The organism is Arcanobacterium phocae, from assembly GCF_018913465.1.
In the GTDB taxonomy this organism is placed as follows: Bacteria; Actinomycetota; Actinomycetes; order Actinomycetales; family Actinomycetaceae; genus Arcanobacterium; species Arcanobacterium phocae_A.
Window position 1 is genome coordinate 115344 of the sequence record NZ_JABAPM010000002.1, and the last position, 57671, is coordinate 173014.

General features: G+C 49.4%; 55 protein-coding genes and 2 tRNA genes (1 of these 57 only partly in view). 13 read left to right on the forward strand and 44 right to left on the reverse strand.

What is annotated here, in order from left to right:
• The 3 genes in view from KSO86_RS03085 to KSO86_RS03095 are tightly spaced (at most 18 nt apart) and all read right to left on the reverse strand, a layout consistent with a single transcriptional unit that may run on beyond the window.
• Positions 1-443: the 5' portion of an HAD hydrolase-like protein gene (locus tag KSO86_RS03085; protein WP_216378988.1), read on the reverse strand. 271 nt of this gene lie to the left of the window's left edge; 443 of the gene's 714 nt are visible here — the first part of the coding sequence; its start codon is at positions 441-443; the stop codon falls past the left edge of the window.
• Between the two features lie 18 nt (positions 444-461).
• Positions 462-1082 carry an L-threonylcarbamoyladenylate synthase gene (locus KSO86_RS03090; RefSeq protein ID WP_216378987.1) on the reverse strand — a complete coding sequence of 207 codons (621 nt, stop codon included), beginning with the start codon at positions 1080-1082 and terminating at the stop codon, positions 462-464.
• A gap of 15 nt (positions 1083-1097) precedes the next feature.
• Positions 1098-1703, reverse strand: a complete 606-nt coding sequence (locus KSO86_RS03095) for a hypothetical protein (protein WP_216378986.1) — start codon at positions 1701-1703, stop codon at positions 1098-1100.
• A 53-nt stretch (positions 1704-1756) separates the two neighbouring features.
• On the opposite strand from KSO86_RS03095, the gene KSO86_RS03100 reads away from it, so the two are divergent.
• The gene (locus KSO86_RS03100; RefSeq protein WP_091281824.1) at positions 1757-2086 is read left to right on the forward strand and encodes a hypothetical protein; all 330 of its coding nucleotides are present in this window, start codon (positions 1757-1759) and stop codon (positions 2084-2086) included.
• On the opposite strand, the gene KSO86_RS03105 is transcribed toward KSO86_RS03100, so the two are convergent.
• The 3 genes from KSO86_RS03105 to KSO86_RS03115 form a co-directional block, all read right to left on the reverse strand.
• Entirely contained in the window at positions 2083-2592 is a 510-nt protein-coding gene (locus tag KSO86_RS03105) for a DUF3145 domain-containing protein (protein ID WP_091281827.1), read from the reverse strand. The genes KSO86_RS03100 and KSO86_RS03105 overlap by 4 nt on opposite strands.
• Positions 2593-2703: 111 nt before the next feature.
• On the reverse strand, positions 2704-3642 hold the full coding sequence (locus tag KSO86_RS03110; RefSeq protein ID WP_216378985.1) for a TIGR01777 family oxidoreductase: 939 nt from the start codon (positions 3640-3642) through the stop codon (positions 2704-2706).
• A complete protein-coding gene (locus KSO86_RS03115) occupies positions 3639-4124 on the reverse strand; it encodes a peptide deformylase (RefSeq protein ID WP_216378984.1) in 486 nt (161 codons plus the stop codon). Before KSO86_RS03115 ends, KSO86_RS03110 begins: the two co-directional genes overlap by 4 nt.
• A 175-nt stretch (positions 4125-4299) precedes the next feature.
• On the opposite strand from KSO86_RS03115, the gene KSO86_RS03120 reads away from it, so the two are divergent.
• On the forward strand, positions 4300-5052 hold the full coding sequence (locus tag KSO86_RS03120) for a CDP-alcohol phosphatidyltransferase family protein (RefSeq protein WP_216378983.1): 753 nt from the start codon (positions 4300-4302) through the stop codon (positions 5050-5052).
• A 763-nt stretch (positions 5053-5815) separates the two neighbouring features.
• On the opposite strand, the gene KSO86_RS03125 is transcribed toward KSO86_RS03120, so the two are convergent.
• The 7 genes from KSO86_RS03125 to dnaG form a co-directional block, all read right to left on the reverse strand.
• Positions 5816-5890: transfer RNA gene (locus KSO86_RS03125), tRNA-Asn, on the reverse strand.
• Between the two features lie 120 nt (positions 5891-6010).
• Positions 6011-6508 carry a hypothetical protein gene (locus tag KSO86_RS03130; protein ID WP_216378982.1) on the reverse strand — a complete coding sequence of 166 codons (498 nt, stop codon included), beginning with the start codon at positions 6506-6508 and terminating at the stop codon, positions 6011-6013.
• Positions 6489-6743 carry a hypothetical protein gene (locus KSO86_RS03135; RefSeq protein WP_216378981.1) on the reverse strand — a complete coding sequence of 85 codons (255 nt, stop codon included), beginning with the start codon at positions 6741-6743 and terminating at the stop codon, positions 6489-6491. Before KSO86_RS03135 ends, KSO86_RS03130 begins: the two co-directional genes overlap by 20 nt.
• Positions 6744-6752: 9 nt before the next feature.
• Positions 6753-7529: a hypothetical protein gene (locus KSO86_RS03140; protein ID WP_216378980.1), complete on the reverse strand. Its 777-nt coding sequence runs from the start codon at positions 7527-7529 to the stop codon at positions 6753-6755.
• Positions 7530-7531: 2 nt separating this feature from the next.
• A complete protein-coding gene (locus tag KSO86_RS08595) occupies positions 7532-8068 on the reverse strand; it encodes a DUF6318 family protein (protein WP_216378979.1) in 537 nt (178 codons plus the stop codon).
• A gap of 207 nt (positions 8069-8275) precedes the next feature.
• Positions 8276-8349, reverse strand: a tRNA-Ile gene (locus KSO86_RS03150).
• A gap of 64 nt (positions 8350-8413) precedes the next feature.
• Positions 8414-10387, reverse strand: a complete 1974-nt coding sequence (dnaG, locus tag KSO86_RS03155; protein ID WP_216378978.1) for a DNA primase — start codon at positions 10385-10387, stop codon at positions 8414-8416.
• 65 nt (positions 10388-10452) lie between these two features.
• Between dnaG and KSO86_RS03160 the strand changes: the two genes are divergently transcribed.
• Complete coding sequence (locus KSO86_RS03160) at positions 10453-10794, forward strand: rhodanese-like domain-containing protein (protein WP_216378977.1); 342 nt, start codon at positions 10453-10455, stop codon at positions 10792-10794.
• A 54-nt stretch (positions 10795-10848) separates the two neighbouring features.
• Here KSO86_RS03160 and KSO86_RS03165 read toward each other — a convergent pair whose 3' ends face one another.
• The 4 genes from KSO86_RS03165 to KSO86_RS03180 all read right to left on the reverse strand — a co-directional run bounded on the left by KSO86_RS03165 (position 10849) and on the right by KSO86_RS03180 (position 16721).
• Positions 10849-12507 carry an ABC transporter permease subunit gene (locus tag KSO86_RS03165; protein ID WP_216378976.1) on the reverse strand — a complete coding sequence of 553 codons (1659 nt, stop codon included), beginning with the start codon at positions 12505-12507 and terminating at the stop codon, positions 10849-10851.
• Positions 12508-12520: 13 nt separating this feature from the next.
• Positions 12521-14029 (reverse strand): sugar ABC transporter ATP-binding protein, encoded by a 1509-nt coding sequence (locus KSO86_RS03170; RefSeq protein WP_216378975.1) that lies wholly within the window; start codon positions 14027-14029, stop codon positions 12521-12523.
• Between the two features lie 92 nt (positions 14030-14121).
• Positions 14122-15348 carry a substrate-binding domain-containing protein gene (locus tag KSO86_RS03175; protein WP_216378974.1) on the reverse strand — a complete coding sequence of 409 codons (1227 nt, stop codon included), beginning with the start codon at positions 15346-15348 and terminating at the stop codon, positions 14122-14124.
• A gap of 122 nt (positions 15349-15470) precedes the next feature.
• On the reverse strand, positions 15471-16721 hold the full coding sequence (locus KSO86_RS03180; protein ID WP_216378973.1) for a deoxyguanosinetriphosphate triphosphohydrolase: 1251 nt from the start codon (positions 16719-16721) through the stop codon (positions 15471-15473).
• A gap of 35 nt (positions 16722-16756) precedes the next feature.
• On the opposite strand from KSO86_RS03180, the gene KSO86_RS03185 reads away from it, so the two are divergent.
• Positions 16757-17782: a hypothetical protein gene (locus tag KSO86_RS03185; protein ID WP_216378972.1), complete on the forward strand. Its 1026-nt coding sequence runs from the start codon at positions 16757-16759 to the stop codon at positions 17780-17782.
• Between the two features lie 4 nt (positions 17783-17786).
• On the opposite strand, the gene dusB is transcribed toward KSO86_RS03185, so the two are convergent.
• Genes dusB through KSO86_RS03200 form a run of 3 tightly spaced genes read right to left on the reverse strand, consistent with a single transcriptional unit; the run spans position 17787 to position 21614 of the window.
• Positions 17787-19010: a tRNA dihydrouridine synthase DusB gene (gene dusB / locus KSO86_RS03190; RefSeq protein WP_216378971.1), complete on the reverse strand. Its 1224-nt coding sequence runs from the start codon at positions 19008-19010 to the stop codon at positions 17787-17789.
• Positions 19007-20230, reverse strand: coding sequence for a YibE/F family protein (locus KSO86_RS03195; RefSeq protein ID WP_253281433.1), 1224 nt, complete (start codon positions 20228-20230; stop codon positions 19007-19009). Before KSO86_RS03195 ends, dusB begins: the two co-directional genes overlap by 4 nt.
• The gene (locus tag KSO86_RS03200; protein WP_091281880.1) at positions 20220-21614 is read right to left on the reverse strand and encodes a glycine--tRNA ligase; all 1395 of its coding nucleotides are present in this window, start codon (positions 21612-21614) and stop codon (positions 20220-20222) included. Before KSO86_RS03200 ends, KSO86_RS03195 begins: the two co-directional genes overlap by 11 nt.
• Positions 21615-21813: 199 nt before the next feature.
• Here KSO86_RS03200 and KSO86_RS03205 point away from each other — a divergent pair, with 199 nt between their 5' ends.
• The 6 genes from KSO86_RS03205 (at position 21814) to KSO86_RS03230 (ending at position 25837) form a co-directional block, all read left to right on the forward strand.
• The gene (locus tag KSO86_RS03205) at positions 21814-22950 is read left to right on the forward strand and encodes a metal ABC transporter substrate-binding protein (protein ID WP_216378969.1); all 1137 of its coding nucleotides are present in this window, start codon (positions 21814-21816) and stop codon (positions 22948-22950) included.
• 1 nt (position 22951) lies between these two features.
• Positions 22952-23674, forward strand: a complete 723-nt coding sequence (locus KSO86_RS03210; protein WP_216378968.1) for a metal ABC transporter ATP-binding protein — start codon at positions 22952-22954, stop codon at positions 23672-23674.
• Positions 23667-24524 (forward strand): metal ABC transporter permease, encoded by an 858-nt coding sequence (locus tag KSO86_RS03215; protein ID WP_216378967.1) that lies wholly within the window; start codon positions 23667-23669, stop codon positions 24522-24524. Before KSO86_RS03210 ends, KSO86_RS03215 begins: the two co-directional genes overlap by 8 nt.
• Before the next feature lie 63 nt (positions 24525-24587).
• The gene (locus KSO86_RS03220; RefSeq protein ID WP_366493474.1) at positions 24588-24977 is read left to right on the forward strand and encodes a Fur family transcriptional regulator; all 390 of its coding nucleotides are present in this window, start codon (positions 24588-24590) and stop codon (positions 24975-24977) included.
• The gene (locus KSO86_RS03225) at positions 24978-25607 is read left to right on the forward strand and encodes a DedA family protein (RefSeq protein ID WP_216378965.1); all 630 of its coding nucleotides are present in this window, start codon (positions 24978-24980) and stop codon (positions 25605-25607) included. It begins immediately after the preceding gene.
• Between the two features lie 2 nt (positions 25608-25609).
• A complete protein-coding gene (locus KSO86_RS03230; RefSeq protein WP_216378964.1) occupies positions 25610-25837 on the forward strand; it encodes an RNA-binding S4 domain-containing protein in 228 nt (75 codons plus the stop codon).
• Between the two features lie 56 nt (positions 25838-25893).
• On the opposite strand, the gene dnaE is transcribed toward KSO86_RS03230, so the two are convergent.
• The 23 genes from dnaE to dinB all read right to left on the reverse strand — a co-directional run bounded on the left by dnaE (position 25894) and on the right by dinB (position 51146).
• Positions 25894-29442 carry a DNA polymerase III subunit alpha gene (gene dnaE / locus KSO86_RS03235; RefSeq protein ID WP_216378963.1) on the reverse strand — a complete coding sequence of 1183 codons (3549 nt, stop codon included), beginning with the start codon at positions 29440-29442 and terminating at the stop codon, positions 25894-25896.
• A gap of 39 nt (positions 29443-29481) precedes the next feature.
• Entirely contained in the window at positions 29482-29952 is a 471-nt protein-coding gene (locus KSO86_RS03240) for a GNAT family N-acetyltransferase (protein WP_216378962.1), read from the reverse strand.
• Between the two features lie 2 nt (positions 29953-29954).
• Positions 29955-30878: an RluA family pseudouridine synthase gene (locus tag KSO86_RS03245; RefSeq protein ID WP_216378961.1), complete on the reverse strand. Its 924-nt coding sequence runs from the start codon at positions 30876-30878 to the stop codon at positions 29955-29957.
• Positions 30875-31375, reverse strand: a complete 501-nt coding sequence (gene lspA, locus KSO86_RS03250; RefSeq protein WP_366493469.1) for a signal peptidase II — start codon at positions 31373-31375, stop codon at positions 30875-30877. The genes KSO86_RS03245 and lspA overlap by 4 nt, the downstream gene beginning before the upstream one ends.
• Positions 31376-31454: 79 nt before the next feature.
• Entirely contained in the window at positions 31455-32036 is a 582-nt protein-coding gene (locus tag KSO86_RS03255; protein WP_091281901.1) for a DivIVA domain-containing protein, read from the reverse strand.
• Positions 32037-32211: 175 nt separating this feature from the next.
• Positions 32212-32499: a YggT family protein gene (locus tag KSO86_RS03260; RefSeq protein ID WP_216378960.1), complete on the reverse strand. Its 288-nt coding sequence runs from the start codon at positions 32497-32499 to the stop codon at positions 32212-32214.
• Between the two features lie 2 nt (positions 32500-32501).
• A complete protein-coding gene (locus tag KSO86_RS03265) occupies positions 32502-32915 on the reverse strand; it encodes a cell division protein SepF (protein ID WP_216378959.1) in 414 nt (137 codons plus the stop codon).
• 56 nt (positions 32916-32971) lie between these two features.
• Positions 32972-33769: a purine nucleoside phosphorylase YfiH/LACC1 family protein gene (locus KSO86_RS03270; RefSeq protein WP_216378958.1), complete on the reverse strand. Its 798-nt coding sequence runs from the start codon at positions 33767-33769 to the stop codon at positions 32972-32974.
• A gap of 70 nt (positions 33770-33839) precedes the next feature.
• Entirely contained in the window at positions 33840-35051 is a 1212-nt protein-coding gene (gene ftsZ / locus KSO86_RS03275) for a cell division protein FtsZ (RefSeq protein ID WP_216378957.1), read from the reverse strand.
• A gap of 120 nt (positions 35052-35171) precedes the next feature.
• Positions 35172-36095 carry a cell division protein FtsQ/DivIB gene (locus tag KSO86_RS03280; protein WP_216378956.1) on the reverse strand — a complete coding sequence of 308 codons (924 nt, stop codon included), beginning with the start codon at positions 36093-36095 and terminating at the stop codon, positions 35172-35174.
• A 32-nt stretch (positions 36096-36127) separates the two neighbouring features.
• The gene (gene murC, locus KSO86_RS03285) at positions 36128-37480 is read right to left on the reverse strand and encodes a UDP-N-acetylmuramate--L-alanine ligase (protein WP_216378955.1); all 1353 of its coding nucleotides are present in this window, start codon (positions 37478-37480) and stop codon (positions 36128-36130) included.
• Positions 37480-38586, reverse strand: a complete 1107-nt coding sequence (locus KSO86_RS03290; protein ID WP_216378954.1) for a UDP-N-acetylglucosamine--N-acetylmuramyl-(pentapeptide) pyrophosphoryl-undecaprenol N-acetylglucosamine transferase — start codon at positions 38584-38586, stop codon at positions 37480-37482. The genes murC and KSO86_RS03290 overlap by 1 nt, the downstream gene beginning before the upstream one ends.
• Positions 38583-39818, reverse strand: coding sequence for an FtsW/RodA/SpoVE family cell cycle protein (locus tag KSO86_RS03295; protein WP_216378953.1), 1236 nt, complete (start codon positions 39816-39818; stop codon positions 38583-38585). Before KSO86_RS03295 ends, KSO86_RS03290 begins: the two co-directional genes overlap by 4 nt.
• On the reverse strand, positions 39818-41305 hold the full coding sequence (gene murD, locus KSO86_RS03300) for a UDP-N-acetylmuramoyl-L-alanine--D-glutamate ligase (RefSeq protein ID WP_366493464.1): 1488 nt from the start codon (positions 41303-41305) through the stop codon (positions 39818-39820). The genes KSO86_RS03295 and murD overlap by 1 nt, the downstream gene beginning before the upstream one ends.
• Positions 41302-42387, reverse strand: coding sequence for a phospho-N-acetylmuramoyl-pentapeptide-transferase (gene mraY, locus KSO86_RS03305; RefSeq protein WP_216378951.1), 1086 nt, complete (start codon positions 42385-42387; stop codon positions 41302-41304). Before mraY ends, murD begins: the two co-directional genes overlap by 4 nt.
• Complete coding sequence (locus KSO86_RS03310; protein WP_216378950.1) at positions 42388-43806, reverse strand: UDP-N-acetylmuramoyl-tripeptide--D-alanyl-D-alanine ligase; 1419 nt, start codon at positions 43804-43806, stop codon at positions 42388-42390.
• Positions 43803-45290, reverse strand: coding sequence for a UDP-N-acetylmuramoyl-L-alanyl-D-glutamate--2,6-diaminopimelate ligase (locus KSO86_RS03315; protein ID WP_216378949.1), 1488 nt, complete (start codon positions 45288-45290; stop codon positions 43803-43805). The genes KSO86_RS03310 and KSO86_RS03315 overlap by 4 nt, the downstream gene beginning before the upstream one ends.
• A complete protein-coding gene (locus KSO86_RS03320; RefSeq protein ID WP_216378948.1) occupies positions 45287-47173 on the reverse strand; it encodes a peptidoglycan D,D-transpeptidase FtsI family protein in 1887 nt (628 codons plus the stop codon). The genes KSO86_RS03315 and KSO86_RS03320 overlap by 4 nt, the downstream gene beginning before the upstream one ends.
• Before the next feature lie 20 nt (positions 47174-47193).
• Positions 47194-47592: a cell division protein FtsL gene (gene ftsL, locus KSO86_RS03325; protein ID WP_216378947.1), complete on the reverse strand. Its 399-nt coding sequence runs from the start codon at positions 47590-47592 to the stop codon at positions 47194-47196.
• Positions 47589-48599: a 16S rRNA (cytosine(1402)-N(4))-methyltransferase RsmH gene (rsmH, locus tag KSO86_RS03330; RefSeq protein ID WP_216378946.1), complete on the reverse strand. Its 1011-nt coding sequence runs from the start codon at positions 48597-48599 to the stop codon at positions 47589-47591. Before rsmH ends, ftsL begins: the two co-directional genes overlap by 4 nt.
• 107 nt (positions 48600-48706) lie before the next feature.
• Positions 48707-49138 (reverse strand): division/cell wall cluster transcriptional repressor MraZ, encoded by a 432-nt coding sequence (gene mraZ, locus KSO86_RS03335; protein WP_091282699.1) that lies wholly within the window; start codon positions 49136-49138, stop codon positions 48707-48709.
• 332 nt (positions 49139-49470) lie between these two features.
• Positions 49471-49857, reverse strand: coding sequence for a DUF3040 domain-containing protein (locus KSO86_RS03340; protein WP_216378945.1), 387 nt, complete (start codon positions 49855-49857; stop codon positions 49471-49473).
• A 56-nt stretch (positions 49858-49913) separates the two neighbouring features.
• Positions 49914-51146, reverse strand: coding sequence for a DNA polymerase IV (dinB, locus tag KSO86_RS03345; RefSeq protein ID WP_216431820.1), 1233 nt, complete (start codon positions 51144-51146; stop codon positions 49914-49916).
• Positions 51147-51210: 64 nt separating this feature from the next.
• On the opposite strand from dinB, the gene KSO86_RS03350 reads away from it, so the two are divergent.
• Entirely contained in the window at positions 51211-52020 is an 810-nt protein-coding gene (locus tag KSO86_RS03350) for a spermidine synthase (protein ID WP_216378943.1), read from the forward strand.
• Here KSO86_RS03350 and KSO86_RS03355 read toward each other — a convergent pair.
• On the reverse strand, positions 52017-53030 hold the full coding sequence (locus tag KSO86_RS03355) for a PAC2 family protein (RefSeq protein WP_216431822.1): 1014 nt from the start codon (positions 53028-53030) through the stop codon (positions 52017-52019). The two genes, KSO86_RS03350 and KSO86_RS03355, sit on opposite strands and share 4 nt — an antisense overlap.
• Positions 53031-53201: 171 nt before the next feature.
• Between KSO86_RS03355 and KSO86_RS08645 the strand changes: the two genes are divergently transcribed.
• Positions 53202-55448, forward strand: a complete 2247-nt coding sequence (locus KSO86_RS08645) for a HelD family protein (protein ID WP_216378941.1) — start codon at positions 53202-53204, stop codon at positions 55446-55448.
• 97 nt (positions 55449-55545) lie between these two features.
• Positions 55546-57624, forward strand: a complete 2079-nt coding sequence (locus KSO86_RS03365; protein WP_216378940.1) for an AMP-binding protein — start codon at positions 55546-55548, stop codon at positions 57622-57624.
• The last annotated feature ends 47 nt before the right edge of the window (positions 57625-57671 follow it).

A 57671-nucleotide genomic window follows, 5' to 3' on the forward strand; every position in this document is an offset into this window, starting at 1 on the left:
CCGACGACGTGATGCTTATGGGTACGCCCCAGTTCAGGTTCCGATCCGCAAATGATATCGAACGACGACGCTATCCCGGTCACTTCGCACACATGTTTTGCGGACCTACGCAATTTGGATGTAGCAGTGGCGGATCGCAATCCGCTATCTCTAACCGCCGTAAGCATATCGGCAACGCCAGGGAAAAGCGGCGTATCATCCATATAGACATCGTAATACTCACGGTACTTGTCAATATAAGACGAAACTTCCGAAGCAGGAACATCGAGTTCGACGAACGTGTCTTCAAGCGGTGGCCCCACAAAGCGGGAATACGATGATTCCGGAAGGTCTAAGCCGGATTTTTCTCGCATGACGTATGCCAACGTAGTCCGGATCAGTGGCGCAGAATCAGTAAGCGTGCCGTCAATATCGAATAAAACCGCACGTAGCGAAGAATTCATAGGTTATAAAGTCTTTCGTTAATCAAACATCGTGGTATCGCCGGCACCATACCGGGCAATAGTGACTTGACCATCGCTCATATCGAGAACCGTAGTAGGTCCGTCTTCTCCCACTGGGCCTTCAACAACGACATCAAGTGCATTGCCTAGAGTATCAGCAATTTCCCATCCTTGACTCATTGGTTCCGACTCACCCGGCAGAATCAGCGTTGACGATAATAGGGGCTCGCCAAGCGTATCAACAATAGCTTGAGTGATCTTATGGTCAGGGATGCGCACACCAACTGTTGCTTTTTTAGCATTGAGGGTCATCCGCGGTACTTCTTTTGTCCCCTTGAGGATGAAAGTATAAGGCCCAGGGGTCAGTGACTTCACAAGCCGGAACGTTGCATTGTCAACGATAACCAGCTGGCCCAGTTGCGCAAAGTTATGGCATAGCAACGTAAAATGATGCTTATCCCCCACCTGACGAATTCGTCGTATTCTATCTAAACCATCTTTGTTCGCCAATGTACATGCGATCGCATATCCCGAATCCGTAGGCAGGGCAATCACTTCGCCACGGCGGAGCCGATCAACTACCTTGTCAACCAGACGCTGCTGTGGATCTTCCGGATGAATATCAACGTACCATGCCATGGTTATCTTCTTTCTTCACTCTGCTTCAGCAATGAAAGCGTGCAAATCCAACACGTCCTGGTTCCCTGGATGATGCTCCTCTAGCACTGTCAAGAAACGCTGTGCATCTGAGATTTTCCCCGTTTCCACTGCAGCTTTAATAAGTTCTATGCCAACATCCGGGATATCGTTTTCCGGATTCCAACGTCCCATTCCCACCTGCATCGCAGTGTCGGGCTGGTCAGCTTCCACTAAGAGGTGGATTCCTTCAGCGAGCGCTCTTCCAGATTCCTCGCGGGCAGCAGCTACCTCAATTTGATGAACCGCAGCAGCTGGATCGTCGTCGATCGTGATCTTTGCTAACTGAATTAACGGATACCACGCCCGGGAATCAGAAGCAAGATCTTCAGATAAGGCCAACAAGACTAGCTTCACTGGAGTTTTCCGATGCTGAACATCATCAGCAGTTAGCGGATCTGCAGTAGGACTTGACTGTCCTAACTTACGAATAAGAGAGATGAGTTCTTCGAAAGCCTCTTGATTGTTAGGATCTGAGTCAAGATCAACACGCAGCTGTCCAGCCCGATCCACCAGCGGTGATGATTCTTCTGCAAGTTGTTCTATAAGATCTATAAAAGCCATACTTACAGCCTATAGTATTTAGAGTATTGAGATGTGATGAATCGGGGAAAATTATGGAAGACACCAAGCCACAAGATCTAGCATTGGCACGTATTAGGGTGGCACTTGATGAGATTGCCCCAGAAATTCCAGATAGCGAAATTATTCCCAGCGCTCGATTACGACAAGATTTGCGTCTGGACGAAGTTAGCGTATGGGCACTAGTGACTAATGTAGAAATGTTGTCTAAGAAGCATATTTCCGACACCGTAGCACAGCATTTTGGCACGGTAGCGGACGTTATTGAAGCGATTGCTGATGAACCTAAGCGTGCCGCGGAGGAAGACACACGCGATGTAGCATCAGCAGTTGCTGATTTGGCGTCGTTATTTAGCCAGCGCTAACCAACTCGGTGTAGCCATCGCACCGGCGCTCCAGCACCTGCATAACGAAAGACTTCTAATTCATCATCCCACGCAGTACCCAAAGCGATATCGAGCATCCGGCGCATCTCCTGCGGATCATCCCCGGCTTGTTCCAGCGCTGCTCGCACTCGATTTTCTGGAACGACGACGTTCCCTAGTAGGTCGGTCTGCGCATAAAAAATTCCGAGACCAGGAGTACACGACCACCGGCCACCATCAGATATGGGCGATGCTTCTTCGGTAATTTCGAAACGAAGGTGCTCCCAACCGCCCAGCGCAGATGCGATAGCGGCACCAGTACCAACTTCGCCAGTCCATGACACTTCACCACGGTTCATTGATGGTACTGCTGGCTGCGCAGTCCATTCGAAATGAACAGGATATCCGAGCAAACTTCCAACCGCCCATTCAACGTGAGGTTGAACAGCCGGTGTGACTGAGTGGATGAAAATAACTCCACGAGTAGTATATTTTTGTTTCACCATGACCTCCTGAATTAGGTGAGATTCCCCGTAACACCTAACAAAATGAGGTCATTAGATACTTACACTATGCCACAGTTCAGCAAAACTTGGAAGAACAAAACGCTTCCTTTACTATCGCTGTGGCAAAGCCTGTCGAAAAATATCCGCCACAGTTGGAGCCGTGAATGTAAAACCCGCATCCAATAGTGCAACTGGCACCACTCGTTGCGAAGCCATAACAGTCTCCCCGATCGCATGTGGAAACAGCCACGAAAGCGGTTTTAATGGTATCCGAATAACAGCCGGACGATGGAGATGCCGAGCTAACAGCGCATTCCATTCTTGGTTTCGAACTGGTTGCGGACACACTGCATTGATCGGCCCGTGTAACACCGGATGGACCACGGCATACAGAATTGCGCGCACATGGTCAATCAACGAGATAGTGGACATCCATGCTGATCCATCGGAAAGCGGACCACCTAAACCGGCGCGATAGAGGTGCTGAAGAATTCCGAGCATACCGCCGTCGGCTCCCATTACCAAACCCGTTCGAATCATCACGGTTCGCACACCGGCTTCATCTTCACAACGTTGTGCACAAGATTCCCATGACGAACACAAGTCAGCGAGAAATCCAGTCCCACTCGGCATACCTTCATTAAGAACCAAATCCCCTGAATCCGATTCATAAAAACCAATAGCACTGCCAGAAATGAAACACTCCGGGCGTTCCTCGTCGGAAAGCCGTTTGATTCCTTCTACAAGAGTCTGAACAGAATCGATTCGCGAATTCCATAATAGTTTTTTGTAGGATTTAGTCCATGCTTTGCCAATCAGTGGAGCACCGTTAAGACAAATGACGCCAGTAGCACCCGCCATGACAGTCTCATCGACTTTGTGCGCTGACGGATCCCAGACAACATCAGTGCAGTATGACGGAGTCTCAGAAGGCAGCGAGCGCACTAAACGCGTCACGTGATAACCAGCAGACACTGCAGCTTTCACTAAATGTGATCCGATAAAACCAGTTGCCCCGGCGATAACGAGAGTTGGTCGTGATGTATTCATTTGCTAGACCTTAATGCTGTCAATGCTTCTTTTCTTAAGTGCCGTTCTAGGCGGTCAACGTATATGTGACCATCTAAATGATCACATTCGTGCTGGATAAGGCGGCCCCAGATTTCTTCACCTTCAACAACAACTTTATTTCCCTGTAAATCGATGCCTTCAGCTCGTGCATACCATGGACGTCGACACGGATACCATAAGTCTGGAACGGATAGACAGCCTTCATCGCCATCTTGCGTTTCGTCAGATGTTTCCACAATCATCGGGTTGAGTATGTAGCCTGTATTCCCATCGATATTCCACGAAAATGCACGATAAGATACACCAATTTGATTCGCAGCCAACCCAGCTCTGCCGGGCTCCTGAACATTCTCCATCAAGTCGCGAACAAGCTGCTCAATACCTGGCGTGATGCGCGTAATCGGATCACATACGCTCCGCAGGACTGGATCGCCAATTATTCGGATTTCTCGGTAACTCATACCTTCTATTCTTGCACATTGGCGCAACATAGAGAATAACGCACCGTGTCTGCAACTCTTGTCCTGACAATATGCGACATTGTTTGTACTAATTGACGCCAAAATATCGTACGGTTTTCTAAAATCGTCCGGTAGGATTACCTGCGTGACCCGTAGACAATTAGACGGAGTAATCGTGAAAGATACAGTTCAACGGCCCTACCCGCTCTCGCGCTATATAAAAGCTTGGGCAGTGCATGCCTTCACTATGACAGGCGTCATATGGGTAATCTTGGCAACCCGTGCTCTAATGCTTAATGACTATAAGATGATGTGGCTTTGGCTAGGCATCGCATTAGTTGTCGATGCTGCGGATGGGCCAATGGCTCGTAAAGCGAAAGTTATCGAAGTAGTGCCGTGGTTCTCGGGTACGATGATGGATAATATCGTTGACTATATGACGTGGACTATGGTTCCAGTGGTTTTCATGGCAGAAGTACTCCCCTTTGGCGGCGAGTATTTTGCTATTGGCGCCGCTAGCCTCGCAGCCACATCCTCGATGTTCTGTTACGCCAATACTAAGATGAAATCATCCGACTGGTACTTCGTGGGGTTCCCCGCAGCGTGGAACATCGTTATCGTCATTTTGTGGTTGTTTGGCACACCAGCCTTCTTTAATTGGATTGCGGTTATAGCATTTACTATTCTTGCTGTCATTCCGTGGAAGTGGGTACACCCATTCCGCGTCAAGCACCTAAGAATTTTTAATGCGCTTGCGGCTATCACTTGGGTAGCTATCACCGCGCTTTGGGTGATCATATATCCAGTTACACCTCTGTGGATCCTTATCCCGTGGTGGATCTCTGGCCTATGGCTACTAGTTGCTGGCGCTATTCGAACGTGGCGTGATCGACCTGACCCAGAAGCACTGGTAGAGTCCATGCACTAAGCAAAACCCAACAAACATTTCCCATCAAACTAAGACATAGACTGATAAGAAAGATGCCGCGCATTCTAGATGATGTGCGGCATCTTTATATATTTATCACACCCTAGAAATGAAATACTCAACGCCAATCACGAAGCCTGGAACTAATAACTTCCTATCCGCAATTCGAGCTTTCAAATTAACGTTTTATAGCCCCTCGAAGGTCTATTAAGCCATTCCCCTACCCCGAAACACAGTCAGCCGCTAAAAGTACGTTAGAAGCATGCACAGCACGTACAGAAGCACAGCAATAAAGGCAATATGAACAATGGGGCAACATTATGACGAACAGAGGCGTTTACGGCTCGCAAAAGGGCATAAAAAAGGCGCACCCCGTTGTGCGCTTCTTCTATCTTCGTTACTTTTCACCACATGCGAGAATCGATTGCGAAATCAACATCCTTTGCACGAGCTTCAACGATTAATGCGTTAACTGTTTCGCGTGAACGGAACATATCCTTGAACTTCTTCATTTTTCACCTCCTGGAATTTTCTTTGTACGTAATTAAAGTACTCCTGACCAACTTTTATTCCCAGCCACCAGCCCCTAATGTGAGCTATCGATCCTTTCCTAGGACTTAGGACACTCCTACAGAAAGGATCTAAGTCGAAACGACATCATGAACGTTTAACAAAACCCACACGAGCTGCCACAGACACAAGAGACAACTCAGTGATAGGCATATATAAAAAATGTCCGACCTTAACTAGGCCGGACATTTACTGGCTCCCGCAGCTGGACTCGAACCAGCAACCCTTCGATTAACAGTCGAATGCTCTGCCATTGAGCTATGCGGGAAAGCGACTTAAAAAACTATAGAACGACTTCACGCCAGATGCAAACTCGTTTTAACATTTTTCCCCTTTTTGTTGTCGGCATCACATTCTGCAGGTCTTGAAACGTTGGTAACTCAAGGTTTCAAAAATCTAAACCAACCATATCGCGTAGCTCAGATTCAAGTTTCGCGATCTCCTTCACGTCTGCCTGTGTTGGTTGAGCACTAACTAGTATTTGCACGAATAATGACTCATCTGCCCGCCGTCGTATCTGACCGTAGGCCATACTCCCAGAAGGTAAATCCACATAATTACGGCAAACAATAGAGCGCTCCACTCGCTCATGAACCATCGTTAATAATTGCTCATTTGCATCTGCCGCGAACCGGACTCTCAAAGTTTCGATAGCCGGATCAACAAATGCAATAGTCAACTCCCGTAGAGCAGAATCCCACGAAGCAGCTTCAATCTCAAACCATTCATGCACCCGCCAGTCGCCAGTGTTACTCACGATCGCTAGTTCACTAGGCCATACTGCAATCCACGATTCTTGTGGCTCTACGATTTCTGAAGCTGTTGTCGGATATCCGTTATGCTTATTCTTCAGAAAAGTAGGGATTCTAGAGGACTTGCGAAACATTATTACCTTCCCACTCTGCAGCAACAACGAAACCGGAGATAGCTCTACTAGTAGCGGCATCATGATGCGCCGCATTCTGCCCTGCGAAAAATCCCATAAATGCAAGGATGACGCCAGCAACTATAGCTATCAAAAAATATTGTTTCTGCTTTGCTTTGAGCTTTGCAACTTCCTCATCAGTTAGTTTCTGGGAGACATCTGCAGTAGCTTTTAAGTCTTTTTCTTCACTGTTCACGCTTGTAGTCTATCGTGACCTGTACGTAAGAGCTGAATGAGCCTCAACAACGGTCAGCTCTTTTCCAAAAGCTTTCGTCTTCGCATCCCCAGGAACTTTTATCCACGCACCGCTCGGTAGCTGTGCTTCAACCTTCCACACGACGGTCACATCAGGCTGGACATGCCCACCATATTCATAAGAGTGTTGGACATCACCGTTTGGCCACATGCCGCCTGGCGACAACGTATCCATCAAATTACCGTCGCCAAAATTCCACTTGTACATCTGTGGAACTAGATGAATGCCAATCTGATGCCCTGCAACTGTAACGCTGGAGCGGTGTTCGTGCGCAGTACTCAGATAATAGACATCTTTGTTAACTAAAACTTCACTTCCACTGGGCTGTATTTCGAGGTCTCCGCGGTCGATTATGGTTGAAGCTTGGTCATGAACAGCTTGCGCAATATCAGCAATATCCAAATCAGAAGACATTTCACTATCGCATAGAGCTTTCCGGTGTTTTTCCAGCTCAATAACATTGCCCAAACCGCGCCCAATGTGCATAGTCGACGAGATAGGTTTATTCGCACAAAAATCCGCCATTGTGTAGGTGGGGTCAGGAAAGGTGAGAGTAGAACCATTTCTTGGCATGCCCTCGGTTACACCTTGCACTGCAGAAGGCAGAACGAATTCTCTAGTTGCGTGGATAGTAACCGTATTCCCATCTGCTGAGCTACTCCAAATATCACCTCCCGCACGCAATAATCCGATTAAAATCCACTGGTACGCCAAAAGCCCAAACATAGTCAGCCAATCCTTCCAGTAAAACCTGCACCGTCGCCTATCTGGAAATTAGTGATCTGCCATGTTGATTTCTTTTCGAGAGAAACTACAACGTGATACTTGTCTGGACTTTGTTCTTCATCAGAGTATCGGCCATGAATTACGACGTCTCGTCTTTCCACCAAAAACTGGATCTCATACTGGTTCTCATTCTCACTAACGATCCCATTAACTTGATCTAGTATCAAGATAGTACTGTCAATCCAGGTTTCATCTTTCTTATTGCGCTCCTCCGCCAACACTTCTTGGCAGAATTTACATTCGGGACCAGAATGCTTTTCCCAGTAGGAGGTATCCCCAGTTTTGAGCATATACGGGTAAAACATAACGAAGTGTTCCGCCACTGCAACCGCATCGACCCGAGCCTCGCCGGAAAGCTCGGGGGCAGCTGGAGCTTCAAGCACCGGACGCGGCGGTATGGTATGTTCCTGGCGCGCCTTTACCACTGTAGAGTCAAGGTTCGGCGAACTCTGCTGAACATCTGCACACGAAGAAAACACTGTGCTCACACAAGCACAGATAGCTATTATGCTAGTTTTTCGTAGCTTCACATATCTGCGATTCATTTTCTCTGCCCATTCCGATATGGTTTACCAGCCTGCTACTTCAGGTTCTTCCAACGTAGCAGTTTCGCTGTTTCCCAAGAAAAAGTTATCCACAGGTATAAAAATCCCGCGACATAGCGCATGCTATACCGCGGGAAAACGTGCCCCCGGCAGGACTTGAACCCGCGACCAAAGAATTATGAGTTCCCTGCTCTAACCAGCTGAGCTACAGGGGCGACGAAAACAATCGTACCGAAAAGTCACGCTATCCAAAAATCTAGCGTTTAATCACAGCACATCTCACAAACCGTCATCTTCATCATATGCTCGTCGTGTTGCTTCCAGCCGCATAAGTATTTCAAATAGCTGATCTTGTTTAGGCGAATCGACAGCTAAAGTCTGCATCTCACGCCGCACATCGGCAATCTGCTGCGTAATGCCTTGCCGAATAAGCGAAACTATAATGCCGCGCACATAGCGCCAGGACTCTTCTCCCCCATTTTCCGGCAACGGCGCAACCGTAAGCTGGCGAATCGCGCCTCGGACGAGGTCATCGGCATTATTTTCAACTTGTTCAATGAACCATGCGCTCGCCCGAATCGACGCCGTGCTCTCATCCACCCCGGAATGCTTCAGCTGAGTAAATTTGTCATCATATGCACTCACTGTACCCGCAGCGCTAATAGCATCGAATATGCTCTGATGAATCGGGGTGCGGAAGGTTCGAACTGGAATTTGATCTGCATGAGCTGTATGCGCCATCCCAGGTAGTTGCAGCATGACTTCTAAGGCTTGCCGTTCAACCCGTGTTACTGGGTCCCGTAAGCTATCGCGGGATGCAAGCACTGGCTGCGGAAGCGGTCCTTCGTTTTCGGCACTGTGCCGCTGTGGCGCGTTCCCAGAGCGTGCTGCCTGGCAGACACTATCGCGGACTAGTGCTTCATCCATTCCCAGCCAGCCTGCAAGCTGACGTGAATATTCTGATTGCAACACCCGGTCGCGAATTTGCGCCACGATCGGCGCAGCTGCGCGCAAACCAGCAGTTCTTCCCTCAACAGAATGCAATGGCAACTCGCGTAGCATGGATCGAATCGCGAATTCAAAAAGCGGTTTACGTTGTGCTACCAATTGGCGCACAGCTTCATCTCCCCCTGCCATCCGTAACTCACATGGATCCATACCATTTTCTGACACGGCGACGAAGGTTTGAGCCGCAAAACTCTGATCCTCTTGGAACGCCCGCAACGCGGCCTTCTGGCCGGCTGCATCGCCGTCGAATGTGAAGATGACTTCCCCACCGAAAGCGTGCCCGTTACTCATCATTACGCCAGCAGCAGGATTTGCAGAATCGCCCATAAGCCGACGTACTATTTTTACATGCTCCGTACCGAAAGCAGTACCACACGTAGCAACAGCATTTGTCACGCCCGCTAGATGGGCTGCCATCACATCGGTATATCCTTCGACGACGACGATTGCGCGTTCCGAAGATATTGCCTTTTTCGCAACATCGAGTCCATACAACACACCTGATTTTTTATAAATCATTGTTTCTGGAGTGTTTAAGTATTTAGGTCCTTGATCTGAGTCAAGCAATTTTCGCGCGCCAAAACCAATAGGCTCCCCAGTAATCGAATGAATCGGCCACATCACGCGGCCTCGAAAACGATCATACAACCCCCGAGTTTTTTGTGAAGCCAAACCAGATGCCGAAATTTCTTTATCAGTAAAGCCACGCCGACGAAGCTCCGTCAGTAACCCATCCCAGGAATCAGGAGAATAACCAACCCGGAAATCTGCAATCGCTTGCGAACTGAAGCCACGGGCAGCCAAAAGATCCCGTGCTGGTTTACCAGCTTCCGTCGCCAACTGTTGTACATAAAATTCTTCCGCAACACGATGAGCATCGATGAGTCGAGCACGCGTCACATCACGAGGCCGAGAATCGTCTCGACTATTTCGCCCGTTCTCCTCATACTCGATAGCAACACCCGCTTTGCGAGCCAAAAGCTCGACTGCTTCAACGAAAGACACATGTTCAATTCGTTCAATGAACGAAATCGCGTCGCCGCCCTCGCCACAGCCAAAACAATGCCAACGGTTAACGTGAGGACGCACATGGAATGACGGGGTCTTTTCATCATGGAAAGGACATAGGCCTTTCATGGATCCGACGCCAGCTGTTTTCAACGTTACATATTCCCCAACGACATCTTCGATGCGCGTCTTGTCCCGCACATCATCGATTACTGATCGTTTAATCATTCCACCCATACATCTATGTTAGCTGGCTATGTCAAGTGCGGAAATAAATAGCGCGTCACTATTACACTAGGCGTATGGGATTTTTTGATTTTATCTATCCGGCTGGGTCTTCCCCACAGCTCACTACTGCACAAGCATTTCAAGAGCAACAAGATGGCGCTCGGATTATCGACATTCGAGACATTATCGAATGGAATAAAGGTCATGTACTTAATAGTTTTCATATCCCGCAAGCAAAATTATTACGTCCAGGTGCCGGCATCGATAAAGATGATCGGCTAATACTGGTATGCAACACTGGCACTATCTCTCTATCGGTGGCTCACAAACTTGTTCAAGAAGGATACAACGCCACTTCTATTCATGGTGGTTTTGACAGTTGGAAACGATCCGGATACCCAATTCACTATCGGTGAGCAAAGAGAAAAATGGCCCAAACAATCTCGTTTGGGCCATTTTTATCGTCGTCGTTACTTCTTCTGAACGTACTTCAACGAATCCAACGTTACTGCCGCAAGAATAATAATTCCTTCGAAGACGAACTGGAGGTTCGTGTCGATGCCTAGGATTGTTAACGAATATGTCAGACCGGTAAAGATCATCACACCGGTCACAACACCAGAGATCTTTCCGATACCACCGGTGAACGACACGCCACCAACCACGCAAGCAGCGATTGCATCCATGTCCCAGCCTTGGCCGTATGCCGCGGATCCAGAACCGAACATTCGCGCAGCTTCCAACCAAGAGCCGAAACCGTAGAGGACACCTGCAAGGATGAAAGCTCCCATAGTCACTTTAAACACGGAGATTCCGGAAACCGCGGCAGCTTCTGGATTGCCACCAACAGCGTAGAGATTCTTTCCAAACGTTGTCTTGTTCCAGATGAACCACACAACAATTGTGGCGGCCACTGCCCAGAGAATAATCGTTGGGAAGCCAGAGATATTTGGCACGATCATTCGCGGAATTTCGGATTCGATAGCTCCGAAGCTCACGCCCTTGGTCGCATACGTTACAAGTCCAAAGATGATGAGCATGTTTGCCATTGTGGAAACGAATGGGTGCATTTTAAATCGTGCGGTAAAAAATCCTGCAATCATCGTGAAGGCGGTCGTGGCGATTATACACGCAATCAATGCCAAGACCACACGTCCTCCAACTGGGATTCCAGTGAAGTCAAAAGCGTGTCCGAATACGCTTCCAGTATTGGGCCCCTTGTGCATAACGACCGTTGCAATCACCATGCCCATGCCGACCATTCGACCGATCGACAAATCAGTGCCAGTGAGCAGAATCAATCCCGCGACACCTAGCGCTAAGAACATGCGCGGTGAAGCCTGCTGCAAAATATTCAAAATATTCTGCGTTGTAAAGAGGTCAACGCCCTTAGTAATCGGAGCCAGAACCGCCATAGCAATGAAGATCAAAACGATAACGATATACAAGCCGTTTTTCAGCAAGAACTGACGACGGTTAAACGAATACCGATAATTTTCAATCTTCTGGGCAAAAGTCTGCTTGAACGTAAAGTCGGAGTTTCGAAGCAGATCGATCATATGATATTTCTCTGCTACTGCCGCATGCCGACGATCTTTCGCCGCTTGCATCCGATGCTGTAACGAGATTTTTGCATCGTACTGCTTGTTTTTGTAGACAACATCTTCGTCTTTCAGCTCCTGCTTAAGATCATTGCCACCCTTTTTATGCAGTTCAGCAATCGCGTCTTCATGCTCTTTTTTAACAGCACGGAGCTGACGCTCATATTCTTCTTTCGCCTGGCGCTTTTCTTCTTCTACACTAGATTCAACCTTGCTGAGATAGGTTTTATCGAAGTTATCGTCGATATATTTTTCAGCACGAGCTACCAACTTGTTAATACGAGGTCGGTTAGCGGTTTGAACACGTCGCGCCTCAGCGAGTTCTTTCTCATCACGACGGCGAAGTTCAGCACGTTCTTCCTTTGAAAGCGTGCGATCAGCTTTCATGTTACGAAGCTGATGTTGTAATCGAGTTACCTTTGTTGTTCCATCTTCACGCAAAACATCTATTTCAGCTTGAATATTTCCAACATATTCTTTGATAGGCGCGAGGAGTTGTTCTTCTTTTTCATAAGTTAGGACACTCATGGCATTTCCTTTCTTATAGATACTTTGCGCTAAGTCTGAGTAGTTCTTCTTGGTTGGTTTCTTGGGTATTGACAATGCCAGCTAGACGTCCGGCAGACATAACTCCGATACGGTTAGTGATTCCGAGGATTTCAGGCATCTCGGAGCTGACCAGAAGGACTGTCTTGCCACGTTTTGCCATCTCGATAATAAGTTCATAGATCTCATACTTAGCGCCGACGTCGATACCACGAGTTGGTTCGTCCATCATAAACACTTTGGGTTCACGTTCTAGCCACCGACCGAAAATTACTTTCTGCTGGTTGCCGCCAGAAAGCGCCGAGATCAGTTCCTCCGGTCCAGTGGTTTTCGTATGCATCGTGCGGATTTCGCCGACAGTTGCAGCCTGCATTTTGCGATCCGAGAGAGCGACTCTCTTCTTGTACGACGGTAGGTTTGCGATAGTTGTGTTGAACGTGAGATCTCCCTTGAGGAATAAACCATCAGCCTTTCGTTCTTCCGTAATCAGCGCAAATCCAGAGTCGATTGCTTCACGCGGTTTATTGAAATTCATCAATTTATCGCGATAGTAGACACGCCCGGTAGCTCGAGTTCGGATACCAAAAATTGTTTCCAATAGTTCAGTACGACCAGCTCCTACCAGACCATAAAGTCCAAATATCTCGCCTTCTTTGACTTCAAACGAGATGTCTTTGATATAAGGTGCGAACTTTGTTGATAGATGGCTAATTTGCAAAATTGGCTGGCCAGGATCATTATCAACATCAGGATAACGGTTTTCCAGCGATCGACCTACCATTGCAGTGATGAGTTCGTTCATGTTGGTATCTGACGTATCTTTCGTCATCACCAACTTTCCATCGCGCAGGACTGAGACTTGGTCACAGATCTCAAAAATCTCATCCATTTTGTGTGAAATATAAACGAGAGATATCCCGTTATCGCGTAGCTTGCGCATCATCTCGAATAGTTTCCGAACTTCCGGCTCGGTGAGAGATGATGTTGGCTCGTCTAAAACGATAACTTGGGAATGATAGGAAATCGCTTTCGCAATTTCACACATTTGCCGTTGCGAAACGGACATTTTCCGCATCGGTTGCGTCAAATTCACGGTCATTCCAAGTTGTCGGAATAGATCCGAAGCCTCGGTTCGCATACGCTTTTCGTCGATAGTACCTAGAGCTGTTTTTGGATACCGCCCTAAAAACAGATTATCGACGACGGAACGCTCCAATGCCTGGTTGAGCTCTTGATGAACCATCGCAATCCCATTTTCCAAGGCTTCTTTAGGTCCAGAGAATGCAACCGGGTGACCATCAAGAGTAATCTCACCTTCGTCTTTTTGATAGGTGCCAAACAAGCACTTCATCATTGTCGATTTACCGGCGCCATTTTCACCCATAAGGCCTATGATCGATCCACGTTTAACATCAAAATCAATATGGTCAAGGACTCTGTTACGTCCAAAAGATTTTGACATTCCGCGGATTGTTAGCACCACATCTTGGTTGTTGTCTGTCATGACATAATTTCTTTCTGAAATGGGGCGATTGAGGCTCACCCTCAATCGCCCCATCCCATCGACTTGTAGCTACGTCTACGGCGTGCTAAAAACTACTGGTTAAGCAGCGACGTGTATGAAACAGCGTTGTCTGTCTTCACCATGTTGATAGCGAATGCGTCATATGCGCCTGGGTTACCAAGTCGGTTGGTAATATTCGATTCGGTCTGACCGTCACCACCGATGTATTCCACATCGAGGTTAAGGAGTTTGTCGTACTTCTGAAGCAATGGCTGGTAGGTCGATCCGAGGAAGTTATCTGCGGAATTGTAGATATCGAGCCACACTTTCTTCGTTTCGCCATTAACTTGCTTGCTGACAGGTTCGTAGGTAACCGTCGAATCGAGGAAATCCTTGTAGTTATCAGCCGTGACTGCAACGTTCAAGGCATAGAACGAACGCTCGTCCTCAACATACTTGTAGTCAGCGTCAGAGAGAACGTTTCCGGCCTCATCAGCTTTGGCGATGCCTTCCATAACATCTTTACCGTCAAGAGCGTTGCGTAGGACACGCAACGTAAGGTACGCCTGAACATCAGCATGCTGCGAAATTGTTCCACCGTATCCGTCAGCAATGGCGGCGACTGCGTCAGAATTTGCATCGTAACCGAATGTCGGGACTTTCTGAGCCTTGGACCACTTGTTAAACATGGCCATGCCCATGCCGTCGTTGTTAGAAATAACAAGATCAATATCATCGCCGAACTTACCGCTCCATGCAGTAATCGTATCGCCTGCGGTTCCTGCATCCCAGGTAGCGCCTGCACCAGTCTTCATTTCCTTAGAAGCTAGCTCAACAACCTTAAAGCTACCAAGAGATCCTTCTTTCACCGCATTGGCATTGGTCTCAGTAGGATCTGACAGAATGTTTCCGCCTTCTTCAACTGCGGTATCGAGTGCCTTACGGACACCACGGGTACGAGCAATCGAATCATTATGGCCTACGTCGCCAATAGCCAGGACGTATCCGATCTTTCCATCACCGTTACGGTCAATAGTGTCCTTATGCTTTTCAATATATTCAGCAACCATTTGGCCCTGAAGTTCTGCTCCTTGGGACGCATCGAAGCCAACATAATATGTGTTCTCATTAAAGTTAAGAGCATCTTTGTCGAGATCGCCTGTTGAGGAATTAGATGGCTGCCGGTTAAACCAAACCAGCGGCTTTTGGTTATTAGCGCCATTCGATGAACTACCAGAATCCGCTGAGCCACCAGCGCAGGCGGACAGCGACAAAAGTACACCGACAGACAAAGCAACAGCTTTTTTCACATTCTTCATTTCGAACCTTCTCTGTGTCTCCATTGACAAATCTGGCTATAGCGATACACCCTCGTATCCACTGATCAGCCAGCTGTTCAAAGAATACATTTTGATTCTTCTCACAGCAAGGTGAAACGCAATTAGTTTCGAAGCATGCCGCAATATCGTGAATGCCATTGCCGTGCAGACTGATCGGTCAGCGAAGCGATTTGGTCTACGATGACTCGCAGCCGTGCATTTTCGTCCGCGGCCTGACGCCACCATTCCACAAACATTGGCTCCATACGCTCTACTGGATCTTCAACTAGCGCATCCATAAGATCGAATAAAATAGTACGTTGCTCGAAATATGGTGCCTCAAGCTCGCGTGGTGCCATCACATAGTGCACTGCGATGCCTTTGACAAACATTATTTCTAGTTCAGTCTCACGTGGCACAATGACATTTCCACAGTATCGGACGAGCGGATCAGGACACTGCTCTTTCGTCGCATCAGTGACTGACGAGATAAAACGCCCAATCAGATCAGACGTGTAGTCTTTTAATCCAGCCATATCCCGCTGAGAGCCACGGTATTCTCGAGGCCAAGCGTTCATTGCTAGCACGCGTTCTCCAGCGGCACCAAGCTCGTCTTCAGTACACTTCGGTTTGTACCATGCGAGCGTTGATTCAACGACGGCGCGAATCTCAGCCTCATTGTTGGGTGCCAAAAGCGCAGGATGAATATAGCCAGAAAAAACGCCATCCTCAACGTCATGGACCGAATAACCGATATCGTCAGCAAGATCCATCATTTGGGCTTCCGCGGAACGGCTCTCGCCGTGATTTTCGTGAGCCCAAGAAAAAGCAGCGACGTCGTCGTCATAGGAACCAAATTTAGGCGAAGAATTCCCACGCGGCCCAGCGAAACGTGTCCAGGGATATTTCACTGTTGCGTCAACCGTGGCCCGGGTAAGGTTCAAACCCGCCGAACGCCCATCACTATGGAAACGTTTTGGCTCAAGCCTAGTTAGAATCCGCAAAGTCTGAGCGTTGCCTTCGAATCCGCCAAACGATTGAGCAATCTCATCAAGTGCGTTCTCGCCGTTGTGCCCGTACGGCGGATGACCCAAATCGTGACACAAGCAAGCGGTCTCTACCACGTCTTCGTCAGCACCGAGATTCTTAGCCAAGGAACGGCCTACTTGTGCTACTTCAAGCGAATGCGTAAGGCGGGTACGAATAAAATCGTCAGATTCTGGCCCCATCACTTGAGTTTTTGCACCCAGACGCCGTAGCGCGGCGGAATGTAGGACACGTGCCCGGTCGCGTTCAAAATCTGTCCGGGCGGAACTTTTAATACCTTCGTTCACCCAGCGTTCTTTGTCTAATGCAGTGTAGGCTTGAATCACACAACTACCCTACCTTTCAGGACAACAAAAAGACTATGGGGAACACAGAAATAGACGCAGGTGAGACTCCCACCACGCATCGCAAAGATATTGCTGCAGTGGTCTATCGAGACAACGGTACAATTCACTCGTGGGACAGGCATTCCGTCTGGTATCACGCTTCAGAGCATGAAGTCTCTACTACCAATGACGCTATTAATCTGATTTCACGGATTGCTCGTCTAGGAGCAAACACCCTAACAATCCCGGCCGGATGCTCAGATCTAGAGCTCGACCTCATTATGTCGAAGGCCGAGAAACGCTCAATCCGATTGCTTCCTGATATTAGTTCGCTTAGTACTCCGCCGAGCACACTTCAACAGTGGCTAAATCACGGCGGTTGGGGCATAGAACTTGGTTTTCATCATTTAACCGAGCTTAGTAGCCGTATTGGTGGCATGACGCTCGGAGAACTCCAAGCCCAGGTTTCCCTGGCTCACCCCGAATCGGTTCTGTCATTAGGACTATGGGGAGATACCCTAGACCAGTTCGATGAATTCTCAAACCAAGTCCACGATGCCTACGTCCATATTGTACGTAGTCGGCCGCTCAATTTGCCGATAACCAGCGCTAGTTTTAGTTCTGAAATAATTCAGTTATACCGGCTCTTCGACTCTGCAGGAACGCTACCTGCGTGGGATTTGAGCGCCGGATCGGTCCATGCAGCATCGGGTGAGTTATCGCCTGCTGGCGTCATGACTTTAGCGCTAGCGTTACCGGGTCTCGTCCATATCGACGACGAAGCCAGTCATATCCCGCCGTCGATTAGGCATATTTTGCGCATCCGCCAAACCTACCAGATGGCCACGGCCAACCTAGTCCTTGATCGTTCACGGCTAGCAGAAGGCATCGTCATCTTGTATGCCGGAAAAATTGAGATACGCGCTAATTTTTCTGGGCAACCAGATCTGATTGCGAATGATGGCCGAGTTTTAACGACTTCGCAAATTGAGTTACCTCGTGCCGATGACGAGAATCTTCTGTTACCGTCAGGAGACGTTGCTTGGCTCAAAGTAGAATAGCGCTTCAGCCTCCAGAAACGTTGACTTCCGCCTCATGAATTTTCACTTGTTGCACCGGTGACAAATCGTGGGAGTCCAACCAGAACTCAGGCAGATGCGGACGTTTTGCTCCACCAGCTCTACCGCGTGGACCTTCTGCGGCTTCCGGGAAAGGCTGGTCAAGGTCAAGCGTATTGAGAAGCTCACGTAGCTGCCCAACTGATTCGATCAACCCCAGTTGATGACGCATCTGACCCCCTACTGCAAACCCGCGCAAGTACCAGCCAACATGCTTGCGGAGTTCTCGCATTGCACGGTGTTCGTCCGCGAAATGTGCAACTGACAGCTCACCGTGACGAACAATGATATCCGCGACTTCTCGCAAAGCTGGCCGATAACGCTGCGTAGAACCGTACGAGGCCGCCACGAGATCGAAAAATAACCATGGTCTTCCTTGGCATCCACGGCCCACGCTAATCCCATCTGCCCCTGTTTGCGCGAGCATCGCGCGAGCATCGCCCACCTCGAATACGTCACCGTTACCAAAGACTGGTAGGGAGGTCATTTGCTTCAACTCGCCAATAAATTCCCAACGGGCACGGCCAGAATAGTGCTGTTCTGTAGTACGCGCATGTAAAGTGAGTCCAGAGATTCCAGCATCCTCACTCATTCTAGCTACATCCTTGAACGTCATATGATCTTCATCGATACCAATACGGCACTTGGCAGTAACTGGAACGACGAAGTCTCGTCCAGACTCTAGGGACGCTCGGCGGGCAGCTTCGACTGCACCAGTCACTATCTGGGAAAACAGTGAATGCTTCCACGGTAATGCAGACCCACCACCCTTACGAGTTACTTTTGGAACTGGGCAACCGAAGTTCAGATCAATATGATCGGCTCGATTTTCTCGCACTAATATGTCAACAGCGCGGGCTATAGTTGTTGGTTCAACACCGTATAGTTGTATGGAACGTACCGGGTCTGCCGGATCTGGCTTGATCATCGTCATTGTTTCCGGATTACGCTCTATCAGAGCACGAGAAGTGACCATCTCGCAAACATACAATCCAGCATAACTGCGGTTTCCCCCGCGATGATCGACCTTTGGGATCTCAACCCCAGCAGCGCGCGCACCGGCCTCACCGAACTCACGGCATAGCTGGCGGAAAGGCGGGTTAGTAACCCCTGCCATTGGCGCAAGGATCACCGGAGAATCTAACAAAACATCGCCAATGCGAACGCTCATGAAATACTACTATTCCTTGAATGAGATGGGGCTACTGGGGCAAAGAGACAGGCAATCGCCGTCGTCATAGGGATAGCTAGAACCAAACCGATTGAGGCAACTAGGGTGCGGACTATTTCTTCCGCTACTTGACCTATCATCAAGAAGTCGACAAATCCACGATCAACTAGCGCAGCACTCATAAGTAATGGGAGCGCGGAGCCAACATAGGCGAAAGCAAGTGTATACACCGTTGAGGCGATATGATCTCGTCCGATTACCATAGCTTGCCCGAAGATTCTCCGGCGCATAGCTGTCGGGTTTGCAGCATGTAGCTCCCAAACCGTGGACACCTGAGTAATAGTCACGTCGTTTAACGCGCCTAAGCCTGCCAGAATCATTCCGCACAAGAGGATCTGGTTCATGCGCAACGTTCCTAACTGGCTGAAGATTGCGATCGAATCTTCACTTGAGACACCAGTAAGGTTAGCGCTACCAATTGCTAACCATGCAACAAGCCCAGTAATAATCAGCCCGCCAAGAGTGCCTAACACGGCAGTGGTAGTACGGATTGAGATGCCGTGTGCCAGATAGATAGAGGTAAACATCATGGCGGCAGCACCAATCAGCACTACCAGTAATGGCGATTCGCCAGCCATCAGTGCTGGCAACATAAAGAACCCGACGACTGCTAAGGAAACACCCAATCCTGCTAGCGCAGCAGCACCTTTGAGTCGAGCAACTAAAACAACAACTCCAACATATAGCGCAATCAGAACCCATAACGGAACTGAACGCACGAAATCAACGAAAATATATGGAGCATCAGTACCTACAAGATCAGGAGAAAAAATTGCTTTAACGCGATCTCCTACATCAAGGCCATTTTTAACGTACTCATATGGAACATGGATACCGACTTCAGTTCCATCAACGAGCATTTTCACTGGAGTTTGCATGCTCGCATCGGTTTCTCCGATGGCACTAATTTCTCCAATTGCTTGTTGCGAACCAACATTAAATTCTGGACGCGATCCTACTGGTGTTTGTCCAGACGGCCACATGAGGATTAGTCCGATAATGGTTAGCAGAGCTAACGGGACGACGACGCATGCCAATGCGACGCTAACTCGGCGCCGATCTGCTGGTGACAGTGCCAATGGCGCCGAGTGGGAATGGGTGTGGGAATGACTGGCGGGGATATTCTCCCCGCCAGTCGGTGCAACTTTGTTAGCAACCAATGAGTTTACCTGCCAGATAGGCTTCAACTTCATCAATTGGAATACGGATTTGTTCCATCGTGTCACGATCTCGAATCGTAACAGCCTGATCCTCTAGTGAATCAAAATCGACGGTGATACAGAATGGCGTACCGATTTCATCTTGGCGACGGTAGCGGCGACCAACCGCTCCAGCATCATCAAAATCAACATTCCAGTGCTTACGCAGGCTAGCCGCAAGCTCTCGTGCCATAGGTGATAGATCAGCGGAACGCGACAATGGCAAAACAGCAACCTTGACTGGCGCTAACCGTGGATCGAGTTTCAAAACGATACGCTTGTCTACTCCACCCTTGGTGTTTGGAGCTTCATCCTCAGTATAAGCTTCGGTCAAGAATGCCATCAATGAACGGGTCAATCCCGCTGAAGGTTCAACAACGTATGGCGTGTAGCGCTCACCTGAAGCTTGATCGAAGTATTCAAGCTTCTTACCAGAGGCCTCGCTGTGCGAAGAAAGATCAAAATCAGTACGATTCGCGATACCCTCAAGTTCGCCCCAGTCTGAGCCTTGGAATCCGAATCGGTATTCGATGTCAACGGTGCGCTTGGAGTAATGGGAGAGCTTTTCCTTTGGATGCTCGTACAGGCGCAGGTTTTCACGAGAAATACCCAGATCCTCATACCAAGCTAAACGGGCATCGATCCATGATTGATGCCATTCCTCATCTTCACCTGGTTTGACGAAGAATTCAATTTCCATCTGCTCAAATTCGCGGGTACGGAAGATAAAGTTACCCGGAGTGATTTCGTTACGGAATGACTTACCTACTTGGCCAATACCAAATGGCGGCTTCTTACGAGAAGCGGTAACAACATTCAAGAAGTTAACAAAGATACCCTGTGCTGTTTCTGGACGTAGGTAGTGTAGACCTTCTTCGTTATCCACCGGACCCAAGAATGTTTTGAGAAGTCCTGAGAACGGCTTGGATTCAGTCCATTCACCACGAGTGCCGCAGTTCGGGCACGCGATATCTGACATCGATACGTCTGATTCAGCTATGCCCTTCTTTTCTGCGTACTGTTCGATCAGATCATCTTCTCGAAGACGCTTATGACAATGCTGGCACTCGATAAGCGGATCTGAGAATGTAGCGACGTGACCAGAGGCTACCCACACCTCACGTGGCAGAATGATAGAAGAATCCAAACCCACCATATCTTCGCGTCCGGTAACGTTAGTTTTCCACCATTGACGCTTGATGTTTTCTTTCAGCTCGACACCTAGCGGGCCGTAATCCCACGCGGAACGTGTGCCACCGTAAATATCGCCGGATGGGAACACGAATCCACGACGTTTCGCTAGGGAAATAACATTATCGAGTCGCGATGGGGCCTTCTTGGCCATGCGGCTACTCCTTTCAGACGTCTGCATCTGGATGATGCAGTAATAAGTTTGTTTCTCTATTCTACGTGGGACAGAGTACAAACTCTCGCTACATCCCACATAAAGGATGGTCACTCTAGTTAAAGCGGACACACTAAAAGCATTCAGGCAACCCTTACATGACAATCATTCTCATTTAGGGTTTGATGGAGATATGACTATGAAAAATAAACGACTATCGTACCTTAGTAAAATCACCGCAATTGTGAGTGCCTCTGCATTCGCGCTCGCTGGATGCTCAGACGCAACACCTGATAAGTCAGCTTCGGATACCAAAGTATCTGTTACTACTAGCTTTTATCCGCTGACTTATCTTGTCAATGAAGTAGGACAAGACCACGTCGCCGTAACGGATCTAACTCCACCTGGCGCCGATGCTCATGGCGTCGAATTATCGCCAAAAGAGATTTCGGATATGCAGAAATCCGATGTAGTTTTCTACCTAGCTAAACTCTCACCAGCAATTGATGATGCAGTAGCCGCAGCTAAAGTGAATGCTATTAATATCGGCGATTCGGTGGAGCTTCTAAAGAACGAAGAAACTGGCGGCGAGCATGAGCACGCTGATCATGACGAGCATGATGAACACGCACATCACGACCACGACGGCGAACATGCCGACCACGACGAGCATGACGACCACGACGAGCACGCCGACCACGACGAGCACGCCGACCATGATGAGCACGCCGAGCATGACGACCACGCCGAGCATGACGACCACGACGGCGAACATGCTGACCACGACGACGAACACGCACATCACGACCACGGTATCTACGACCCTCATTTCTGGACTGACCCAGCACGCATGGCTCAAGCAGCTCACGCCATCGCCAAACAGCTCAGCGAAAAGGATCCCAAGCACGCCGCCGACTATGAGGAGAATGCCGACAAAGTAGCACAGCGCTTGTTAGATCTCGATAAGAAGTTTGAACAAGCTTTTGCCGGAACTTGTGAAACAAAGTCTTTCGTTGTCACCCATGCAGCTTTTGGATACCTGGCACACGAATACGGCTTAAAGCAGATCGGCGTTGCTGGAATTGATCCTGAGTTTGAGCCATCACCAGCACGCATTGCCGAAGTAAAGAAGCTTGTTGACGAAGAGCATATCAACACGATTTTCACTCCGACTAATGGTGAGGCAAAAGTTGCGCAAACAGTCGCACAAGAAACCGGCGCACAATTTGCCGTCTTGAACGTGGCTGCAACAGCTGGTGACGAATCTGCCGACTATATCGATATGATGGAACATAATCTGACTGCTCTTTCTGACTCAATGAGGTGCGCCAAGTAACATGACAACTTCCCCGGCCGTTAGCGTCCGTAATTTACACGTGACTTTAGATGGAACGAAAATTCTTCACGGCATTGATATGGACATTGATGCTGGCTCTACGGTTGCGATACTAGGCGCTAACGGCTCGGGAAAGTCCACTCTTATACGCGCGCTTGTTGGAATAATTCCGCACGAAGGGACTGTTTGCCTGTTCGGCCATGCGCTAGGAAGAAAGGCACCCTGGCAACGGATTGGATATGCTCCGCAACGCGTAAGCCAATCATCGAAGGTCCCTGCTACCGCACTCGAAACGGTTATGTCAGGACTCATATACGGCTGGCATTTCAAACTACCAAAAGACAGCAAGGCTCAAGCACTATCAGCTCTAGCTACAGTTGGTCTAGCAGCCCGAGCACATGAATCAGTTCAAACTTTTTCAGGCGGACAGCAACAGCGTGTTCTGATTGCACGAGCGCTTGTTCGTAATCCTGATCTACTCATATTAGACGAACCGTTCGCCGGAATTGATCCCCAATCGCGCGAACATATCATTGAAGCGCTGACCATGCTACGGAATCAAGGAAAAACTATTGTGATGGTTCTTCACGATCTTTACAGCCTCGACTCCATTATCGACCAAACCTATGTCGTTGACAACGGCCGATTCGATCGCTCTTCTATAGTTCCGCTTCCCTCTGAAACCACCTCTCCATCTATACGCTACGGAGATATTCATGCTTGAGTTCTTAGCCTCCCCGCTGATGGTTCGCGCTTTGATAGTGGCGGTTCTTGTTGGACTGTCTGCCCCCGTCGTCGGAACATATCTGGTTCAGCGACAACTGACCCTGCTGGGAGACGGGATTGGTCATATTGCTCTAACTGGAGTCGCGATGGGATGGCTTGCCGCCAATGCTGCCAACGCTGCCAACCGTGATGCTTGGGCTGTTCCTGGCGCAATAGTTGCATCAGTTCTTGGAGCACTGCTGATCGAGTGGATGCGTAACCGCGGACGTTCCTCAGCAGATGTTGCCCTAGCTCTAGTTTTCTATGGTGGCATTGCTGGTGGCGTTATTCTGATCGGGATTGCCGGTGGCACAACATCGACTCTCACGTCCTATTTGTTTGGCTCAATTTCTACAGTAACCGAGCTGGACGTAGCACTTACGGTACTTTTATGCATTGTCATTTTGGCAATCGGTTTGGGCTTAAGACCAGCTTTATTTGTATTATGCCACGACGAAGAGCACGCCCGTGCTTCCGGTCTTCCAACCGTTTTCTTATCGGCGGTTATTGCGGTAACCGCCGCCTTAACAGTGTCCGTTGCAATGCGAGTGGTAGGAGCTCTTTTAGTATCTGCACTCATGATTATCCCGGTAGCGATCTCGCAGATAGTCATGCGTTCATTTCGGTCAACAATGAATCTGGCCATGGGCATTGGAGTGATAGTCGCTATCACCGGACTCATAACAACGTACTTTTACCCGTGGTCCCCCGGCGCAACTATCGTTTTATACGCTGTCAGCCTCTACGTCCTTGTAGCTGCCTTCCGTCCAGCTATACTGGTTGTGTTAAGGTGGAAAACGGCACGATAATCAGTCTTTTACACATAACTACAAAGCGTGTGCCTGGCAGTTAAAGGGGAAACAATGCAACGCATGACGAAACAACGTCAAGCTATTTGGGAACTTTTACGTAGCGAAAAGAATTTTCTGTCAGCACAAGAAGTCCATGATGCTTTAGAAAAGTCTGGTGAAGCCATCGGCTTAGCCACTGTATACCGTAATTTACAAGCGTTAGCGGCCAATGGTTCTGTCGATGTGTTGCGCTTAGAAAACTCTGAGACCCAACTATTCCGTTACTGTGCTGAATCAGTTCACCATCATCACATGGTATGTCGATCGTGCGGAAAAACAGTTGAGATTTCTGGAGCAGGAATTGAGAGCTGGGCTGAAGGTATTGCTGCCGAACACGGTTTTACCCGTCTATCCCACTCATTCGAAATTTTCGGGTTGTGTGACCGGTGCTCTAGAAAAGAAAATAGCTAAATGACGAATCTTATCGCTGACATTTCTTATTTCCTCTCACACGGACCACTCCTCATCGTATTTTCATTTCTGTGTGTTGTTATTTTCTTCCGAGCTCAAGGAACATACTGGTTAGGTCGTTACATCGCACATATAGTTTATGACCGTATCGTGGGTCACGAACACAAAACGATGCTAACTAAACGTTTCGAAGCCTGGTTAACGTCAGAACGCATTGTCCGCGGAATCGATACTGTCCAACGACGCGGATGGCCTGTTGTTACAGTTTCTTTTCTAACCGTAGGCTTTCAAACAATCGCTAATATGTCAGCTGGTATTTTGCGAATGCCGTGGATGTTATACACCGCAGCTATGATCCCTGGCGGGGCTGCATGGGCTACTATTTATGCAACAATTGGCTGGACAGTATGGAAAGCAGCCATGGCATCAGCAGCAGGGTCACCATGGGGAGTCATCGTCGTCGTTGCTATTCTGGGTATGTACGGCGTCTTCATTATCCGACGCAAACGTGCGGGTGATGACATGATTGACGAAACAGCCGCTGACAACGATAGCACCCCCAGTTCTCTAGGCAACTTGGCTGATGCTCTTGCCGAAGATCAGCTCGAACCTTCCAAACAAACGGAGTAAAAATGACTGAAGAATTCACCGTCCGGCTCCCCATTCAGCTGGGCCAATTTGTTAAGCTTTCAGGTTTAACCGAAACCGGCGGACAAGCCCGCGAAGTTATTCAAGAAGGTTTCGTCCGGGTAAATGGAGCTGTTAATACCCATCGTGCAGCAAAATTAAACGATGGTGACCTTGTCGAAGTATCGTTTCCAGGTGGGCCTCGACTGCGTGCGGTAGTCCGCGGAGCCTAAAAATAGTGGCAGTTAAGCGGAGTTGATTTTCTCATCGAATCAACTCCGCTTCTGTTTTATTCAGTTACTAATGCGTTCTTACCCAGCAACACTCGCAGGTTAGAAAGCAGTGCTGGATTAGCATTTACTTTGAAACTATCATGTAGCTGGACAACAGTAGTTTTGCCTAGCTGGCGCACATGAACTCGAATCGGGGCCTTGCCTGGATACTGTTTGAGGAGATCGGCCAACTTGCTCATTAACTCCTGAGTAAGCATGCGCTCTGGAATTTGAATATCTAGTGGAGTGTCCTCAGCTATCCCAGCAAGCTGTGGAACTTTCATATCCATTGCATTCAGCTGAATGCCGCTGTCGCGAACAGACATACGTGCTTTAACCGTAACAACGGTGTCCGGCATCAGGAATTGCGATACTGACGAATACGTTGCCGGGAAGAAGTTCACCTCGATAGATCCCGTGAAATCTTCGATGGTTGCGGTAGCCCACGTCTTGCCGTTCTTTTGCGAGATCCGAGTCTGTACCGACGTGATCAGGCCAGCGACAGTCACTGTCTGGCCATCGACCGGATTCTCCTCATTCTGGATTCCCAAAATAGTATGATCAGCGACCCGATCAAGGAATGCTTCTAAGCCGGAAAGCGGGTGATCAGAAACGTAAAGACCAAGCATGTCCCGCTCGATATTGAGTTTTTCTTTCTTATCCCATTCAGGCAGATCCGGAATCTCTACGCTAAATGATTGTGCGATTGGGTTATCTTCGCCCAGACCGCCAAACAGATCAAACTGTCCGCCAGCTTCGTTCCGTTTCACTGGTAGCACTGCCTCGATAGCTTCTTCATAAATTGCCACCAAAGCCCTGCGGGAGTAGCCCAGCGAGTCGAAAGCTCCTGCTTTAATCAAACATTCAATAGCACGCTTGTTGAGTACAGCAGCCGGAACTTTATCAAGGAAATCCTGGAATGACGTGTACTCTCCCTTTTCTTGGCGTGCAGAAATAATTCCTTCGACGACGAGTTTTCCGACGTTGCGCACTGAACTAAGCCCCACTCGGACTTCGTTGCCGACTGCAGAATACACGTCCATCGATTTATTGACATCTGGCACATTCACCCGAATCCCCATGCGCCGAGTATCTGCCAGATAAGTTGCAACCTTTGTTTTATTGTTCTGGTTAGATGTCAGCAACGACGCCATGTACTCACTGGGATAATGAGCCTTAAGATACGCAGTTTGATAGGTAACTAAAGCGTATGCTTCAGAATGCGATTTATTGAACGCATACTGCGCGAATGGCACCAAAATATCCCACAAGGTGTTGATCGCGTTGTCGGAGTACCCATTATCACGCATACCCTGAGCAAAACTCTTAAACTGCTTTTGCAGCACATCGGCTTTCTTCTTACCCATTGCCTTACGCAAAAGATCTGCCTGGCCTAGCGTAAAGCCCGCAAGTTTCTGAGCAATACGCATAACCTGTTCTTGGAACACAATCAGACCATGTGTCTTACCCAAAATGTCCTCAAGTGCTTCAGCAAGTTCAGGATGGATCGGTGTCTTTTCTTGTAGTCCGTTCTTACGCAACGCATAGTTCGTGTGCGAATTAGCACCCATTGGACCTGGACGATATAGTGCCGAAACAGCCGAAATATCGGCAAAGGTGTCTGGCTTCATCTGTTTCAGCAATTGCCTCATGCCCGGAGAATCCAACTGGAAGATACCTAATGTTTCAGCACGTGCAAGGAGATCATAGGTTTCTTTATCATCGAGTGGAATAGCATCAATATCCGGAGCTTCCTTACCGTTGTTGCGGATATTGGTGAGCGCTCCTTCGATCACGGTCAAGTTCGATAGCCCCAAGAAGTCCATCTTGACCAGTCCTAGTTCCTCACATTGTGGGTACTCGAACTGAGTAATGATCGCACCGTCTTGCAATCGCTTCATGATAGGAATAACGTCCGTTAGCGCTATCGACGACATAATCACAGCACAGGCATGCACACCCGTTTGCCGCGTCATACCTTCTAAGCCCAATGCAAAATCAAAGACTCGCTTGGCTTCCGCATTAGAATCCACGAATTCACGGAACTCTCCGGCTTCGTTATACCTAGCCGCCTGCGGATTATAAATATCCTTGACCGCAATCGACTTTCCTTGGACGTCCGGTGGCAGCGCCTTAGTAAGTTGGTCTCCCATCTGGAAGGGCATGCCTAAAACCCGCGCTGCGTCCTTCAACGCTTGCTTCGTTTTAATAGTGCCGTACGTGACCACCTGGGCGACTTTGTCCGCACCATATTTTTCTTCCACGTACCGGATGACTTCATCACGACGACGATCGTCGAAGTCGACGTCGATATCCGGAAGAGAAACACGTTCCGGGTTCAAGAATCGTTCGAAGAGAAGATCGTGTTTGATCGGATCAAGCTGCGTAATTTCCAACGCATAAGCGACCATCGAGCCAGCTCCAGAGCCTCGGCCCGGTCCAACTCGAATGCCGTGTTCTTTAGCCCACTTGATGTAGTCGGAAACAACCAGGAAGTATCCCGGAAATCCCATCGAAGTGATGACGCCAACCTCGTAATCAGCTCGCTCTCGCACGTGTGCAGGAACTGATCCGTTGTAACGCTTTAATAGGCCAGCTTCAACTTGGTTAATAAACCACGACGTCTCATCCTCGCCCGCCGGGACAGGGAAAGCAGGCATATAGCTAATGCCATCGGCAGTAGTCTGGAAAGATACATTACAACGCTCAGCAACAAGCAAAGTATTTTCAACAGCTTCGGGCAAGTCCTCGAACTGACGCCACATTTCTTCGGAAGACTTAATGTAATAGCCGTCGCCATCAAATTTGAAGCGATCAGGATCCATCAAGGTTGAGCCAGAATTAATACAGAGCATCGCGTCCTGAATGTCTCGATCTTCGCGCTTAACATAATGCGAATCATTCGTTGCGATAAGTGGAGCGCCAATCATCCGAGCAATCTTTAACAGATCGTTTTGCACCCGACGTTCGATTTCCAAGCCGTGATCCATGACTTCGACAAAGAAATGGTCTTTGCCAAAAATGTCTTGGAGCTCCCCTGCAGCCTTGAGAGCTTCATCCCACTGCCCCAGCCGTAATCGCGTCTGAATCTCTCCAGAAGGGCATCCAGCCGTACCTATCAGGCCATCATGATACGTTTCCAGAAGCTCACGATCCATGCGCGGCCATTTCCCCATCTGGCCTTCCAACGATGCTAAGGAATTCATCCGAAACAAGTTATGCATTCCGGTATTGTTCTCGGAAAGCAGAGTCATATGGGTATAGGCACCACGAGCAGAGACATCATCTGAGCGTTGTGCCGGCGTGCCCCACAGCTGACGGGACTGATCAAAACGTGACGTTCCCGGCGTCATGTATGCTTCCAAACCAATAATCGGCTTAATACCAGCTGCCGTAGCCGCTTTGTACATTTCGTAAGCGCCAAACAAATAGCCGTGATCGGTAATAGCCACAGCCGGCTGTTCTAACCGCGCAACTTCAGCTACCAGTTTATTGATTTTTGCTGCACCATCAAGCAGCGAATAATCAGTGTGAACGTGTAGGTGCGCAAAATCTTTTCCAGCCATGGCATCTAGTCTAATGACTGCATCCACCACATGTCTGGTTCATTGACGTTGAAATTCGCACACGCTAAAAACACGGCTCATCAGTTTATGCTCAATTCCAGCATCCAGAACAATGTCATCAGACTCAATAACATAACCTAAATGCTCATAGAAACCAATAGCCGCACGCTGAGCAAACAAATAAATCGTCACCAAACCCTGAGAGCTAAACTCAGATAACGCCAGCCCAGCGAGCTCAGACATGACTGCTTCGCCAATTCCGCCACCACGGAATTCACGTTTAACCGCCACTCTACCGATGTGTACTCGTCCGTCGTCATCCCGGAAAATCCGTCCCGTTCCAATGACGCGCTGTTCGTCGTCTAGCACTGCCACATGAAACGTTCCGCTTGCTGTGTCTATCTGATCTTTTTCGAGCTCAACTGGCACATTCTGTTCACAAACGAATACTTCGAGGCGCAACGCAAGCACCGAAGACAAATCGTCATTGCCACTCAAATGCTTAATCACGGTCACAGGGTGCCGTTCCTCATCTGGTTGAGGGCGGATTGCAGATCTGCTGGATACCGAGATTCAACCTCTACGTAGTGTCCAGTACGCGGATGATCAAACCCGAGCCGAACAGCGTGGAGCCACTGCCGATCCAAGCCCAGTCGTTCAGATAACCTCGGATCAGCACCGTACATATCATCACCCACACATGGATGCTTCAACGCACTCATATGCACCCTAATTTGATGGGTACGTCCCGTTTCAAGATGAACTTCTAACAGGCTCGCGCCAGCCATTGCTTCGATAGTGTCATAATGCGTGACCGAGTGCTTACCATCAGCACGCACACTCATCTTCCACTGATGACGATGGTCTCGTGCAATTGGAGCCTCCACAGTTCCGCGCATGGGATCCGGATGGCCCTGTACTAAAGCATGGTAGATTTTTGTAACTGTCCGATCCCGAAAAGCTCGCTTGAGCATAGTATAAGCAAGCTCGGATTTAGCAACTACCATTGCTCCCGTTGTACCTACATCGAGCCGATGTACAATCCCCATCCGCTCTTGCGGACCTGACGTTGACAAGCGAACTCCACTAGCTAATAGGGCTCCCAACACGTTTGGTCCGTCAAAGTTGTGCGATGCATGAGCAGCCACACCAGCTGGTTTATCGACGATGATAATGTCCTCATCTTCGTACAGGATCCCCATACCCTCTACTGGCGTAAGCTCGGGCTCTGTCGATGGCGGAGCCGGAATAGAGACTTCAGCTATCGTGCCAGCTATAGCACGATCTGATTTTCCAGGAGCTTTGCCATCAACTAGTACGTCGCCAGAAAGAATAAGGTCCACTATTTTTGACCGCGAAAGTCCGGTCATCTTTGCTAGCGCAGCATCAAGACGCTCGCCCGCGAATCCATCGGGGATAAAGTAGGTATGCGTCATTCCTGCTCCGTATCCTCAGTAAGAGTCGGTGCTGTATCCGTCTTAATTATCTCTATAAGGATGAGAACACCAAAACCTGCCACAAGCGCAATATCTGCAATGTTACCGATGAACCAGTCCGAATACTGAATAAAATCAATGACGTGCCCTCGCGCGAATCCTGGCGGACGCACAAAACGATCAATAAGGTTACCTAGAGCTCCACCCCAGATAACTGCGGCAGTGTAAAGAAGCGACGCAGTGTGCAACCGGCGGATAAAAAACAGTGCACCTACGACGAAAATAGTACCGAGTATGGTGAAGACCCAAGTCGCATTATCAAGAAATGAGAAAGCTGCTCCGGGATTAAAGACTAGATGCAAACTAATAAAGTCACCGATAACTGGAATCGTTTGTCCGTCAGATAATGCGGTAAGCGCCCAGATTTTAGACAACTGATCAACAAGGACAACAACTGCTGCGATAAACGCTGCCAACACAAGATTCTTTTTCGTCACCTAGTGATTCTAACAAAGGATTAGTGCATATATTAGTGGTGCCGGCACAATCGCACCGGCACCACTAATATCAAAAGGATTACTGCTGGTTGGAATCGACGTTGTGTAGCAACGACTCCAAGTAGCTCTTGAGACGAGTGCGGTAGTCGCGCTCGAAATCGCGGAGTTCAGCAATCTTGCGTTCAATAAGAGAACGCTCTTCTTCAAGCTTGGTAAGAGTACGGTTGTGAATGTCCTCAGCTTCAGTGACGATACGAACCTTCTCAGCTTCGCCTTCAGCGATCAACCGTTCATTTTCTGCCTTGCCATCAGCAACGAACTTATCATGCAATTGCTTTGCCATAGCCAAAACAGATGTTGCCTGCGAAGCCTCATCGTTTGCACTAATCGGAGCTAATGCGGCGGTGGCAGTAGCGTCAGATGGTGCTGCAGCTGCAGCCTGTGGCTGAGCAAGTCCTTGAGCATTTTCAAGTTCAGTCACTCGAGCCTGAGCGCGAGCTAGCTTCTCTTCCAGTTCTGCTTTCTCAGCAGTGAGCTTTGCGATCGTCTCGGCGACTTCATCAAGGAAAAAGTCGACATCATCCTGATCGTAGCCTTCCGCGACGGAAGCGGGCTCCTTGAACTGCTTGTTCACAACATCCTGTTCAGTAAGCTGAGCCATTATTCACCTCGTTTATAAATTCACGTACTCCGTATTGAGTATCTACCACGATAGATTACTAGAGGAACCTGCCTAGAGGGTAATTTAGAATCAATTTCATAACTTTTTCATAAAGAAATAGGTCATTCCCCCCATAAAAAACTTTAAATATAGGTAGAAATACCCAAGATCCTGATCATAATAAGCTAATCGCGATATTTTGAATAAGTCGCACTGCAACAAACACCAGGATGAATCCTAAATCTAGGGCTATCCCGCCTAGCCGAAGCGGAGGTATTATTCGGTTAACTGCCCGCAACGGAGGATCTGTTAAGAAGTAGATGGCATTGACAACCAGGAGCACCACTCCTTCTGGACGCCAATCGCGCACTAACGTCAGACCTAGATCAACGATGACGCGTCCAAAGAGGACAAAGGTATAGATACTACAAAGGTAGATAATGGAGAGAAGGAAATACGACATTATCACCCGAAGTTATGTGGTTCGTCAGCACCCATTGAATCCAGCTTGACTGAATGCGGAGTTAGCAGGAAAACATCTTCTGAAATTCTCGAGAAAGCTCCCTCAAGCCCAAAAACGAGACCAAGAGCAAAATCAACGATTCGCTTACGATCGTCATTGTTGGCATCAGAAAGGTTTAAGATTACCGGCAGACCTTGACGATATTCAGTAGCAAAATCTTTAACGCCCTTAAAATCAGTCACCCACACTGTAACAATACGAGCAACTTCAGGAACAGAAGGAATCGAATGCACCGGAGCTAACTGCGAATCATCTTCTTCATAGTAGTTGTCATCCGAATACTGATCGTACGCTTCAAATTCGCCATCTTCTTCATAGGGCGTTGCCTTAGCTGTGATCCGCTCAAAGATTCCCATGTTGCTCTCCTTTGTTCCGCTTCTTCCCTAAAGCTATGCTTAAATACTTCAAAAACCTAGTATTTTGTAGGTGTGTCGTGTGGTTTATATGAGATCACTCCCGCAAACCGACCAGCCTGTTCCCCACGCTTGGAAGCAACTCGATGCGAAAAATACAGATCATTCTCATAAGTGCACTCACTATCCACTAGTACACTGTTAATCCCCAGCTGATGTGCTTGCGCTACACCTCCAGCAGTCATGTCTATCCCACGAGTACCCCAGCGTGTATCGCACTGAGCTTCAGGTATCGACGATTGATAAACGTCTTGAGACACTTCGTAACAGCGCGCACAGATATGCGGGCCAAATCGAACATCAATATTTTCGGCACGTGATCCTCGATCAAGAAACATCTTTAATGCTTTAGCAAGGATCTGCCTCTCCATCCCTCTTCGTCCCATATGGACGGCGGCAATCCGTTCTTCCTGACGATCGGCTATGAGGACCGGAACACAGTCAGCCACCATCACAGCCAACGCAAGACCAGTTGCCGGAACAGCTTCCGGCTCTAAGAAAATTCCATCGGCTTTCCCCACAGTAAGAAAACCATACTCGTCTACCGCCAGCTCCACAGGATCGCAGCCCCCTATAGAGTGAATATGGCTGCCATGCACTTGCTCCATCCACACCAGCGGCATCCCAATATAATCTTCGAGCCGATGACGATTACACACCACTCGTTCTGGATTGTCTCCCACATGAAATCCCAGATTCGCACTCTGGTAAGATCCGCATGAAACTCCGCCATGCACAGTAGTAAATCCCGCTTTAATATTGGATGTTATCTCATCAAACATAGTTGGCTCATTCATAGGAATATGAGGAAGAGGCTGCACTACGCCCAACGCAATGCAGCCTCCACAGTTGGAAACTTGAAACAGCTTAGTTGCCGTTTACGAGGAAATCTGGAATATCAAGGTCTGGACGACGGTTAAACTTTTCTTCTTCCAAAGTTGGCGGGACGTCTAACGACGTCGGCGCCTGCGGCACGACTGGAGCAACTGGCTCTTGCGGAGCAGGAGCAGGCGCCGGCGTAGCAACCGGAGTAGCAGGCTTCTCAACATGCGCCACTGGCTCGGTCATAACATGCTTTGCACGCGTTTCCTGTTGCACTTCGCCAGGAGTACGCTTCTGTGTTTGAGCAAGAAGATAATCGTTTTCCTGATCGAAACCAGCAGCAATGACAGTCAACCGGACTTCATCGCCAACGTTGTCATCAATCGTGACACCCACAATGATGTTGGCGTCATCAGCTACGGATTCTTTGATCAGGTCGGAGGCTTGTGCTAGCTCGTATAGGCCGAAGCTTTCTGAAACGGTGTAAGCCAACAGAACACCGCGGGCGCCATCAATCCGGGCTTCAAGTAGTGGCGAAGAAATAGCCATCTCCGCGGCACGCATTGCACGATCTTCGCCAGTAGCGACACCAATTCCCATTAGTGCGGTGCCAGCGTCCTTCATAATTGCTTTTACATCAGCAAAATCGAGGTTGACCAGACCCGGCTTAGTAATGAGATCCGAAATTCCTTGAACACCGGAACGTAGGACTTGATCAGCTAAGCGATAAGCTTCGATAATCGACAACGATTCTTCTGAAATCTGCAAGAGTCGATCATTGGGGATAACAATCAGAGTATCAACTGCTTCGCGGAGAGCAGCAATACCCGAATCCGCATTATTTGCCCGCTGACGGCCCTCAAAAGTGAATGGCCGGGTAACAACGCCGATGGTCAGCGCACCTAAATCACGCGAGATCTGTGCAACAACTGGAGCAGCACCAGTTCCGGTGCCACCGCCTTCACCAGCCGTCACAAAAACCATATCGGCGTCTTTAAGCGTCTCCTGGATGGTATCGGCGTTTTCTTCGGCAGCCCGGCGTCCCACCGTCGGGTCAGCACCAGCGCCAAGACCATTAGAAATATCACGACCGATATCGAGTTTTGTTTCAGCTTCGGATTTTGCCAGACTCTGGTTGTCAGTATTTACTGCAACAAAATCAACGCCAACAAGACCGTCTTGCACCATGCGATCAACAGCGTTAACTCCGCCTCCACCAACACCAACAACTTTGATGTTTGCGTTGCTATTAAACATATTTCTCATTTCCCTTATCGGAAACCTCAAGTCAAACTTGAAGTTTTAAGCTTCCAACCTCGCGCAAAAGTTAGAGAATTATCGACCCAGTTGCAACACCCTAGACGGTGTGTTGCAAAATTAGTTACTCGTCACTGGCGCATTTGGTGCCGATATATCAATAAATTTTGCCTCTAAACCGAGTAATGAAGCTAAAATCTTGGCTTTGCGCTCATTTTCTTCAGATTTACCCCACGCCACTGTTCGTCCATCAGTTAGCGTTAACTGAACCATCTGATGCTGGTCGATACTCAGTTGAGAAATCGTTGCCCGAAAATCATCTGGTAACGCGTCAAGCACACTCATCACCGCCGTCATAGCGTCCTTACGATCAATATCTTCCGGAAAACCTTTGATCTTCGGTAAGGATGCCAATTGATCCGATGGAACTGTGAGCTTTGTTCCATCTTGAGCAATTCCCTGGCACTCCTCCCCATCAACTACGCATGCAACTGGCACATGGGCTACCACATCGAATGCTAGCCTATTGGGGAAGCGATACACCGACGAAATCCTATCCACTTCGGCAATAGTGTTCTCCACATCTGCTTGAAGCTTCTCGTCATCAAATAACAGAACATGCTCACCATTGTGCGATTTCAGCACATCAGCTAGTTTGTTCTTATCGACAATGGAATTGTCAGCTAAACCGCGAATGTCTCCCACATGATATTCATAGGCAAACAATGGCGAAAACAAAATTATCCACAAAATAAGCAGAAATCCACTCACTGCGCCTAGCACGTATCCAGATTGTTTGAGGCGAATACGACGACGCTCCGCACGACGCTCTTGACGTCGTTCGCTTAACTCGACTGGCCGCACAGCTGGTTTTAGATCTTCGACATTCGAATGCTCATCGATAATCGGCTCGATGTCATCCTCGACGTCGATATAATCCTCAGTATCAACTAATGCAGTAGGAACAACATCCTGCGCAAAATCTCGCATCTCGTTGATTGGCGCTACTCCGCCCTGAGCTTGTTCTGACTTCGAGTTTGCCAACTTCCTCGGTTTGCGTGGTTTCCCTGGCGTTCTCATCTTTCCAGCTCGCTAATAATCAATGGCGCCATAGTGTAGATATCACCGGCTCCCATCGTCATAATAAGATCTCCGGGACCAGCATCGGCAACAATCATCCGTGCCGCATCGCTCTTATCTGGCACAAACTGAGCTTTAGCAGAATGGGCGGTGATGACGTCAGCCTGTGAACCATCCTCAGGAACCTCACGAGCAGCATATACCGAAGTCACGATAACGTCGTCGGCAATATCCAATGCCTGCGCAAATTCTGCCGCAAAATTTCGTGTACGCGAATACAAATGCGGCTGGAACACTACTTTTACCCGCCCAGAGGTAACCGACTTCGCCGTCTGTAACGTGGCCGCGACTTCGGTCGGATGATGCGCGTAATCATCAATAACCCGAATCCCACGTACTTCCCCAGCAAGCTCAAAACGACGGCCAGTGCCGTAAAAATGCTTTAACGCCTCCGCTATTTGTTGCCCATCAAATCCAAGATCACAACAAACTAGCCAAGCACCTACAGCGTTGAGCACCATATGTTCGCCAGGCACAGCTAGTTCGATCGTCGTCTGTTGATCTGCTCGGTTCACAACGGCTCGTCCGCCAGCCAAACCTGAATGAAGCTCCCGGATCAAAGTGTGGTCCCCCTCGTGGGGCTTCGTCCCATACGTTGCCACCCGAATACCGAGTTCACACGCCCGATGCGCAAGATCGGCAGCACCAGGGTCATCAGTACAACACACCAGCAAGCCACCAGGAACTATTCGCTGTGCAAAGTCCACAAAAGCCTGCGCGAACGCTGCTGGAGTTCCGTAGTGATCCAAATGATCAGGTTCAACATTAGTTACTAATGCGACCCGCGGCTGGTAGTTCAAGAAAGATCCATCGGATTCGTCAGCTTCGGCAACTATCGCAGGTCCCGATCCTAAGTATCCCCCGGGTTCTCCGCCGGCAAGGTGCCCACCAATCGCGCGTGACGGATCTGCTCCTAGCTCAGTCAGCGCAACTGAAATCATAGCCGAGGTAGATGTCTTTCCATGTGCCCCCGCCACTGCAATAAAATCGCGAGAACCGGCAGCAAATGCGAGTGCTTCTGAACGGTGCCAGATTGATTGATGGCGTTCGACCGCAACTTCAAGCTCCGGATTAGATGGCTTGACTGCAGTGGACCGAACAACGATGGCATCGTGTGGCACATGTTTGCGGTCATGTCCCACAAAGGTAGTGATCCCCATCGCTTGCAAATCATCGAGTACTGCCGAGCTTTGACGATCGCTACCGCTCACGTCGTGGCCTTCAGAACGTAACAATCGAGCTACCACGTTCATACCGGCTCCGCCAATGCCAATAAGATGAAACTTCATTACGCCTCCACAATTTCAGCAGCAAATTGAGCAAGTTTTGATGCCGCATCTGACGGCGCAACAGATCGAGCAGCCACACTCATTTTCTCTCGCTGAGAACTATCAAGAAGAGCAGGAAGATGCTCAAGTACCCACTGGGGCGTGAAATCTTGGTTGTCAACCAGAACTGCACCGCCAGCAGCCACCACATCACGAGCGTTGCGGGCTTGTTCCCCGTTACCGATCGGAAGTGGAACAAAAACAGTTGGGATCCCTAGTGTTGAGGCTTCCGACACCATACCTGCTCCAGCTCTCGCCACGAGAACGTCGGCGATGGCATATGCGTCTTCCATCGTGGTTAAGTAATCTAGGACAACGTAACCGGAGTGATCGCCGACGACGGATCGCACGTCGTCGTCTTTACCTTTACCTGTGATGTGTAATATCTGTGCGTCTAGCTGGGGCCCAGCTACGCTCATTGTTTCATTCAAGCGAACGGCGCCCAAGGATCCACCTGAGACGACGACGATCGGCTTAGCTGGATCTAGTCCAAAACGCTGTGCAACCTCGGCACGTCGCCGCTGCAAGCTGGCCTCATCTGCAGTCGCCAATTCGGCAATTTTTGGCCGCAACGGCAAGCCTACGGTAACTGTTACGCCCTTCGTCGCGACCAGCGGAGTAGACGGGAATGTCAGCCCGACGAGATTCGCTGAACGTGCTCCCAGCTTGTTTGCCAGCCCCGGAACCGCATTAGCCTCGTGGACGATAAACGGCACGCCCTCTTTGAGAGCCGCCCGGTACATAGGTGAGGATGCATAGCCGCCGAAACCAACAACGCAGGTGGCTTGCGTCTCCACCAAAATTTCCCGAGCTTGTTTCACCGCTAAGCGGAACCGAGCGGGAAACCGGATAGCATCACGATTCAGACGCCGTGGAAACGGAACTTTTTCGATAAGTCGTAAGTCAAAACCAGCTGATGGCACTAACTCGTTTTCGAGTCCGCCGGCAGTGCCTACCGCAGTAATGCGAGCATCGGGAGCCACCCGTTGCATAGCCTGCGCAGTAGCAATTAAAGGATTGACGTGTCCAGCAGTTCCCCCGCCGCATAAAACAACACTAAGTTTCATCTCTTCCTCCGAATAAGGGCCCGAGCATGCCGGACTAAGCCACGACGTGTCGTAAAACTTTCCCGAACACCTGGTACATCTAAAGCTGTCGCCGCCACTACCCCGAGCATCCATACAGTCGCCATCATCGACGAGCCTCCCATGGAGACAAACGGCAACGGAATTCCGAACACCGGAAGCAGACCAGTAACAACCCACATATTTGCGAACGCTTGCCCACATAGCCACAACGACGCTCCCACAGCTAGGAGCTGCGCATAACGATCATGGTGGTTCATAGCTATACGTAACAACGCCCACCCCAATGCCAAGAACAATAAAATAATGGTGAATGCACCGATCATTCCAAGTTCTTCACCAATAACGGCAAAAATAAAATCGGTATGCGCCTCAGCAAGGTCACGCCATTTTTCTTTGCCTGCTCCCAGACCAGCACCGGTTACCCCGCCAGACCCAAAAGCAAATAGTGCGTAGTCTGACTGCGTCGGGGTAATCTGGTCTGGCAGAGTAAACAGATTAGTAAGATAATCACCCACACGGTATAGACGCGAAGGCCGTATAACAACAAGAATCGTGGCCAAAAATATGAATCCATAAGCCGGCCGAATGAGCTGTCTGCCACGCAACCCGGCCAGCCAAATCATGCCTCCACCAATAAGGACGAATACCAGTCCGGTACCGACGTCTCCACCAAGAACAACCACACCAGTAGCTAGCAAAAAGCCGATGGTCGGAATAACAATTGTCTTTGATGTTTGGATTTCCGGAACGGTCAGGCGTGCAAGCATCATTGCAAGCCAGATAATCATGGCGAGTTTCAAAAACTCAGACGGCTGCAACGCAAAACTTCCTAGCCGAAGCCAGTTATTGTTACCAGCAACTCCTTCGCCGCCCTGTAGCAGGACTAGTGTCTGTAGTATGACACCTAGTATAAAAGGAATTATAGCTACTCGTTGCAGGAGCTTATAAGGAATAGCAGTAAGTACGCCTGCCCCGATAATACCGATGACCGCATAAATAGACTGCCGAAGTGCCACTGCAAAAAGCGGAGTCGAAGGATCGCGTGACACGGCCGAGATTGATGACGGAGCAGTCGCGGAAAAAACCATGAATACACCGATGGTCATCAACATGAGTGCCGATGCAACCATTAACAGCAAGGATTGAAGAATGACATTGCGACGTGCCAGATCCGTTGGAGACAGTGTGTCTGCTGGCTCGTAATGATTCATTATTCCTCCTCGCCAGCTACCACCAATTCACGAACGTCTTGAGCAAACCTATTGCCTCGATCAGCGTAACTGGTGAACTGATCTTGGGATGCGCACGCCGGGGCCAACAAAACTGTTTGTCCGGGACGAGCTAGGCTATGTGCATGAGCGACAGCTTCATGCATCGGCTCATTACTTGTTGTATCAATAAATACTACTGGAACACTCAGATTATCTAATGCGGCACGCCATGGCTCTTGATCGGTTCCGATCACAATAACACCGGCTAAACGATCCGCTACACGTTCCACGAGGTTTTCGAACTGTGAGCCTTTTGCTAACCCACCTGCGATCCAAATTGTACTCGCTGGCTTTTGTACTAATAACGATGCTTGCGCAGCATGTGCGTTCGTCGCTTTCGAGTCATCGATATACGCTACGCCAGCACGCTGAGCAACAAATTCGATACGATGCGCATCTGGATGGAAACGGCGCAAACCTTCGCGGATAGCCGCCGGCGAGGTGCCGATCGAACGTGCCAAGGTAGCGGCCATCATTGCGTCCTTTACGATATGTACTGGCAGATCATATCCTTGCGGCGCCAAGTGCATGATGTCATCGATAGTAAACAGTTCTTGTGCCTGAGATTGACGTCGATCACCAAACGCACGGTCGACGACGATGTCATCAACTATGCCAATTTCACCGATACTCGGTACCCCTAGTGAAACACCAATAGCGCGTGCGCCTTCGATAACATCTGCGTTATCAACCATAGCTTGCACGATCGAATCATTAAGTGGAAAGACACAGGCCCGATGAGTACGCTCGTAGATCGAAGCTTTGGCAGCAGCATACTCATCGCGATTTTCATGCCATTCGAGGTGATCGTCCGCAACGTTCAGCACCACTGAAGCAGTTGGTTCCATCGAGTAGGTGGCGGCTAGCTGGAACGATGACAGCTCAAAAGCAAATGCGTTGGGAGCTTCGCTTGACGTATCACTAACAGCAGTCACTGCAGGCGTCCCAACATTTCCCACTGCCAGTGCCCGTAGACCAGCACTGTTGAGTATGGTTTCGAGCATTGTTACCGTTGTGGTTTTGCCGTTCGTACCAGTGATACAAAGCCACGGAGCATACTGACCGTTTTCGTCACAGGCTCGCAAGTGCCAAGCAAGCTCGATTTCTGACCAGACTGGAATTCCAGCTTGGCGCAAGCGACGCCACTCGACCCCTGTTTGCCGAAATCCGGGTGCAATGATGACAATGTCAGGGTTCCATTCTAGAACTGATTCGATGAGATGCTCAGGTTCTGCGATGCCCATGCATATGTCTAACATTGCTGAGTCCAGAGTTTCTAAAGCCTGCGCCCGCGCATCCCACGCACCTAGTAAGGCTCTGGTGTGTTGGTGCAACGCTTGAATTGATGCCCGCCCAGATAAACCCATGCCGACGATGGCAATTCGTTTGCCGTCAAATGTGCTCGCGCCTGGAATTGAAAGAGTCACTGTTGAGCCAACCATTCTGCGTAAAACAAAAACATTCCGGTAGAAATAAACAAACCTTGAATGAGCCAGAACCGTACCACGATTGTGACTTCTTTCCAGCCCTTAAGCTCGAAATGATGATGTAACGGAGCCATTCGGAATACGCGTCGGCCAGTCAGTTTAAACATGCCGATTTGAATAACATCAGAAAATACGATGATAACGAAGAGGCCGCCAAGTAAAACAGCAAGGATCTCAGTGCGAGTTAGGATAGAGACTCCTGCGAATGCGCCGCCTAAAGCCAATGAACCAGTGTCTCCCATAAAAATCGCGGCTGGTGATGTATTGTGCCAAAGGAAACCAAAGCATGCACCAACTATAGCGGCGCAAATAATAGCAATCTCACGCGGATCTCTGACGTCATAGCATCCCGGGCTTGCAGCTACGAGGGATTCACACGTCTGGTAATACTGCCAGATTCCAACGACAGTGTAGGCTCCAAATGCGAGCATTGAAGCACCAGCAGCAAGACCATCCAATCCGTCTGTCAGATTAACGGCATTAGACCAAGCACTGATGAGGAAGTTAGCCCAGATAATGAAGAGGATGAGACCTGCCACCGGGCCCCAGACACCAAAGTTAATTGGCAGATCACGCACTAGCGAAACAGCAGTTGATCCCGGAGTCCGGTTCATATCGTTATGAAATTGCAGGGCCAGAACCGAAAATGCGATTCCTACTGTTCCCAGCCCGATCATTTTTGCACGCGGAGTAAGCCCGAGCGAGCGTTCCTTGCTGACTTTAATAAAGTCGTCTAGAAATCCGACCAGACCCATGCCGATCATCAGTCCTAAGAGTAAGAACCCTGAAACTTGCGGTACTCGTTGCATCACAATGTTTGCAACTGCCCAACCAATAACGGTGGCTCCAATAATGACAACTCCACCCATAGTCGGGGTGCCACGCTTGACAAGATGAGTCGTCGGGCCGTCCTCTCGAATGAACTGACCGTAGGATCGGCGTTCTAGCACTCTGATAAAAAGTGGCGTGCCGAGCAACGAAACAACTAGTGCTGTACCAAGTGCAATAAGAATCGCGAGCATTTAGCGATCTTTCTCCTTTAGCGCATCTGCGAGCTGCCACACCCCAGAACCATTTGAACCTTTTAGTAAAACGACATCGCCGTCACAGACTAGCCTATCAAGCAAAAGCCGAGCTTCGCTTATATCTGCGACTTGATGTACTTCAACGCCATCATTCTGAGCTGCAAGCGCCATCGTTTCTACGCCGTCACCTAGCGCAATAAGTATGTCTATTCCTAAATCAGCAACCGTATGCCCGATGGATTCATGCTCCGAAGCAGATGCTTCGCCAAGCTCCAGCATCTGCCCTAGCACAGCGATAGTCCGCTGGCCTTGACCGATATGAGCGAGAGCCTGGAGTCCTGCTCGCATCGAATCAGGATTCGCATTGTACGAATCGTCAATAATTCTCACACCTGCCGAGTCCCAGACGTCCATCCGATGCGGACTATCTGCGCGTGCTTGCGATAGCCGCGTGGCGCAATCAGCGACCGTTGCCCCGAGCTCAATGGCTACGGTTGCGGCAGCAAGTGCATTAGCAACATGATGAGTTCCTACCAGATTCAAGGCTACTTGTGCCGCCTCGCCTGCGTGATGCAGAGTGAACGTTGCTTTGCCAGTAGGATCAGTTGCAATATTAGATGCCCAAACGCCCTCGCGATATTGACCCGACACCGAAAAGAAAACCACTTTTCCGGGAGCCAGTCTAGCCATCGCTCGTACTCGTTCATCGTCATAATTTAAGACGACAACCCCATCACTTCGCGTTCCGGTTACTAATTCTGATTTGGCCTTGGCAACGTTTTCGATACCACCAAATTCGCCAAGATGAGCGCGGGCAACGGCTAAAACTACCGAAATGTCTGGAGCGGCGATGCCCGTGAGGTAGTCCAAGTTACCAATATGGTCAGCGCCCATCTCGAGCACCAAAGTAGCAGTATTTTCATTGGCACGTAATACCGTTAAAGGAAGGCCAAGTTCATTGTTAAATGAGCCTGGTGGAGCAATTATTGGTCCGCGCCAACTAAGGAGATCAGCAAGAAGATCTTTAGTGGTTGTTTTACCAACCGATCCAGTTACACCGATGACTTTAAAATTGGGTTGACCAGATTTCCGCACGGCTTGTTCTTGGTCATGCGCGATTTTCCCTAAAGCAAGAATTGGATCTACTACAGTAATAATCCGCTCTGCAGGAGCCCCACTAGCTTGTGCAGCTGCTCGATCTGCAGTTAACACTCCGCTAGCGCCAGCTGTTAAAGCAGTAGCGGCAAAGCGATTTCCGTCAACGCGTTCGCCAGCGATCGCAACAAATAACTCACCGCCAGTTATCTGGCGATTATCAGTTGCAACTGCACTAACTGGTAGTGCCGCAGATTCTGCTGACGATGGGAAATTACCATCGACGACGTTCGCGATCTGTTCGAGAGTCGTCTTGATCATCCTTGTGCCTTTCGTCTGGCGAGTGCAGCGCGGGCAACGTCACGATCGTCAAGCTCAATTAGCGTCCCATTCATATCTTGGAAACGTTCGTGGCCTCGTCCGGCAATAAGTATAGTATCTTCCGGTTGCGCTTCCTGAATGGTTTGTTCAATTGCCTGTGTGCGATCAGCAATTTCAATCCAGTTAGTTTGTCCCGGAATTCCAGCAATTAGTTCAGATCTAATAACAGCTGGGTCTTCGGAATGCGGATCGTCATCTGTGATAACTAAAACATCAGCACGGGTAGCAACAGCGTTAGCCATCGCTGGTCTTTTCTCTTTGTCTCGATCTCCTGCGGATCCGGTAATAACAATCAAACGCCCGTCAGTTTCTGGCTGTAATGCAGTGATCGCCTGAACAAGAGCGTCCTCATTATGGGCAAAATCCACAACGACGCGAGGGCGTTTTCCCACTAGTTCCATTCTTCCTGGAACCGTAGGACTAACACCATTGTTCTCAGTCAGTGCGTTCGCAATATCATCGAGCGCATAGCCAGCTTTAGCAACCATCGCGATTGCGAGAGCCGCGTTGCTGATATTGAAAGCTCCTGGCATTGCAGTATACGTGGTTATTTCTTCGCCGTGGGGATTCGTCACTGTAAATGAGTGATCTGCATGAGAGCGTACCGACCACGCCCCTGGCACTCGAGTCTCCGTATAGAATTGATCCATTCGGTCAGCTTCACGTTCAGCAAGTATCTGCCCCCATCGTGTATCGGCTATCACCACCCCAGACTGCGCATGCCTGTTATCAAATAGCTGGGCTTTCGCTTCGAAATAATCAGCCAGCGTCTTATGATAGTCGAGATGATCTTGAGTAAGATTGGTAAACCCTGCTACGGAGAATCGGATTGGGTTGATCCTACCTTGGGCAAGCGCGTGAGATGATGCCTCCATGACGAGGCTAGTCCCGCCTTCCTCAACCAACGCTGCCAGCATTGCTTGTAAATCGGCGGGCTGTGGAGTTGTCAGCTGGGCTGGGACTTCTACTCCGGCGATACGGATCGCAACAGTCCCAATCAAGCCAGTTGTTTCGCCTAATGCCTGCAAAATATGATCAATCATAAATGCTGTGGTCGTTTTGCCGTTCGTTCCGGTAATGGCGTAGGTAGTTAGCTTCCGTGCTGGATACCCATATATTGCAGCGGCAATCTCGCCAACTTTTTTGGCGATATCTGGGACGACGACGATGGGAATATCGGCTTCTACCAGATCTGCACCCAGTTCGTCTGTAGCAACTGCAACAGCGCCAGCACTAACTGCTGCATCAGCAAAATGCGCGCCATGGTTGTGAACTCCGGGAACACCAATAAAAAGATCGCCAGCTTGTACTGCGCGATTATCCGTTGTTACACCGGTAACAGTAAGGCTAGCCGTAGCTAGATCCGAACATTCTGGAATAGCCTCCCCTAGGGGGCAGGGCTTGACGTTTTTTGGCCGAATCATGGTATCTCACTTTGTCTCCACGGATAGGTCACCAGTGGCTCTTGCGATGGAGCAACCCCCATCGACCGCATGGCAAACTTTCCGATGTCTCCAAAAACAGGTGCCGCCGTCGTCGCTCCGTATCCAGCTCCAGCAGCGTTGTATATAACTACTGCGACTGCCAGTTGTGGTTTTTCAGCAGGAATTAATCCGACGAAGGTTCCAACTCGCTTTGTTAAGTTTCCGTTTTCGTCGGGAACCTCTGCGGTACCAGTTTTTCCAGCAACATTGTATCCCGGAACCGACGCCAGCCGTCCGGTAGAGTCTGGCCTAGTCACACCTTGCAAAATAGTATTGGCTGTTTTCGCTGTGTCAGCTGAGACGACTTGTTCTGAAGCTCCGATAACGGTTGGCTCAAAATTACCCTTTTTGTCATAAATTCCGTCCACGATATGGAGCGGAATTTTAACTCCATCATTTCCGATGATCGATATCATTTGCCCCAACTGTAGCGTTGATGCAGCCCAAGCCTGGCCGATCATCGTCGTATAGTGAGTTCGATTATCCCAGCTCTCATAGGGATTAAGAATACCAGTCGCTTCACCAGGAAGTTCTACACCAGTTTTTTGGCCAATTCCAAATTTATGCAGCATATTGTAGCGGTATGAATCATCGACCCGGTCTCCCATTTGAACCAAACCAGTGTTATATGATTTGCCGATGATTCCAGCTACGGTCATTGTGTCAGTAGCATGGTGATCATTGTCCGAAATAACCTGCCCGTTTGGCATTTGAAGGTGATCAGGAACTAGGAACGTATCTGTTGGGGTGATGACACCTTTATCGAGTGCCGCGGAAAGAGTAATCACTTTTCCCGTTGAACCAGGTTCCACAATTGCCTGTACAGCACGTGAATTCCAGTCTTCTGGATTGACTTTTTCCAAATTAGATGGATCTGGTGCGGATGAATCTCCTAGCGCCAAGATACGCCCAGTGCCAATTTCAATAACTACTGCCGAACCCCATTCAGCATGATTTTTCTGCACTGCAGAATCTAGTGCTTCTTGTGTAGCCAGCTGCAAATCGCGATCGATTGTTAGCTTAACAGTTCCACCATCGACTGCAGGCACTTCTTTTCGGGCGCCCTGCGGGAAAACAGTTCCTGCCGGCCCGACTTCAACCGAAAGTTGCCCGTTTTTACCTGCCAGCAGTTTATCGTATGTGGACTCAATGCCGGCTCGTCCGGCTAGAGTGTTGTCTTCGGCAGTAACTCCGGTATATCCCAGAATATTTCCTGCGACATAGCCGTTTGGATACGAGCGTTGCATATACCGCTCAGGATATATACCGTGAATATCTAGCTTACTAATTGCACGCCATTTATCGGGTGAAACATCACGTTTAACGAGTTCCCACTGGTTCTTTTCCGCTCCTCCTAAGAAGATGCCAGCGAGCTCAGCCTCATCCATATCTAGCAACGGAGCCACCTGTTTTGCTGCAGCGGCTGCTCCTGCTCCAACCAAGGTATCGTCGTCGTTATACTCTCGATAGTTAGCTATCTCCACCTGATTGACACGAACGTTATAGCGTTCAATCGACGTCGCTAAAATTGCTCCGTGCACGTCAACGATATCGCCGCGTTTTGCCTCCAACGAAATCGCTTGGCTACGTAGCTCACGAGCAGTTTTTGATAGTTGTGGACCACTGATGACCTGTAAGTAAAACAACCGCGCAGCTAGAACTGCAGCCACGATTACAACAACAAATATAGTCTTTGACAATTTTTTGTTTGTCACTTTTCGCGCTGCGATACCACCGCCTACGCCCCGCCCCATGCCATCTTGGAGGGCACTAGCTAGCCATTGCAGTACAGAAAGCGATTCGAACTCGCGCCGGTCCGCCATGTTTTACTCCCCTCGAGGTACTATTTAGTACCTTCGGGTTGCCCAATGATAGCTCCGGTTTCCGCATCAATGTAGAACATTGATTTAGCTGGAACCATACCGATCAGTTGGGCAGACTGACGTAGTTTCGACGGCGAAGAAACTTCAATCACTTCGCTTGTCAACGTTGATACTCGGGCTGCAGCCTCATTATGCTCGACTGAAATATCTTTGAGCTCATAGGCACCAGCTACCATGAGAGTATTGAGATAAAAAGCTGTAGCGAGGGCCCCGAAGAAGAGAAGCGCGCATACGACGACGGTTCCAACGAAGCCACGAGCAGCCGCTGGAGTAGGAACAACCCGTAGTCCTGGTGCCTCGATAATCGGGCGAGATGACGGCGCAAAATTAAGCTTACGAGCTTGTGATGAGGCAATCATGAGGTACTTCCTTGACGACGGTAGGGCTGGGCAATGTGGGCTGGTGTTGCGCGTAATCGTTCAACGGCGCGCAATCGAACTGATGCAGAACGCGGATTGGTTTCTTGCTCGGCTTGATCGGCTTTCTGTGCACCGCGAGTTAGCGCTTTAAGATATGGCGCATGATCTGCTAGTTCCATTGGTAGCCCCGGCGGTGAGGTGGATTTTAATCCCACGCTGAATGCTTCTTTGACAATGCGATCTTCTAGCGATTGATACGATTCAACAGCTATTCGTCCACCAACTCGTAGCGACTCAATCGCGCGCGGGACTGCAGCTTCAAGCACGTCTAGTTCGTTATTCACCGCAATCCGCAATGCTTGGAACGTTCGTTTAGATGGGTTGCCACCTTTGCGTCGTGCTGGAGCAGGAATCGTTTCTCGTACTAAATCAGCTAGTTCGCTAGTGCGTTCTAACGGAGCTGTTTCACGACGCCGAATAATCGCCCGCGCGATTTGCGGAGCAAATTTTTCTTCGCCGTATATCCGCAAAATACGTGCCAATTCACTATGCGACGCAGTTGCCAAAAGCTGTGCTACGGTTATTCCACAGCTGGTATCCATACGCATATCTAGTGGCGCATCATGCGCGTAGGAAAAACCGCGTTCGGTCTCATCCAGCTGGAGTGACGACACTCCAAGGTCCATCAAAATTGCATCAACTTTTCCATCGTGTCCATATGTTTGCGCAACTTTATCGACGTCGTCATACGTGGTGTGAACGGGAATAAACCGTGTACCAAATGATGCAAGCCGGTTACTGGCAAGTTCAATGGCTTGTTCGTCACGGTCAATACCGATAACAGTCAACTGAGGAAACGCTCGAAGGAACGCTTCACTATGACCACCCATTCCTAACGTGCAGTCAATGAGGCAGGACTCTGCCTGCAACGCAGGACTCAAAATATCCACGATCGGTTTGAGCAGCACTGGGACATGCAGTGCATTGTTATCTGCGGTTGATGGCATAGCACACCCCTTCTTTCTTTCCACTCAATGCGCTCTACTGGTCCCCCGCCAACCACCTGAAATTGGGGAATTATCTCAGGGGGTTGGAAGAAGGCCACTAGAACGCGCTAGAAAATGCCTGGAATCAGTTCATCTTCACGATCTGCAAATTCGTCTTCACTCGTTGTCAAGAAGGTCTCCCATGCAGAAGCATCCCAAATCTCTACGTGATCACCCGAACCGATAACCGCAAGCTCACGATCAAGTCCGGCGTACGTGCGTAACGCAGCTGGAAGCGTGATGCGCCCTTGTTTGTCAGGAACCTGGTCGTTCGCGCCCGATAAGAAAACACGCGTATATGTGCGTGCCTCTTTAGATGTCATCGGAGCTTGACGGAGCCGATCCAAAATGTTTTCGAACTCCGCAAATGGGAACACATACAGACAGTGTTCTTGACCTCGGGTGACAACTAAACCGTTTGCTAGTTGATCACGAAATTTGGCGGGCAGGATCAGACGTCCCTTGTCATCTAGCCGAGGCTCGTACGTGCCAAGAAACATCATTCACCCCCATCCTCACAACGTTGCCTCCACTTTACCCCAAAACCCACCACTATTGTTATCCAAACCCCACCACTATTGTTATCCAAACATGGAATTGTTTTCACAAAGTACTGCGAAATCAACAATAATTGCAGTGGAGTGAATATTGATACACTTTAACGTAATGTCCGGTATAGAGGCATTGACTTAAGAAGATCGTGTAAACCTAGACACGTCTTTTTCCTACAGTGGAGGGAAGTGGAGACCAACTGTCGCCGTCACAATAAAATAAGGCTGAAGCTATCAAGCTTCAGCCTTAAATTATGAGGTTATGTGTTAGTAGATCAGAGTTACATTCTGCCTTCATCACGCCGCTTATCAAACGCCGCCTTTTGGCGTTCCATAAAACTTTGTGCACGCTTTGCCGACGGCGTAGACACACCGTCCGCGGTGATAGTCACCTTCGACATTCCTTGCGCGATGTACATCAGTCCCAGCCAGACTACGACTGCACCCACAACGCCGACAATAATGAGTTCAGTAGCCACACCAACGGCAACGATTCCCAAACCACTCACTGCAGCAATAAGACCTAGGACCAAATGGCGCGCAGACATTGCCATTCGTGTTTGCTGTGGGTCTTCAGGCGCTAGCGACTCTGCCAACTTCGGATCTTCACCTTTGAGTTGGGCTTCAAGCTGTTCTAGCATGTTACGCTCATAATCCGACAGAGCCATAGACGGTTCCCTTCTATTTACGTTATATCTTCACAATACCCGAAGAACTGCTAGGGTCAAGATGTGAACGGATCAGAATGCCCGTTTTCGAGTAACGATCCCTGGTTGAGTACTTGATTTCCGTACTTTTGTCTTACTAAATCCATTGCTTCTTCTGCTCGCGAACGTCTGCCGTCGTCGTCAAGTGCTAGTTGCACCCCATCATCCGGACGCGAGAGCTGACCACCGCGCACACCCAGCAATCGAATCCCTAAACTCTGCGCTGGCAGATTCATAAATAGTCCCCGTGCAGCCTCATAGATCTCAGCACCGGTATGAGTGGGAGCACCCAAAGTAACCGAGCGAGTCAACGTTGAAAAATCTGCATAACGCACTTTAATGGAAACTGTTCGGGCAAAAACATTATGAGCGCGAAGCCGACGAGCAACATCATGTGATTGGTAAAGCAACACCCGCAACGCCTCGTTAGTGTCGAAAAGCGATTCGAAAAAAGTTTGCTCACGAGAAATCGACTTCTCTTCGCGCTCTGGGACTACAGCCCGATCGTCACGGCCCATCGCAAGCTGGTACAGATGCTGTCCTTGTGCTTGACCAACAATTGAAATCAACCGCTGCTGGCCTACCGTAGCGATATCAGCGACGTTGATAATCCCTTTACGAGCCAATAGCTCGCGGGTCTTCTCCCCCACACCCCATAAGGCTCCTACGGGTAAGGTATGTAGAAAGTCGAGAGTTCGGTCATGTGGCACTAACAGCAATCCATCCGGCTTTGCGTGGGCTGAAGCAACTTTGGCAACATGCTTAGTGGACGCAATACCAATCGAAGCCACAACTCCTTCGGAGGATCTAACATAACGCCGAATAGCCTGCCCGATTTCTACCGGTGACCCAAAGAGTTTGCGGGCTCCCGAAACATCCAAGAAAGCTTCATCGACTGACAGCTGTTCCACCAATGGTGTTATCGTACGCAAGTACGCCATTATCCGGCTAGAAATAGCGGCATACTGATCATGATGGGCTGGCAAAATAACCAATTGGGGACACCGGCGCTTGGCTTGTGCCACTGACATTGCAGAGTTGACACCATAACGACGAGCTTCATAAGAAGCAGCTGAAATAACACCTCGTTCTTGTCCCCCAACGGCTACCGGCCGACCTATTAATTCTGGCCGATTAAGGAGCTCTACCGAGACATAAAAAGCATCCATATCCATATGTAGAATTGGAGTTGCCGAATCGTCGTCACCCCAAAATCGACGTGCCGATTCGGAACGCGGTGCCCGAGACATGAACTCCTCCTTGGAACGATAGTTACCATTAGCGTAGCGTGGGACCGATCGTTATGCTAAAGAAATGGCACGCAGAACCCTAGTTGAAACTATCGACACGTCAATGTCTAAGCTTCGCATCGAAACTAGAGACCAACTACGGACACTCTTTATCGATGAGGCTGAATCTAGCGCGATCGATTTATCTGACCCTACATACATAGAGTTCGAATATATGCAACACATTCGAGCGGCAGTCGATGCAACGTTTCCTCCAGCCACTGCGCTACGCATTCTTCATTTAGGTGGAGCCGGGTGCGCGTTGGCACGATGTTTCAATGCTGAACGGCCGCGTTCGCGTCAGCTGGCAATCGAAATTGATCCAGAGTTAGCTATGCTTTCACGATCATATTTTGATTTGCCCACTTCACCTGCTCTTCGGATACGCGCTCAAGACGCACGCACAACCTTGGATACCAATTCGGGATCCTGGCATGTGATTGTGCGTGATACATTTGCCAACGGCAAAGTTCCCGCTCACCTAGCTACTCGAGAAGCCTACGCCCGCGCCGCCCAGCTTCTACAACCCGAAGGCATCTACTGCGTTAACATCGCTGGCGAACGAGGCCTAAGGTCCTTATATCGGGAAGTTCAAGCAGCCAATACTGAGTTTCCACACCTGTGTGCCATCGCAGATCCAGCAATATTCAAAAATCGGCGTTTCGGAAACATTATCTTGTTAGCCTCACGCAAAGAGCTCAATATCGCCCATATTGATCGTGCGCTACGAATGCTGGCTATGCCAGCTCGGCTCATTTCTGGAGAGCTTCTGGTCCGCCAAGCAAGTGGTGAACGAGCCGTCACCGATGCCGATATCGGATGGTCGATGCCTTAGCCCTCTTGCTTTCGATTGAACAGCTGTGCAATCGAATTCTTCAAATGCGTACGAAAATCTTGCGACTGGGGATCCTTAGCCTTAGTCTTCGCAGGCGCATCTTGAACAGGAACAATGCCTTCCAACGGATTCGAGTTCTGCATTGCCAAGAATTTTTCAACTGCGGCACCGATTTCCTCCGATGTCGGCAACGGACCCGCTTCATCATGCGGCTTCACAAACGCTTGGTCAGACGAATCATATTCTTCTTCAAACTGGGACACCATCGCCGCAAACTGTTCATCTTGCTGAATAATGCCAGCAAGCTCAGCAACCTGGTGGTCTTCGTGTTGTTCTAGATCGCCTAACGGCACAGTTGGCCCACCCAGAGTAGCTAGTTGCCGCACTACCGCGAGCGCTCCAGAGAAGAACGGCATATCAGATCGAGACATATATAGCGGGACACGAACTCTAATATTGATTGCTTGGTATCCACTCTGTCCTAGTTGATGTTCAAGATAATCTGCGAGTGAGGCAGGATGACTCACATGTCCTTTGACAACTGCCGGATTTTCGACTTCCGTCGTCGTCCTAATAAGCATATCTGCCGGGCGAGTGTGCGGAATTGGCGCAGGCATTCCGTGAATCGAAAAAATCCGTTTGACCCCAAATTTCTGGACTATTTCAAGGGCATCTTCAGCCAGCCGAGGCCAGTGGAAATCAGGCTCGGTACCATGTAGAAACAGGAATGTCTGACCATTAACATCAGTCACTAGATCAAGTGATATCCCAGGTTCTGCGCTAGACGTTAAATGCCCGTCCTCATAAGTAACAATTGGTCGCTGCGCACGATAGTCATAAAGAGGATCTGCGTCGAAAGAGCAAACCTCGACAGAGTCGAGCAAATCAATGCACGCATGCACTGCCTGACTAATTGCCCCGGGATCGACGAGATGATCGACCAATCCGATCACTAGGGTTGGAACAGTAAGCTCCCCCATGCTCTCTGGGTACATCACATAATTCGGCATCAGTACTCCTCTTCATTCTTCTCCTCCTACCTTAAATCATGTTGCCCGCCAGTGTCTGTATCGAATAATGAGAAGTTAACTTCGCGTCGCTGAAACTAGATCGTTTTCATAGTGCATTCTGGCGCAAAATAGGGAATAATTATGTGACTTGATTTTATCGGAGGGGCCCCAGTGACAAATCAAACCACACAGAATAAAGCTATTGCAGAAGAACAACATTTTGTCTCCCAAGCTTATGATGCGCTCGACGCTCAGGTGGATTATTACGGTGCACAGCTAACGAGAGTTCGCGCCCAAGGTGGCGGCGGAACTCCGGGTCAGGTCTCCGAACGTGATTCGTTCGCAAGTCACTACGAAGATAATCTTACTCGGTTACGGAACGTCGAAAATCGTCTGGTTTTAGGTCGCTTGGATACCAACGACGGGCAAATATATCACATTGGTCGTACCACCTTGCGTAATGCCGACGACGACATCATCCTTGTCGATTGGCGTGCCCCGCAGTCCGAACCTTTTTACCAAGCAACAGCTGCCCACCCGGGAAATATTCGCCGACGTCGGCATATTCAAAGCCGGTTGCGTGAAGTCATTGGCGTTGAGGACGAACTGCTTACTGATTCCGATGCCGGCTCGGCCGATCTCAACCTCACCGGAGAAGGTGCCTTGTTTGCGGCTATGAGCAAAGCACGCGATGGCCACATGGGCGATATCGTGGCAACTATCCAAACAGAACAAGATCGCATTATTCGTTCTGATGTTAACGGTATTCTCGTTGTCCAAGGCGGACCTGGTACTGGAAAAACAGCCGTTGCTCTGCATCGCGCCGCCTATTTGCTCTACACCTATCGCGAGCGCCTCGCTCACTCCGGCGTTCTCGTTATCGGTCCTTCACCTATTTTCTTGCGCTATATCGATCAGGTTTTGCCAGCCTTAGGTGAATCCAACGTCGTATCGACGACGGTTGACGATCTCCTGCCTCAGGTCCGAGCTACAGTTCAGGAGGATCCGGAAATTGCGAAGCTAAAGGGAGACATCCGTTGGGTAGAAATCGCCGAACGAGCGATCCGTTTAATCGTAGAGAAGCCTCGACTAGACACTGCGACGATCACTATCAACGGCAAGAAGCTCAGACTAACTCCGCGTATGGTCGAAACTGCACAACGCCGGGCGCGACGCACTGCAAAACCGCACAACCAAGCCCGTGATACATATGCCAAGTACCTTATTGAGCAATTAGCACAGCAGTTAGCCGATTCGCTCGATATCAACCTCGAGCATAATGACTTTCTTTACGGCGATATTATTGAATCGATCGATGCTCGCCGAGAGATCAATCTACATTGGCTTCCGACGTCGGCGCCTACGCTCCTCGCACGCATTTATCATTTCCCTGAGCTCCTGGAACGTATTGCCCCCGAGCTCAGCGAAGAGCAACGCACCATGCTTCACCGCGATCGCTCCCACGGTTTTACTCGCGCGGATATTCCGATTTTGGACGAATTAGCAGAACATTTAGGCGAATTTTCCTCCAGCGCACAAATTGCTGAAGAACGAGCTGTAGAAAATCAACGGCGTCGCCACGACGCTTATGTTTCAGACACGATGAAATCAATGGACTTAGGTGGCGGAATTGTTCAGGCCCAAGACGTTGCCGATCGTTTGTACGACGACACCTCGGCAGATACTCTAGCCGAACGTGCAGCTGCGGATAGAACATGGACGTATGGCCACGTCGTCGTCGATGAGGCCCAAGAACTGTCTGATATGCAGTGGCGAATGATTATGCGACGCAACCCGTCACGATCCATGACTATCGTCGGGGACGTTGATCAGCGTCCTCAAGGTGCACCAAGTGGCGGGTGGAAACAGGCGTTGGGAGCGCTCGGAGAATTTACCCGGATCGATGAGCTCACCATGTCCTACCGCACTCCGTCATCTTTACTGGAGCGCGCCGCTGACATGATGGCTTATATTGGTCACCCAGTTCGCCCCGTTCAGGCAGTGCGGGATCTCCCCGATACATACGCAGCCGACGTCGTAGACACATCGCAGTTACAGTCCACATTGGCACAACGAGTCACAGCCGAATCAGAATTACTCGATCAACAATACGGGCAGAACCATGGAACATTGGCGATAATCGCACCAACGGCTCTCCTAGCTGAGACTCAGCAGGCTATATTCAGTAACGAGAGCCTAGCCCAGTGGAGTATCGACAAAACAGGTGCCGATGTTGCACAACGCATTCATGTGTTGAGTGCTCGTGAGTCCAAAGGCCTCGAATTCGATACGGTAATCGTCGTCAATCCATTGGATATTGCAGATGAAGGGCCTGGCGATCTCTACGTTGCCATGACAAGGGCAACTCGACGGCTTGCGGTTGTCTCCCACGATGATCTCCCGAACGCATTGAAATAACACGCCCAAATTTCAGCTTCCCACATAACTTACGGTCTGGTAGGTTTACAATTGTAACTACCACGTTATCCACTCGGACTTCTGAAGGAGATCGGATATGAATAATATGCAACGTGCTCATCAGCACTACCCTGCAGGGGTTAGCCCCACTGTCGAGATCCCAGACATCACAGTGGAGCGTTTGCTCGTCGATGCTGTCGCAGATTTCCCTAAACGAGTCGCTATTGACTTTTTAGGACGTGAGTGGACCTATGAAGATATAGCTCACGATGTAGAACGCTCCATCACTGTGTTGAAAATGTGCGGAGTCCGCGAAGGCGATGTCGTATCACTGATGTTGCCTAACTGCCCACAGCACTTCGCAGCATTTTATGCGGTCATCGCGTTGGGTGCTACGGTTGCTGAGCTGAACCCACTAGCTCCGATTGCCCAGTTGAATGCACAGCTGGACCTAGTTGGTTCCACCGTTGTTATCGCGTGGGAACAAACAATCGAAAAACTGTTGCGCGATGGAGATTTCCACGATCGCACCTATTTATCAGTCAATCTTGTGAAGGCATTGCCAACAAAATCCCAGCTCCTACTCAAACTACCGATTAAGGCAGCTCGCGAACAGCGAGCGAAGCTTCGCGGCAATGTACCATCAGGAGTGCATTCGTGGGATAACCAAGTCAAGTATGCAGACCCATCAAATATTTCCCGGGCTTCCAACGTCTCTCCAGACGCCATCGCAGTTCTGCTACAAACTGGCGGAACAACCGGCACTCCTAAAGCGGTCAAACTGTCCCACCGCAATATTGTTGCAAACGCGAAGCAAAACGAAGAATGGCTAGTCAATTTTGCCCGCGGTCGCGAAACAGTTGGTGCAGTTCTGCCGTTCTTCCATGCTTTCGGGCTTCAGCTTTCGTTGAGTGTGTGTGTTAATTCTGCAGCTACTATCGTCATGACGCCTTCGTTCGACGTCGACATTCTGCTCGCTGGCCATTCACGTCATCCGATTACATTTTTTGCAGGCGTTCCGCCAATGTATAAACGCATTCTTGATGCACTGGACGCAGGAAAGAAAGCCGATCTGTCTACGATTCGGTATTGTGTCTCTGGTGCTATGGCTCTAGATCCTGCTCTAGCAACACGTTGGGAAAAAGCGACGGGCGGGTATCTTATCGAAGGCTACGGCATGAGCGAGGCATCACCTGTTATTGCCGCTTCTCCAATATCTCCCACGCGTCGTCCTTCAACTCTTGGTGTTCCGTTCCCATCCACAGAGATTAAAATTGTAGATCCCGAAGATCCTACCCGTGAGATCACCGAAGAAAATGAGGTAGGCGAAGTTTGTGCGCGTGGGCCACAGATTTTCCAAGGCTATTTAGGCAATGATGAAGAAACAGCTCATGCGTTCCTGGACGGCGGCTGGCTACGCACAGGAGATCTGGGACGCTGGGATGATGGGTTCGTCGTGATGGCTGACCGTCGTAAAGAGATGATCATCAATGGCGGATTCAATGTGTACCCTTCGCAGGTTGAAGATGCAGTACGGCAGATGCCAGGTGTTGCAGATGTCGCCGTAGTAGGTATGCCAACGGATTCACTATCCGAATCAGTTGTTGCTGCTCTGGTACTTGAGCCGGGCTCAAAAGTCGATCTCGAAGCAGTGCGGCAGTGGACAGAGGATAAGCTATCACATTATGCCATGCCGAAATCGATTGCTATTTTGGACGAACTTCCGCGTTCGCAAATCGGGAAAGTGATGCGTCGCGCAGTTCGTGAGAAGCTTGCATCATTTGAGCTTAATTCGGGACAGTGGCGAGAGAAGCTATCAGACGCATCAGCATCAGCATCATCGTTGGTTGACGAATACTGGTCCAATATCCGCGAGAAAGCCCAGGCGTCCAAAGAGGATTGGAAAGATTGGACAGAGCAGAATTCAGATAAGTTTGATATGGTCCGAGCCAAGTTCACGGAGCTGGTACAAAATACCTCTGATAAAACGAAGCTCAAAGCAGAACTCGACTCGACTGCACGTCAAACAGGATTATCACTGGAGAATTTCACCGCGTGGTTGTCACAATATCGCCAAGGTCTGTTTAACGCTAAGGACGGCAATCCCGGGAAAACATCGGATGAACGTGACGGTCACTCAGACAGCAAGGTAGATCCAGAACAACACAATGATTAACTATCATTAGACCTCATATGAAAATGTGGGTGTAGCGATAACGTTGC

What these genes read in the sequence shown, in the direction of transcription:
- KSO86_RS03095 (WP_216378986.1), bottom strand. Translation starts at nt 1,703, where the DNA reads ATGGCTTTTATAGATCTTATAGAACAACTTGCAGAAGAATCATCACCG.
- mraZ (WP_091282699.1), bottom strand. Translation starts at nt 49,138, where the DNA reads ATGTTTCTTGGCACGTACGAGCCTCGGCTAGATGACAAGGGACGTCTG.
- KSO86_RS03185 (WP_216378972.1), top strand. Translation starts at nt 16,757, where the DNA reads ATGGGGAACACAGAAATAGACGCAGGTGAGACTCCCACCACGCATCGC.
- KSO86_RS03160 (WP_216378977.1), top strand. Translation starts at nt 10,453, where the DNA reads ATGGGATTTTTTGATTTTATCTATCCGGCTGGGTCTTCCCCACAGCTC.
- KSO86_RS03165 (WP_216378976.1), bottom strand. Translation starts at nt 12,507, where the DNA reads ATGAGTGTCCTAACTTATGAAAAAGAAGAACAACTCCTCGCGCCTATC.
- KSO86_RS03140 (WP_216378980.1), bottom strand. Translation starts at nt 7,529, where the DNA reads ATGTTTGGGCTTTTGGCGTACCAGTGGATTTTAATCGGATTATTGCGT.
- KSO86_RS03220 (WP_366493474.1), top strand. Translation starts at nt 24,588, where the DNA reads ATGACGAAACAACGTCAAGCTATTTGGGAACTTTTACGTAGCGAAAAG.
- KSO86_RS03205 (WP_216378969.1), top strand. Translation starts at nt 21,814, where the DNA reads ATGAAAAATAAACGACTATCGTACCTTAGTAAAATCACCGCAATTGTG.
- dinB (WP_216431820.1), bottom strand. Translation starts at nt 51,146, where the DNA reads ATGTCTCGGGCACCGCGTTCCGAATCGGCACGTCGATTTTGGGGTGAC.
- dusB (WP_216378971.1), bottom strand. Translation starts at nt 19,010, where the DNA reads ATGAGCGTTCGCATTGGCGATGTTTTGTTAGATTCTCCGGTGATCCTT.
- KSO86_RS03210 (WP_216378968.1), top strand. Translation starts at nt 22,952, where the DNA reads ATGACAACTTCCCCGGCCGTTAGCGTCCGTAATTTACACGTGACTTTA.
- KSO86_RS03255 (WP_091281901.1), bottom strand. Translation starts at nt 32,036, where the DNA reads ATGGCTCAGCTTACTGAACAGGATGTTGTGAACAAGCAGTTCAAGGAG.
- KSO86_RS03130 (WP_216378982.1), bottom strand. Translation starts at nt 6,508, where the DNA reads ATGTTTCGCAAGTCCTCTAGAATCCCTACTTTTCTGAAGAATAAGCAT.
- KSO86_RS03315 (WP_216378949.1), bottom strand. Translation starts at nt 45,290, where the DNA reads ATGATTCGGCCAAAAAACGTCAAGCCCTGCCCCCTAGGGGAGGCTATT.
- KSO86_RS03355 (WP_216431822.1), bottom strand. Translation starts at nt 53,030, where the DNA reads ATGCCGAATTATGTGATGTACCCAGAGAGCATGGGGGAGCTTACTGTT.
- KSO86_RS03365 (WP_216378940.1), top strand. Translation starts at nt 55,546, where the DNA reads ATGAATAATATGCAACGTGCTCATCAGCACTACCCTGCAGGGGTTAGC.
- KSO86_RS03225 (WP_216378965.1), top strand. Translation starts at nt 24,978, where the DNA reads ATGACGAATCTTATCGCTGACATTTCTTATTTCCTCTCACACGGACCA.
- KSO86_RS03105 (WP_091281827.1), bottom strand. Translation starts at nt 2,592, where the DNA reads ATGGTGAAACAAAAATATACTACTCGTGGAGTTATTTTCATCCACTCA.
- dnaE (WP_216378963.1), bottom strand. Translation starts at nt 29,442, where the DNA reads ATGGCTGGAAAAGATTTTGCGCACCTACACGTTCACACTGATTATTCG.
- KSO86_RS03090 (WP_216378987.1), bottom strand. Translation starts at nt 1,082, where the DNA reads ATGGCATGGTACGTTGATATTCATCCGGAAGATCCACAGCAGCGTCTG.
- ftsL (WP_216378947.1), bottom strand. Translation starts at nt 47,592, where the DNA reads ATGATTGCCTCATCACAAGCTCGTAAGCTTAATTTTGCGCCGTCATCT.
- KSO86_RS03270 (WP_216378958.1), bottom strand. Translation starts at nt 33,769, where the DNA reads ATGAATGAGCCAACTATGTTTGATGAGATAACATCCAATATTAAAGCG.
- dnaG (WP_216378978.1), bottom strand. Translation starts at nt 10,387, where the DNA reads ATGGGTGGAATGATTAAACGATCAGTAATCGATGATGTGCGGGACAAG.
- KSO86_RS03175 (WP_216378974.1), bottom strand. Translation starts at nt 15,348, where the DNA reads ATGAAGAATGTGAAAAAAGCTGTTGCTTTGTCTGTCGGTGTACTTTTG.
- KSO86_RS03170 (WP_216378975.1), bottom strand. Translation starts at nt 14,029, where the DNA reads ATGACAGACAACAACCAAGATGTGGTGCTAACAATCCGCGGAATGTCA.
- KSO86_RS03100 (WP_091281824.1), top strand. Translation starts at nt 1,757, where the DNA reads ATGGAAGACACCAAGCCACAAGATCTAGCATTGGCACGTATTAGGGTG.
- KSO86_RS03245 (WP_216378961.1), bottom strand. Translation starts at nt 30,878, where the DNA reads ATGACGCATACCTACTTTATCCCCGATGGATTCGCGGGCGAGCGTCTT.
- rsmH (WP_216378946.1), bottom strand. Translation starts at nt 48,599, where the DNA reads ATGCCATCAACCGCAGATAACAATGCACTGCATGTCCCAGTGCTGCTC.
- ftsZ (WP_216378957.1), bottom strand. Translation starts at nt 35,051, where the DNA reads ATGTTTAATAGCAACGCAAACATCAAAGTTGTTGGTGTTGGTGGAGGC.
- KSO86_RS03310 (WP_216378950.1), bottom strand. Translation starts at nt 43,806, where the DNA reads ATGATCAAGACGACTCTCGAACAGATCGCGAACGTCGTCGATGGTAAT.
- KSO86_RS03110 (WP_216378985.1), bottom strand. Translation starts at nt 3,642, where the DNA reads ATGAATACATCACGACCAACTCTCGTTATCGCCGGGGCAACTGGTTTT.
- KSO86_RS03115 (WP_216378984.1), bottom strand. Translation starts at nt 4,124, where the DNA reads ATGAGTTACCGAGAAATCCGAATAATTGGCGATCCAGTCCTGCGGAGC.
- KSO86_RS03265 (WP_216378959.1), bottom strand. Translation starts at nt 32,915, where the DNA reads ATGGGAATCTTTGAGCGGATCACAGCTAAGGCAACGCCCTATGAAGAA.
- KSO86_RS03200 (WP_091281880.1), bottom strand. Translation starts at nt 21,614, where the DNA reads ATGGCCAAGAAGGCCCCATCGCGACTCGATAATGTTATTTCCCTAGCG.
- KSO86_RS03340 (WP_216378945.1), bottom strand. Translation starts at nt 49,857, where the DNA reads ATGGCTCTGTCGGATTATGAGCGTAACATGCTAGAACAGCTTGAAGCC.
- KSO86_RS03260 (WP_216378960.1), bottom strand. Translation starts at nt 32,499, where the DNA reads ATGTCGTATTTCCTTCTCTCCATTATCTACCTTTGTAGTATCTATACC.
- murC (WP_216378955.1), bottom strand. Translation starts at nt 37,480, where the DNA reads ATGAAGTTTCATCTTATTGGCATTGGCGGAGCCGGTATGAACGTGGTA.
- mraY (WP_216378951.1), bottom strand. Translation starts at nt 42,387, where the DNA reads ATGCTCGCGATTCTTATTGCACTTGGTACAGCACTAGTTGTTTCGTTG.
- KSO86_RS03350 (WP_216378943.1), top strand. Translation starts at nt 51,211, where the DNA reads ATGGCACGCAGAACCCTAGTTGAAACTATCGACACGTCAATGTCTAAG.
- KSO86_RS03290 (WP_216378954.1), bottom strand. Translation starts at nt 38,586, where the DNA reads ATGAAACTTAGTGTTGTTTTATGCGGCGGGGGAACTGCTGGACACGTC.
- KSO86_RS03320 (WP_216378948.1), bottom strand. Translation starts at nt 47,173, where the DNA reads ATGGCGGACCGGCGCGAGTTCGAATCGCTTTCTGTACTGCAATGGCTA.
- KSO86_RS03215 (WP_216378967.1), top strand. Translation starts at nt 23,667, where the DNA reads ATGCTTGAGTTCTTAGCCTCCCCGCTGATGGTTCGCGCTTTGATAGTG.
- KSO86_RS03295 (WP_216378953.1), bottom strand. Translation starts at nt 39,818, where the DNA reads ATGAATCATTACGAGCCAGCAGACACACTGTCTCCAACGGATCTGGCA.
- KSO86_RS03230 (WP_216378964.1), top strand. Translation starts at nt 25,610, where the DNA reads ATGACTGAAGAATTCACCGTCCGGCTCCCCATTCAGCTGGGCCAATTT.